Genomic DNA, 56971 nt, shown 5'->3' with positions numbered 1-56971 from the left:
GGTGAGGTGCACCTGACGGACCGGCACTCGCAGATCGGGGCGCGAGCCCGCGACGTACCCCTTGTGCCAGCCGATGGACTTCCCGGCCTCCGTGGGCCGATCGGCCCCCGTCGACTGCTCGGCCCGCGCCGACTCCTCGCCCGGAATGGGCTGTTCGTCCTGGCTGAAGGCAGGCGTGTGTGCGTCCTTGTTGGTCACGAGACCTACTCCCTACGCCGGCATTACCCGGTAACAGGTTCGGCGGTCGACGCAGCGGCTTCCGTCAGCCGATGTTTCATGTGAAACATCACTCGATACAGGTGACGTTTCCCGTGAAACATCGCAGAGACAGAGGTCAGCGCCCTCTCAGCCCGGTGCTCCGAGCTCCCGCGTGTGCAAAGGTGCCTCCACGCTAGCGTCATATGTGGCGCGGTGAACAGTGGGCCTCCGGCGTTCTTGCGATGATCGGGCGGTGACCACGACGCAGCAGCCCCCGTACCCGCCGACCGGGCCGCCGCATGGCCATGACCACGGCCACGGTTCCGATGACGACCATGGTTCCGGGTCCGGGGACGACCACAACTCCGGTGGGGACGGCGGGCACGGTTCCGGCGCGGGTGGTGGGCACGGCCACTCGCACAGTCATGGTCCGGCCGCCCCCGTCTCGCGTCACCTCCGGAAGGTCATCGCGGCGATCCTGATCCCGTTCACAGTGGCGGTCGTGGTCGGCATGGTGGTGCTGTGGCCGGGCGGCGCCCCGTCCCACAAGCGCACCGGCGTCGGCTTCGACCGGCAGACGCAGCAGGCGACCGTCACCAAGGTCGTCAGCGTGAGTTGCGCCTCGGTGAACGCCTCGGGCGGGGGCGCGACCGGGGACACCTCCACGGCCGAGGGCTCCTCGGCGCAGCAGGAGGCGGGCGGCACCTGCAAGAAGGCCACGGTCACGGTCAACACGGGCAAGGACAAGGGCCGCACGTTCACGGAGATCGTGCAGCCCGACCAGTCACGGCAGTTGCATCAGGGCGAGAAGGTCGTCGTCGCCTACGAGCCCTCCGCGCCCAGGGATCTGCAGTACTCGGTCACCGATGTGAACCGAAAGTTCCCGATGGCGCTGCTCGCGGGCATCTTCGCACTGGCCGTCGTGGTGGTGGGCCGGCTGCGCGGCGTCATGGCACTGGTCGCGCTGGCCATCAGCTTCATGATCCTCAACTTCTTCATCCTGCCCGCGATCCTGCACGGCTCGAACCCGCTGATCGTGGCGGTGGTCGGATCGAGCGCCATCATGCTGATCGCCCTCTACATGTGCCACGGGCTGTCGGCCCGCACGTCCGTGGCGGTGCTCGGCACGCTGATGTCGCTGGTGCTGATCGGTGTCCTGGGTTCAGTGTTCATCGGCTGGGCCGCGCTGACCGGCAACACGGACGACAACACGGGCCTGATCCACGGGCTGTACCCGTCGATCGACATGAGCGGTCTGCTGCTCGCCGGCGTCATCATCGGTTCGCTCGGTGTACTCGACGATGTGACGGTCACGCAGACGTCGGCGGTCTGGGAGCTGCACGAGGCCAACCCGTCGATGGGCTGGCGCGGGCTGTACCGCGCCGGTATCCGGATCGGCCGGGACCACATCGCGTCCGTCGTCAACACCCTCGTCCTCGCTTACGCGGGTGCCGCCCTGCCGTTGCTGCTGCTCTTCTCCATCGCGCAGAGCAGCGTGGGGTCGGTCGCCAACAGCGAGTTGGTCGCCGAGGAGATCGTGCGCACGCTGGTGGGCTCGATCGGCCTGGTCGCTTCGGTACCGGTCACCACAGCGCTCGCCGCCCTGGTGGTCTCGGCGGACCGGCCCGGCTCCACCCCGGCTCCGGCGGGGGTTGCGGTGGCGGCCACGGCGGCGCCCGGTGCCACACCCGCTGCGGCGCCGGGTGCCAAGTCCGGGCCGGCGCGGGGCGGGAAGGGCCGACGCCGCAAGCACTGAGGACGGCAGTACCGCTACCTGGGGCCACGCAGAAGCGTTACTGCGGCCCTCCGGGCTCCTCCCGGGCTTCCCAGGCCGCTCCCGGACCTCTCGGCCCCGCAGGCCTTTCAGGGCTCCCCAGATGCCTCCAGGGGCTTCCGGACCCTTGGCGAAGCGTTACGCCAACTCCCCCCGCCGCCATGACAACGCGTCAGCCGGCGCTCTGCTCCTCCGCCAGGATGCGGTCCAGTGCCTCGTCGAGGTGGGCGTCGAAATCCGCGAGCGCACCCTCCTGGCCGAGCGGAACCAGCCGGTCGGTGCGGTCGAGGAACGCCACCAGCGGAGCCGCGCCGGTGCGGAACAGCGCCTGGTCGCCGCCCACCTGAAGCCTGATCAGCACTTCGCCCAGCGTCTCGGGATCAACCGGCTCGATCCGGACATCGCCGTCCCCGGACGCCCGTCCCACCCCGTCGATCAGCAGCTCCCGGCCGAAAGCCCAGGTCACCGGGGCATCTCCCGGCAAATGGAAGGTCAGCCGTACGGCGTACGGATCGGACGTCTCGTAGCCCAGTTCGACCGGGATACGGAAGGAGAGCTCCTCGGAGACGAGGAAGCTCATCATGACCTCTGCCTGTACGGACTCGCGCATCGCCTATCCCGTCAATTGCCGCCGACTGGCCGGGAATGATCCCCGTGACACTGAAGGAATATTGCTGAACGTACACAACAGATCACAAGGAGTAAGTTTTCAGATACTGATAGAGAGCGCGAGCGACCCCAGCAGCCTGCCGACCTCGGTCTGCAACTGCCGAGCAGCGGCCAGCAGACGATCGGCCTGATGCGAGGGGAGAGAAATGGCCATCGTGGCGGCAGTGCTGCCGAGCGTGATCGGAATCGCCGCGCAGACCGTCCCCAGCGCGTACTCCTGACGCTCCACCACCAGCTCCATCCGCCGCATCCGGTCCACGCGCCGCAGCAGGGAGTGACCGTCCCGCACGGTGTACGGCGTGAGGGACCGCGCGGGGTAGCGGTCGAGGTGGTCGCGCCGGGCGTCCTCGTCCAACTGGGCCAGCAGACACTGGCCGATCGCGTGCGCGTGCCCCGTCTCACGGAAGTCGGCCCACTCCTCGACCGCCGGGTTGCCCGGGGTGTCGGCGACGCACATGACCTCGATCTCGCCGTCGCGGTACATCGCGTAGTAGACCGGTACACCGATCGAATCCCGCCAGGCCGCCAGCGCGTCCACGAGCGTGCTGCGACGTTTCTCCTGCGCTCCGCTGCTGCTCAGCCTCTCGGCCGCTTCGCCGAGGAAGAACAGCCCTTTGTCACGCCGGAGATAGCCCTCGTACACGAGGGTGCGCAGCAGGTGGTAGGTCGTGGGCAGCGCCAGGCCGGTCTCGCGGGCCAACTGCTTTGCGGGGGCTCCGTGTTCGTGCGCGGCGACGGACTCCAGCAGCCGCATCGCCCGCTGCACGGAGCCGATGAGGGTGGCTGCCGACTGGGGCTGCGCCTCGGGGGCCGTCGCGGAGCGCTGCCGCGGCGGGGTCGCCACGGGGCGCAGCTGGGCGGGGATCGCCACTGAACTCGGCCATGTCGGCGGGCCGGGCTGGGTGGGAGGTGCGTGCGGTTCTACGGATGCGGTGTCAACCGTGGCCAAGGGTCACTTCCGGAGCGCGAGAGGGCAGCCCGTGCGGGGAACACGGGGAGGGTGTGCGCCGCCCGCGGGGTTCGTCCCCGCGTCGAATTCCGGACTGTAACCGCCCACCACCGCCTGCAGACGGCCTGTCCGGAAAACTTCCCCCGCCCGAGGGAACCGGTGATTCCTGTTACCGATCACCGGTTGCCCAGCAGGGCCTCACCAGTCGCTGCGTGAGGAGGAACCCGCCGTGAACTTCCGCACGACGTAGATCAGTCCGCCGACCAGCGCCACGAAGACCAGCGCCTTGAAGAGCAGTCCGATGACAAAGCCCACGACGGTCGCTATCAGCCCGCCGAACACGACCAGGGCGATGACCGGCACCGCGACCCACTTCACCCACCACGGCAGTCCGCCGAAGATCTCTCGCATCGCCCTCGTCCTTTACCTCTCCGCCCGTCGCTCGCACCGGGTCCTGTCGGTGTCCGGTACTGCTGTACCGGATCTCTGATGTCCTGCACTCGATGCTAGGGCGGCCGAAGGCAGAACGGGGGCCTCGCATCCCTTGTCCTCCCCTGACCGTTCCCCTAGGGAACCCTGAGACGCAGGGTCAGGCTTCAGGGGGAGAGTCAGGCCTCCGGCGGCGAGAACACCACCAGCACCCGCAGGTCCTCGCTGATGTGATGGAACTTGTGGGCCACCCCGGCCGGCACGTAGACCACGCTGCCGCGCGCCACCTGGGTGGTCTCCATGCCGACGGTGATCGCGGCACGGCCGCTCACGACGAAGTACACCTCGTCCTGGTTGTGCGGCTGCTGCCGGTCGTGTTCGCCCGAGTCGAGCGCGTACAGGCCGACCGACATGTTCTTCTCGCGCAGGAACTGCAGGTATGCCCCGTCGTTGGCGGCACGCTCCGCCTCCAGTTCATCCAACCGGAATGCCTTCATCGCCCTCGTCCACGCTCGGATTCGATCTCTTCTGTCACGATCAGACACATGAAGAATTTTCTAGTCAAGACGATCGCCAACGCGGGCGCCCTGGCGGTCGCCGTATGGCTCATCGACAAGATCACCCTGACCGGCGACAGCACCTTCAAGAAGGTCTGGACCCTGCTCCTCGTCGCCGTGGTCTTCGGCCTGGTCAACTTCCTCGTGAAGCCGATCGTCAAGCTGCTGACCTTCCCGCTGTTCATCCTGACGCTCGGTCTGATCACCCTGGTGGTCAACGCGCTGATGCTGATGCTCACCTCGTGGCTGGCCGACAAGCTCGACCTGAGTTTCCACGTCGACGGCTTCTGGACGGCCGTCCTGGGCGGCCTGATCATCTCGGTCGTCTCCTGGGCGCTCAACCTCGCCCTCCCCGACGGGGACTGAGCGCGCGATGACCTACCGCGTCAGCTTCGTCTGCACCGGCAACATCTGCCGCTCCCCGATCGCCGAATCGGTCTTCCGCGCGCGGGTGGTGGAGGCCGGGCTCGACGATCGGGTCGAGGTCGAGAGCGCGGGCACCGGCGGCTGGCACGAGGGCGACGGCGCCGATCCGCGCGCCGTCGCCGTCCTGGAGGAGCACGGCTACGGGACCGACCATGTCGCACGCCAGTTCCAGGCCTCCCGGTTCGCCCGCCTGGACCTCGTCATCGCCCTCGACTCCGGTCACCGCAAGACCCTGCGCCATCTCGCCCCGACCGAGCAGGACGCCCAGAAGGTCCACCTGCTGCGCTCCTACGACCCCGCCGCCGGCGACGACCTCGACGTACCGGACCCGTACTACGGGGGTCTGGACGGCTTCGAGGAGTGTCTTGAGATGGTGGAGGCGGCGAGCGAAGGCCTGCTCGCCGCGGTACGCGAGGAAGTGGAGGGACGAGCGATATGAGTGATTCCGCTACAGACGGAGGTGTCAGAGGCGGTGCCGGGGACGGCACGCTCGCGGTGCGGGCCGGTCTGCCCGAGCCCGTCAGGCACGAACCGACCCTGCCCGGACCGGTGTTCGCCGCACACTTCCATCTCCCGGGCGAGGTGACGGGCCCGTACAGCTACGGCCGCGACGACAACCCGACCTGGACCCACCTGGAGCGCGCCATCGGCGAGCTGGAGGCGCCGGAGCTGAACGGCGTCGAGACCCTCGTGTTCGCCTCCGGCATGGCCGCCATCTCGTCGGTGCTCTTCTCCCAGCTGCGCGCCGGCGACACGGTCGTCATGCCGAACGACGGCTACCAGGTACTGCCCCTGGTGCGCGCCCAGTTGGAGGCGTACGGCATCGAGGTGCGCACCGCGCCGACCGGCGGGGACGCCCAGCTCGACCTTCTCGACGGCGCGAAACTGCTGTGGATCGAGACCCCCTCGAACCCCGGACTCGACGTGTGCGACATCCGTCGGCTCGTCGAGGCGGCACACACGCGTGGCGCCCTCGTGGCCGTCGACAACACCCTCGCCACACCCCTGGGACAGCGCCCGCTGGAACTGGGCGCCGACTTCGCCGTGGCGAGCGGCACCAAGCAACTCACCGGGCACGGGGACCTCCTCCTGGGATACGTCTCCGGAACCGACGCCTCCGCGATGACCGCCGTACGCCGTTGGCGCAAGGTCGTCGGCGCGATTCCCGGGCCCATGGAGGCCTGGCTCGCGCACCGCTCGATCGCCACGCTCCAGCTGCGGGTGGACCGGCAGGACGCCACCGCGCTGATCCTCGCCGAGGCCCTGCGAGGACGGGACGACGTCACGGGGCTGCGCTATCCGGGGCTGCCCGACGATCCCTCGCACAAGGTCGCCGCGCGGCAGATGCGGCGCTACGGATGTGTGGTTTCGTTCACCTTGCCCACGCGCGCGCGTGCCGAGCGTTTTCTCGACGCGCTGCGGCTCGTGGACGACGCGACGAGTTTCGGCGGGGTGCGGTCCACCGCCGAACGCCGGGGACGCTGGGGAGGGGACGCGGTACCGGAGGGCTTCGTTCGCTTCTCGGTGGGCGCCGAGGACCCCGAGGACCTGGTGGCCGATGTGCTGCGTGCGCTGGACGAGTCGGCGCGGTGACCGCTTTACGTACCGCCGGTCGGTGTCCGGCTACGCACAACGGACGGTCCGAGCCTCCCCCCTCGTGGCTCGGACCGTCCTCGGTTCTGCGCGCGAAGAACCGCGCGCACAAGGCTAGTTGACTCTGTGTCAGTGTCCAATCACAGTAGCGACAGAGACCTATCGACTTATTTATAGTTGGGCCCTGCCCGGGGCCGGAAGAAGGGTGGGGAAAGGAGAGTGCGTGCCATGGACCTGGCCTTGCTGCGCACGTTCGTGACCGTGCACCGGGCCGGCTCCTTCACTCGTGCCGCAGCCCTGCTCGGTCTCTCGCAGCCCGCGGTGACGTCCCAGATCCGCACCCTGGAACGGCAGTTGGGCCGCCCCTTGTTCCTGCGCCAGGCCCGTGGAGTCACCCCCACGACCATGGGCGACGAACTCGCGCACAAGGCCGCGCCGCATCTCGACGCCCTCGTGGAGATAGCCGAGACCGGTCCCGACAACGACTCCTCCCTGCGCACCCTGCATCTCGCCGGGCCCCCCGAGTTCACCGCCGAGCGGGCGCTGCCCGCGCTCACGGAGCTGACCGGCGACGACGGCCAGTCCTTCGCACTGCGGGCGTCCTTCGGGAACGCCGAGGAAACCCTGGAGGGACTGGCCGCCGGACATCATGATCTGGCCATCAGCACGGCCCGTCCACGAGGTGCCCTGCTCACGGCGACAACGCTCTGCGACGAGGAGCACGTCCTGGTCGCCGCTCCGCAGCGGGCCGAACAGATCCGTTCCGGCTCCGGCACCGGCTCCGCGAAGCTCGATCGCATGGACGCACCGGCCCTGGACGACCTCCCCGTGGTCGAGGTGCACGAGTCGCTGCCCTTCGTCTCCCGGTACTGGGCGTCCGTCTTCGACTCCCGCCCGGCCGCCTCGGGCAGCGTCATCGTGCCCGACCTGCGCGCGGTGCTCGCCTGCGCGACCGCGGGCGCCGGACTCGCGGTGCTGCCCCGCTATCTGTGCGCCCTCGCACTGGAACGCGGCGAGGTCGTCCCGCTCCACGAACCGGCGGTACCACCCCTGCGGACGTATTTCCTGGTCGTGCGCACCGGAACTCTCGCGATGCCGCACATCGCCCGGGCCCACGAGTGGCTGCACCGCGCGGCCACCGGATGGGGCTGACCAGGCACTTTGTCGTCGCTTCGCCTCGACGGCGCCGAATGTCACGCTCTGAACCGTCAAGGTGACGTTTCGCGATGTTTCACGTGGAACCAGCCGGGCCACATTTCTCCCATGACCGTCCGACCCGTGGTCAAGCGCACCGCACGTGCCGTTCTCCTCGACGGCGACGACCTGATCCTGATCAAGCGCACCAAGCCCGGTGTGGATCCCTACTGGGTCACGCCCGGTGGCGGAGTCGAGCCCGAGGACACAACCGTCGTCGATGCCCTGCACCGTGAGGTGCACGAGGAGCTCGGCGCCAAGATCACTGACGTGGTTCCCTGCTTCGTGGACACCGTCGAACACATCGGCGCGGACGCCACGGCAACCGGCGTGAAGGTCCAGCACTTCTTCGTCTGCCACCTGGAGTCCATGGACCCGGCGCTGCGCCACGGCCCCGAAGTGGACGCTCCCCTCGGCGAGTACGAGATCGTCAGAGTCCCGTTCACCCGGGTAGGCATCGCGTCCGTCCATCTCGTGCCCCTGTCCCTGCGGCACTATCTGGACGGCAACATCGAAGGGGTCCGCGCGATGCACGCCCCCGACCTCGGCTGACCTCTCCGGCGCCGGATCAGTCCCCGGCGGCCACCAGCTCCTCGACCGAGTCGTGCCGTATGCGCTCGGCCGGGATGCCGACGTCCTTCAGAGCATCGACCCCGCTGCGGATCATTCCGGGCGGGCCCGAGACATAGGCGTCGTACCCGCCCCACGGCCCGTACGTCCGTATGGCGTCCGGGAGTTGGAGATGCGCCTGCTGGTCGACGACCGTCCGGACCGTGAGCCACGGATACGCCTGCTGGAGCCGGAGCATCGTGTCGATGTCATAGAGGTCGTGGTCGGTACGGGCCCCGTAGAACACCTCCACCGGTCGCCGCGCGCCGTGCTCGACCACGTCCTCGACCAGTGCCCTGATCGGCGCTATGCCGGTGCCACCGCCCAGGCAGAGCAGCCCGCTGTCGGTGGTGTGGTCCACGGTCATCGAGCCGGCCGGCGGACCGAGCCGGATGACGTCACCGGGCCGGGCGCGGTGCACCAGCGCGTTCGAGACCCAGCCCGCCGGGACGGCCCTCACATGGAAAGTCAGCAGTCCGTCCGAACGGGGCGCCGAGGCGAAGGAGTAGTGCCGCCAGATCCGCGGCCACCAGGGCGTCTCCAGGCTCGTGTACTGCCCGGCAAGGAACGGGTAGGGCTGGTCGGGGCGGACGGTGACGACCGCGATGTCCCGGGTCCTGAGATCGTGGGTGACGACCTCCGCGTGCCACCAGGCCGGGGCGCGCAGTTCGTCCGCGGCAGCCGCGTCGATCATGACCTGCGAGATCGTCGTGTACGCCCGGACCCAGGCTGCCTCCGTCTCGGCGTCCCAGATACCGGAGGCGTACTTGTTCAGCGCACCGATGAGGCACTCGCCCACGGCCGGATAGTGCTCGGGCCGGGTGCCGTACTTACGGTGCCCACGGCCGAGGTTCTGCAGATACGCGACGAGGACCTCGGTGTTGTCGATGTGCTCGGCCGCGGTGAGCAGCGCCTTGAGCAACCGGTCCCGCTGGGTGTCCATCGCCGCAGGGAACAGCGACCGCAGCTCGGGGTGGCGTACGAAGAGCAGCGCGTAGAAGTACGAGGTGACCTTGTCGGCCACCGGGGCGACTTCGGCCATGGTCCGGCGGATGAGCACTGCGTCCGGGGATGCGTTCTCGGTGACGGTGGCGAAAGACCGTTGGGCGGGCACATGCACGACGGCCGCCGAATCCGTCGCGACGACGGGCGGCACGGGTGCGGCCGACCACCGCGCGGGAGGCAGGGCCTGAACGGGCATGGAGGGCAACGGCTGCGCGGGTGACGGGGGTACGGGAGGGGGCGCTTGAGCAGGGGGGAAGGGCGACCGAGGTGCGGGAGACGAGGCTTGAGCGGGAACGAAGGGCTGCGCAGGTACGGCAGACGGAGGCTGAGCCGGGGTGAAGGGATGAGGGGCGGTCACGGTCGGCGGTATTCGCTCCTGGCCGGGCGGACCGCCCGGCTGCGAACCGTGGCCGTGCGGCTCCGGCGCGGCGCCGTCGGCGCTCTGCGCGGACCGATCCGAACTCGCTGCGGGCGGAGGCTCGTTGACACCCGCCGCGGACCTGCGCACCGGTCGCATCACGGCCGGACGCCGTACCCCTGTCGTCTCCCGCTCCTCGCCCGGAGGCACCTCCGGCTGCTTGCGTGGCGTGAACCAGCCGCCTCCGCCGTTGCCGCTTCCGCCGCCGGACGGGCCGTTGTCGGCCGACGTGGTGGTCGGAGCGTCCATGGTGTGCCTCGCCTCGAACATCTTTCGGTCGGTCGGCGTGCTTCCTCATCGGAAGCTGCCTGCTTTCCGCGCGGACTGCTTGCTTTTCCCCGTTCGTTCAAGCGGCCAATACAGCCATATCCAACCCACATTCCCGCCGCGTACGGACAAGTAAGGCGGGAGTGTGACATTGCCCGCAGTACCCTCCTTCGGCACCCTGCTGCGGACCAGAACCGGAGTCGACCATACCGGCACTCGGTGCGCGCACAAGTCCCGCCTTGCTCCCCCGTGAACAGGCGGAGGGGCGAACCATCAATTCCCTCAACTACCGGGCGCCGCGCACCAATTCGTAGGCATCCCACAGATCCCGTCCCGCATAGGAGTGGGTGGCAAGGCCCGCCACATGTCCATCGGCGTTCACCGCGACAGAGACAGGCACAGCGCCGAACAGATCCCTGTCCGACATCGAGTCGCCATAGGCGACACAATCCGCCCTCGTCACCCCGAACTCCTCACACAGCCGATCCGCGATCAACACTTTGGCGGCGCCATTGAGGACTCCGCCCAGGTCCATGGAAGGCTCGGTGAAGGGCACGGCGGGGAAAAGCGATCCGTGTGCCGCATGCGCACCCCAGCCCGTGAGCCGCTCCACAAAGAAGGACGGCGAGAGCGATACGACGGCGCAGTATTCGCCGGCGCTCCTGATCTCGGCCCAGACCTCACGGATCCGCGCCAGCCAAGGGGCCCCTTCAAAGGCAGCCGCCACATGCGCCTCAGTGAGATCCGCCCAGAGCGCGTACACACGGGTCGCATACTCCGGCGGCCCGATCAGCCCGGCCGAAATCTCCTGCTCAAGCGCCACCGTCTCGGCTTCCAGACCGAGTTGACGTGAGATCTCCAGGGGGGCGCTGGTCCCGTGCAGCAAAGTGCCGTCAAGGTCGAAGAGATGAAGTCTCGCCATGGGCCACGAGGTTAGTGGGCGGAACTGTGACGCCTTCCGCGACCCTGCCGGATGCTCGCCGTTTGCCGCTGTTTCACGTGAAACATCCGGCTTCCGCCGAGGTGTTGTGCCGTCGGCCATGACATGGCCAAAAGCAAGTACGTCTCCCCGGAAACGGGTGGACGCCGACAACGCAGTCAGAGAGCCTGACCTGCGTGCCGACTCATTCCCTCGCCGCTCTGCCCATCCGCCGGCTGACGCTCCGCGATCGCATCGCCTGCGCCGACCTGTCCGAGGACCGGGGGTGGCCACGCGAGGAACACAAATGGGGCTTCCTCCTCAGCGCAGGGACGGGGTACGGCATCGACAGCCCGGAGGGCGGCCTCGTCGCGGCGTGTGTCGTCACGGAGTACGGCCCGCAGGACTGCCCGGATCTGGGCGCCATCGGCATGGTCCTGGTCGCCGAACGCCATGCGCGCCAGGGCGTGGGACGCCGACTGATGCGCCACGTGCTGTCCGTGTTGAGCCCCACGCCACTGACCCTCCACGCGACCCCGAACGGTCGCCCGCTCTACGAAGAACTCGGCTTCAAAGTGACCGGCCGAGCCGAGATGCTCCGGGGTCTTTTCACGCCTGCTCGATCCGACGGACCTGAGTCCCGGATCGCCACCCGTGCGGCCACGGCCGAGGACCTCACCGGCATCCTCCGGCTCGACGAGGAGGTGTTCGGCACCGATCGCACACCCCTCATCACACGGCTGCCCGCCTTCGCCGACCAATTGCGGGTGGCACAGGACAACGGCCGGATCATCGGGTACGCGGCGGCCTGGCCCAACATGGACACACAGGTCGTGGGCCCGCTGATCGCACAGGACTCGGAGACGGCGAAGGCTCTCCTCGCCTCACTCGCCGCCCGCGCCGACCGCCCCCTGCGCACCGACATCGACGTACGCCACGAAGACCTGCTGTCCTGGGCGAAGGCACGTGGCCTGGAGTACTGCGCGTCCAACTCCGTGATGACGTACGGGATCGCGGAGCTGCCCGGCGACTGGACACGGCGGTTCGCGCCCCTCACGGTCGCGGCCGGCTGACACCTCCGGGCACGGCGAACGCCGGCTCCCGACCTGGTCGAGAACCGGCGTTCAGCCGTCTTCAGACGTCAGACGAGTGCCTCCACGGCGGACTGGGCGAACCCGTGGTCCTGCGACGGCGCGCCGCCACCGACCCCGATCGCTCCGATCAGTCGGCCGTCGCGGTGCACCGGGAGACCGCCCGCGATGAACAGCAGCGGTCGGTCGAGCGCGGTCGGCAGGGTGTGGAAGAGACCTCCGGGCTGAACGGCGTCGACCAGGTCGGCGGTGGCCGCGTTCAGCTGAAGCGCGGTGTACGCCTTGCGGGTGCTGGTCTCCCCGGAGATCAGCACGGCCCGGTCGTCACGCCGGAAAGCGAGCAGATGACCGCCCGCGTCCAGCACGGTGACGCTGACCGTGACCCCGGCGGTCTCCGCGGCGCGGCGAGCGTGGTCGACGAGCGCTTCGGCGTCCTGGATGGTCAGCGGGGCTACGGCGGTGGTGGTGCTCATCAGGGTTTCTCCTTGCGGGTGTTGCTGTTGGTGGCGTCGGAAGGTGGGTCGGACGGCCAGGTGCGGTCGAGGGTCACAGGGACGGCCCTGGCCCCGCGTCTCCCCGTTCCGGCCCGGCGGGGTCAGTGGTGGGCGACGGTCCGCTGCTCGCTCGGCAGGCCGCCCGCCACGACCGTGCCGTGGGCGCCGGTGCGGCGCTCCAGGGCGGCCGAGAGGATCGCGAGGACCAGAGCTGCCGCGGCGAGGGCGGCGCCGACCCAGTTGGGGGCGGTGTAGCCGAGGCCGGCCGCGATGACGATGCCGCCGAGCCAGGCGGACAGCGCGTTGCCGAGGTTGAAGGCGCCGATGTTCACCGCGGAGGCCAGCGTCGGGGCGCCGTGTGCCTGGTCGAGGACCCGCTTCTGCAGCGGCGGCACGGTGGCAAAGCCCAGGGCGCCGATGAGCGCGATGGTGACGGCTGCCGCGATCTTGTTGTGCGCGGTGACCGTGAAGAGCGCGAGCACCACCGCCAGGGCGCCGAGCGAGACGTACAGCATGGGCATCAGGGCGCGGTCGGCGAACTTGCCACCAATGAGGTTGCCACCGACCATGCCGAGGCCGAAGAGGACGAGTAGCCAGGTGACGGAGCCGTCGGCGAAGCCCGCGACATGGGTCATCATCGGCGCGATGTAGGTGATGGCCGCGAAGACACCGCCGAAACCGAGGACGGTCATCGCCATGGCGAGCAGCACCTGGGTGTTCTTGAAGGCGGCCAGCTCGTGCCGTAGTTGCACGCCCTCGGGCTTGGGCAGGTCGGGCACGAGCTTGGCGATGCCGACCAGGCCGATCACGCCGAGGCCCGCGACGATGGCGAAGGTGACGCGCCAACCGACGGACTGCCCGACGAGGGTGCCCAGCGGGACGCCGACCACATTGGCGACGGTCAACCCGGTGAACATCATCGCGATGGCTCCGGCCTTCTTGTCCGGGGCGACGAGCTCGGCCGCAACGACCGAGCCGATGCCGAAGAAGGCGCCATGTGCGAGCGAGGCGACCACACGGCCGATCAGCATCACGGAGAAGCTGGGGGCCACGGCGGAGAGCAGATTGCCGACGATGAACAGGCCCATCAGCAGCATCAGCATCCGCTTGCGGGGGATCTTGGTGCCGAGCACGGTCATCAGCGGGGCGCCGATCACCACACCCAGCGCGTAGCCGGTGACCAGCAGGCCGGCGGTGGGGATGGAGACCCCGAAGTCACCCGCGACCTGGGGCAGCAAGCCCATGATCACGAACTCGGTCGTTCCGATTCCGAAGGCCCCGATCGCGAGGGCCAGAAGCGCGAGAGGCATGGGGATGTACCCTTCCCAGAAGATTGCAGGAGCGCTTTACGTGCGTTCACAATAGTTGCATACGCGGGCTATATGCAAGCGCGGACTATTTCATCCTTGCCCTATCCTGGGTTCAGCCGCTCCGGGACGGAGGAAACGCCAATGACAGCGACAGACCCCGCACTCACCGCCCTTGCCCAGGGCTGGTGCGCCCTCTCCCTGCTGCACGGGAGGATCGAGGCGCACATCGAGCGCGCCCTACAGGCCAAGCACGACCTGAGCATGCGGGAGTACTCCCTGCTCGACGTGCTCAGCCGGCAGCACGACGGGGAGGGGGGCCATCTGCAGATGCGGCAGGTCGCCGACGCGGTCGTCCTCAGCCAGAGCGCCACCACCCGGCTGGTCACCCGACTTGAGGACCGCGGTCTGCTCGCCCGGTATTTGTGCCCGACCGACCGACGGGGCATCTACACGAACGTCTCCGAGGCCGGCCTCGGCCTGCTCGAAGAGGCCCGGCCCACGAATGACACCGCCCTGCGGGAGGCGCTCGACACAGCGGCCGGGAACCCGGAGCTGGCACCCCTGGTCCGCGTCGTGGAGTCGATGCACGCGCCCGCGTAGCCCGTTCCCGCCGCACACCGCTGCCTAAGGTGTGTCCATGGGAGATCTTGAGATACGAGCCGCGGTCACCGAAGACGTACCCGCCATCGTCGGCATGCTGGTCGACGACCCCCTGGGCTCCCAGCGCGAGTCACCCGACGACCTGACGCCCTACCTGGCCGCGCTGGAACGCCTCACAGCCGACCCCAACCAGCACCTGGTCGTCGCCGTGCGCGAGGGCCGCGTCGTCGGCACCCTCCAGCTCACGGTCATCCCTGGGCTCTCCCGCAAGGGCGCCACACGCTCGATCATCGAGGCCGTACGCATCCACGCGGACGAGCGGGGCAGCGGCCTGGGGACACAGCTCATCGAGTGGGCGATCGCCGAATCGCGCCGCCAAGGCTGCCAGTTGGTCCAGCTGACCTCCGATGCGACTCGCACCGACGCCCACCGGTTCTATGAGCGCCTCGGCTTCACCGCCTCACACGTGGGCTTCAAGCTCCCGCTCTGAAGAAGAGAGGCGCCATGTTTCACGTGAAACACGACGCCTCCCCCGACTGTGACGGCTAGCGGATCCCCCGCCACCCCTCCGGGTCCACCCCACCCGGCACAGAAGCGCTCTCGTCGTACGGCTGACGCGTGAAGACGAACGATCCGAGGTCCAGTTGGCTCACGGACCCGTCCGGGCGCCGTACGGGCCGTAGAAGCTCTCCGGCGTAGTACCCCTCCAGGCCGGTCCAGGTGCCGTCACCGTTGGCCCGGAAACGTGAGCGGCGACCCCTGCCCGCCAATGGCTCCAGCGAGGCCCTTCCGTCCGCCGTCAGCCGCAGGGCGAAACCATGCGTACCCCAGTACCACTGCCCGGCCAACTCCAGTACGGAGGCGTTGACTTCGGGCATCGGGCGCCACGGCTCGGGAATCCTCGGTTCGGCCTCGGCGACGATACGGACGAGGTCGGCACCCACCAACGACAGCAGCGGTCCGGAGGTGCAGTTGGCCAGCACCACCGCCGAAACGTCGTCCTCCAGGCTGATGGTGAGGTTCGCCAGGAAGCCGGGCAGCGACCCGGAGTGGCCGATGAGCAGTCGGCCGTCGTGGTTCTGGAGCTGCAGGCCGAGACCGTAGGCGACGCCGTCCACGACATCGGCCGCCTCGGCCGGTGCCGCGGGAGTCCTCATCTCCCGCACGGACTCCGCACTCAGGACCCGGTCGTCCCCGCTGGCCAGGAAGACGGCGAACTGCGCCAAGTCGCCCGTGGTGGACCAGAGTTGACCGGCCGGCGCCATGAGACCGAGGTCCACGGCGGGTTCCGGAAGCAGTGCGTCGGCCCATGGATGCACCGCCCAGGCGCCCGCGTGGGGTGCCTGAGGCTGAGCACTCGTGCGATGGAGGCCCAGGGGTTCGAGCACTTCCCGCCGGAGTACGTCCTCCCAGGGCGCACCGCGCAGCTCCTCGACGAGCGCGCCCAACACCGTGTATCCGGGGTTCGAATAGTGGAACCGGCGGCCGACCGGATGCAGCAGGGGCTGCTCGCCCAGCACATCGCGGAGTTCGGGGCGCAGGGAACCAGGCGTCCGTTCCCACCAGGGCGCGGGTGATTCGGCCGCCAACCCGCTTGTGTGCGCGAGCAGTTGGGCGATGGTGGCCTCCCCCGCGCCGGTGCCCGGCAGATGCTTCTCCAAGGGGTCACCGAGATCGAGGACGCCTTCGTCCCGCAGCCGCAGCACCAGGACGGCGGTGAACATCTTGGTGATGGAACCGATCCGGTACTGCACGTTCTCGTCCGGCCCGTGCCCGTCCACCGAGGTCCGCGCACCGTGCCACACCGCCCGCCCGTCCCGCACCACCGCCGCGACCAACGACGGTGCCCGCCCCTCGGCCTGAGCGACGGCGATCCGATGCAGCAACGCCCGGCGGGTAGCGGGAAGCAAGTCGTCCAGAGATGTCGTCATGCCCCCAGTCCATCCGGCGGGATGGGCGTACGTCGAGCACATTTCTCGGGACACGGCGCCGGGTCGGCCGCCTACGGTCGCCCGGTCACGTCTGCGCCATGTCCACGAAGCGTGAGTAGTGGCCCTGGAAGGCGACAGTGATCGTCGCCGTCGGACCGTTACGGTGCTTGCCCACGATGATGTCCGCCTCGCCCGCGCGCGGTGACTCCTTCTCGTAGGCGTCCTCGCGGTGGAGCAGGATCACCATGTCGGCGTCCTGCTCGATGGAGCCGGACTCACGCAGGTCGGACACCATCGGCTTCTTGTCGGTGCGCTGCTCGGGACCACGGTTGAGCTGTGAGAGCGCGATCACCGGCACCTCAAGCTCCTTCGCCAGGAGCTTGAGGTTTCGGGACATGTCCGAGACTTCTTGCTGACGGCTCTCCTGACGCTTGGAGCCACCAGCCTGCATCAGCTGCAGATAGTCGATGATCACGAGCTTGATGTCGCTGCGCTGCTTGAGCCGACGGCACTTCGCGCGGATCTCCATCATCGACAGGTTCGGTGAGTCGTCGATGTAGAGCGGAGCGGACGACACCTCGGGCATCCGACGCGCCAGCCGGGTCCAGTCCTCGTCGGTCATGGTGCCGGAACGCATGTGGTGCAGGGCGACGCGGGCCTCGGCGGACAGCAGACGCATCGCGATCTCGTTGCGCCCCATTTCGAGGGAGAAGATGACGCTCGGCAGGTTGTGCTTGATCGATGCCGCACGCGCGAAGTCCAGCGCGAGCGTGGACTTGCCCATGGCGGGCCGGGCGGCGATGACGATCATCTGGCCCGGGTGCAGACCGTTGGTGAGCGAGTCGAGGTCCGTGAACCCGGTGGGCACACCCGTCATCTCGCCGCTGCGCGAGCCGATCGCCTCGATCTCGTCGAGCGCACCCTCCATGATGTCGCCGAGCGGAAGGTAGTCCTCGCTGGTCCGCTGCTCGGTGACCGCGTAGATCTCGGCCTGGGCCCGGTTGACGATCTCGTCGACGTCGTCGTCGGCCGCGTATCCCATCTGCGTGATGCGCGTACCGGCCTCGACCAGGCGGCGCAGGACGGCGCGCTCGTGGACGATCTCCGCGTAGTACTCCGCGTTCGCCGCCGTCGGCACGGTCTGGACGAGCGTGTGCAGATACGATGCGCCGCCGACCTTGTTGATCTCGCCGCGCTTGGTGAGTTCGGCGGCGATGGTGATCGGGTCGGCCGGCTCGCCCTTGGCGTAGACGTCGAGGATCGCCTGGTAGATCGTCTCGTGCGCGGGCTTGTAGAAGTCGTGGCCTTTGAGGACCTCAACGACGTCGGCGATGGCGTCCTTCGACAGGAGCATGCCGCCCAGTACGGACTGCTCGGCATCGAGGTCCTGCGGCGGCACGCGTTCGAAGGCCGAGCCTGCGCCCTCCCACTCGCCGCCTTCCCGGCCGCGGTCGTGCTGTTCGTCGCGACCCCGGCCTCCGTCACCGCGCCGTCGGGAAGCAGGCAGACGATCACTTGGACCGCTCTCGGCCCACGGGTCGTCCAAGGGCTCGGAAATACTCAACCGAGCCACCTCCTCCCGTCCGCCGAGCGGACCTCGCCGTGCCCCTCATTTCTACGGCACGGCACTGACAAATGAGACGCCCAACTCCGGTACGGGCGCGTCGGTTTTGTGATGTTTCTCAGTCCGACTGACGGGGCGGGTGCCGGTCCACCGTAGGCCCGCGGGCACCGTCAGCCAATCTGGTTATCCACAGGCCATGTGGACGACGGCCCGGATGCTGTGGAGAACCCGCCAAAACCTGTGCACGACCCGGTGGACAGCCCTGTGAACAAGACCGCTCCGCTCCGAGCACAACCCATCTGACCTGCCCTTTCCCCATCCACCGGCTGTGCAGAAGAAAAACTTCTCCAGTCGGACCAAGATCGCTTCGAACAGTGCGCGAGAGGACACGAGGCGAGATCAGAGGTAAGGGTCACACAGTAATTGCATCTCTTACCTGTGGACGATTAGATTAGTGCTCATGACACAGGCTCCCGCGACCACCAGGGCCACCCGACGCCGGCACGACCGCGAGATCGTCATGCTGGCTGTCCCGGCCTTCGGTGCACTCGTGGCCGAGCCGCTCTTCGTCATGGCCGACAGTGCGATCGTGGGTCATCTCGGCACGCCACAACTCGCCGGACTCGGCGTGGCCTCGGCCCTCCTGACGACAGCTGTGAGCGTCTTCGTCTTCCTCGCCTACGCCACCACGGCGGCCGTCGCCCGACGTGTCGGCGCGGGCGATCTTCAAGCGGCCATCCGCCAGGGCATGGACGGCATCTGGCTCGCCCTACTAATAGGTGCCACCGTCATCGCCGTCGTGCTCCCCTCGGCGCCCGCCCTCGTCGACGTCTTCGGCGCCTCGGACACGGCAGCCCCCTACGCGACGACCTATCTGCGGATCTCCTCGCTCGGCATCCCGGCCATGCTGGTCGTACTCGCCGCCACCGGGGTCCTCCGTGGACTGCAGAACACAAAAACACCGCTGTACGTCGCCATCACAGGCTTCGTCGCCAACGGCGCCCTCAACCTAGGGCTCGTCTACGGCGCCGACCTCGGCATCGCCGGCTCCGCCTGGGGCACCGTCATCGCCCAATGGGGGATGGCCGCCGTGTATCTCGTCGTGGTCGTCCAAGGGGCTCGCCGACATGGAGCCTCGCTCCGCCCCGACACGGCTGGAATCCGAGCTTCGGCGCAGGCGGGCGCGCCTCTCCTGGTACGCACGCTCTCCCTGCGAGCGATCCTCCTGACCGCGACAGCGGTTGCCGCCCGTCTCGGCGATGCCGACATCGCCGCCCACCAGATCATCCTGTCCCTGTGGTCTCTGGTGGCCTTCGCACTCGACGCGATTGCCATCGCAGGCCAGGCCATCATCGGCCGCTACCTCGGTGCGGACGATCCACAAGGCGCCCGGGCCGCCTGCCGCCGCATGGTGCAGTGGGGCGTCGCCGTCGGAGTGGTGCTCGGTCTCCTGGTGATCGTGTCCCGGCCGCTGTTCCTCCCCTTGTTCACCAGCGACTCCACCGTCAAGGACACCGCCCTGCCCGCCCTGATCATGGTGGCGCTCTCGCAGCCCATCTGCGGTGTCGTCTTCGTCCTGGACGGGGTGCTGATGGGCGCGGGAGACGGGCCGTATCTCGCAGGAGCGATGTTGGTGACCCTGGTGGTGTTCGTCCCGGTGGCTCTGCTCGTACCGGTCTTCGGCGCCGGACTGACCGCTCTCTGGGGAGCGATGACCCTGATGATGACAGTGCGCATGCTGACGCTCCTGCTGCGCGCCCGCTCGGGCCGCTGGGTCGTCACGGGCGCGACCCGCTGACCGTTTCACGTGAAACACCGCTCGCTGCCACGTTTCACGTGAAACATGCACGCCGTTGCGCCGCCCTCACCAACACACACTCTGCCCTGCACATCCCGGACCCAATACGCGGGCCATGGCCTGCCCGTCCCGAGGACGGGGACGGCAGAGGGGCCGCACCCCAACGGGTGCGGCCCCTCTCTCCGCTATGCCGAGCGCAGCGGTCAGGCCGCGATGACCTCGATGTTGACCTTGGCGGCAACCTCGGGGTGCAGACGCACGGACGTCTCGTGGGCGCCCAGCGTCTTGATCGGGGCAGACAGCTCGATACGACGCTTGTCGACCTCGGGGCCACCGGAAGCCTTGATCGCCGAAGCGATGTCGGCCGGGGTGACGGAACCGAAGAGGCGACCGGCGTCGCCGGAGCGGACGGCCAGACGAACCTTGACGCCTTCGAGCTGGGCCTTCACGGAGTTGGCCTGCTCGATGGTCTGGATCTCGTGGATCTTGCGAGCACGACGGATCTGCTCGACGTCCTTCTCGCCACCCTTGGTCCAGCGGATAGCGAACTTCCGCGGGATCAGGTAGTTGCGAGCGTAACCGTCCTTGACGTCGACGACGTCGCCCGCGGCACCGAGGCCGGAGACCTCGTGGGTGAGGATGATCTTCATTGGTCGGTCACCCTTCCCTTATCGCGCGGTGGAGGTGTAGGGCAGCAGCGCCATCTCACGGCTGTTCTTCACGGCCGTGGCGACGTCACGCTGGTGCTGCGTGCAGTTGCCGGTCACCCGGCGGGCACGGATCTTGCCACGGTCGGAAATGAACTTCCGCAGCATGTTCGTGTCCTTGTAGTCCACGTACTGGACCTTGTCCTTGCAGAATGCGCAGACCTTCTTCTTCGGCTTGCGCACAGGCGGCTTCGCCATGGTGTATCTCCTGTGTGATCAAGAAGTGTGGGTACGACCCACCCTCGGCCCGAAGGCCTAGAAGGGGGGTTCGTCCGAGTAGCCGCCGCCACCGCCACCGCTGGCGCCGCCGGAGTTTCCACCCCAGCCGCCGCCACCGCCGCCCTGGCTGCCACCGGCGGGAGTGCCGGTCGCCCACGGGTCGTCGGCGGGAGCGCCGCCGGCCGGCTGACCGCCGCCGGAGTTTCCACCCCAGCCGCCGCCACCCTGGCCGCCACCACCACCGCCGCCGAAGCCGCCGCCCTGGCCACCGCGAGCGCCACCGGCGGTCTTGGTGACCTTGGCCGTGGCACTGCGCAGGCTGGCGCCGACTTCTTCGACGTCCAGTTCGTAGACCGTGCGCTTGACGCCCTCACGGTCCTCGTAGGACCGCTGCTTCAACCGGCCCTGCACGATGACGCGCATGCCTCGCTGGAGCGATTCGGCGACGTTCTCCGCCGCCTGCCGCCAGACCGAGCAGGTGAGGAAGAGGCTTTCGCCGTCCTTCCACTCGTTCGTCTGGCGGTCGAAGGTGCGGGGAGTGGACGCGACACGGAACTTCGCGACCGCCGCACCGGAAGGGGTGAAGCGCAGCTCGGGGTCGTCGACAAGATTGCCGACGACCGTGATGACGGTCTCGCCTGCCATGGGGGAACCTCTCGGCGGGTTTGCTGCTGGCTGCTTGGTGCTGCTACTCGAATCCCGAGATCAGCTGAGCAGGATGCTCAGTGGGTCTCGGGGCGGAGGACCTTGGTCCGGAGGACCGACTCGTTCAGGTTCATCTGGCGGTCGAGCTCCTTGACGACCGCAGGCTCGGCCTGCAGGTCGATGACCGAGTAGATGCCCTCGGGCTTCTTCTTGATCTCGTACGAGAGACGACGACGGCCCCAGGTGTCGACCTTCTCGACCTTTCCGTTGCCCTCACGGACGACGGAGAGGAAGTTCTCGATCAGGGGGGAGACAGCGCGCTCCTCCAGATCGGGGTCGAGGATGACCATCACCTCGTAGTGACGCATGTGGAACCCACCTCCTTTGGACTCAGCGGCCACGGTCGATCCGTGGCAGGAGGGTTGTGATGCGTAAGCAACAGTGTGTGCCAGTAAAACAGCCGCCACTGACATCGGGGCCCCTTGCGGGGATTCCGATCCGTGACGACGTGGGCAGACACCAGTGCAGAGGGTACAGAGTACCCGCACACCGGCTTCCGGTTGAAATCCGGTGGCGGAGAGCGTCAATCTGTACACATCGGGTGTGTCCGGCGCGACGACGCGCCGCCTTCCGCAGGAGGTGCCACATGGCACAGGCATTGCGACCCAACACCGCCGGTTCCCTTTTCGCGACGGACGGCAAGCCCCATCCGCTCCAGGACACGCTGCTCGCGGTGACCCTGGTGCTCGGAGTGACGGCGTTCACCACGTCGTTCTTCCACAGCCTGCATCTGCTCAGCTCATGGACCGGCCTGGTGGGGATCCTCACCGGCGCGTACGGACAGTGGATCTCGGAGACGACGAGGGAACGCTTCGGCCTGATCCTGGGTCTCGGTGCCGCGGGTGTCGGATTCTTCCTCGGCATGGCGCACGGCGGACTGTTCGGTGGCGTCATCAACTGACACTCCGGCATCGCGGTCCGAACACCGCGTAAAACACCACGGAACGCCTCGGCGACCCACAGGCCGAGGCGAAGGTTGCATACGCCCAGTCGGGGCGCTCGCACGGCGCAGTAGGCTTCGGCGCGAGAGCCGGAGCCCCTGTACCCATGGGGACACACCAGCCCGAGGAGCGCCCCGAATGAGCCTGACCCTGAGGACCATCAGCCGAGAGCAGCATCTGGCATTCATCCAGAGCCTGCCGTCGGCTAGCCACATGCAGGTCCCGGCATGGGCTGATGTGAAGGCGGAGTGGCGCTCCGAGAACCTCGGCTGGTTCGACGAGAAGACCGGCGAGCTGGTCGGCGTGGGCCTGGTCCTCTACCGCCAACTCCCCAAGATCAAGCGCTACTTGGCCTATCTGCCCGAGGGCCCGGTCATCAACTGGTTCGCGCCGAATCTGGACGACTGGATCCAGCCGATGCTGGCCCACCTCAAGCAGCAGGGCGCCTTCTCGGTGAAGATGGGCCCGCCGGTCATCATCCGGCGCTGGGAGGCCACTTCCATCAAGGCGGGCATCCAGAACCCGGACGTGAAGCGGCTGCGTGACATCGAGGCCGACTACATCGAACCGCGCGCCTTCGAGGTGGCCGACAAGCTGCGCCGTATGGGCTGGCAGCAGGGCGAGGACGGCGGCGCCGGCTTCGGCGATGTCCAGCCGCGCTACGTCTACCAGGTGCCGTTGGCGAACCGCTCGCTCGAAGAGGTCCACAAGAACTTCAACCAGCTGTGGCGCCGCAACATCAAGAAGGCCGAGAAGGCCGGTGTCGAGGTCGTCCAGGGCGGCTACCACGACCTTGAGGAATGGCAGCGGCTGTACGAGATCACGGCCGTGCGCGACCACTTCCGGCCCCGCCCGCTGTCGTACTTCCAGCGCATGTGGACGGCCCTCAACACCGAGGACCCCAACCGCATGCGGCTGTACTTCGCCCGCCACAACGGGGTGAACCTGTCGGCGGCGACGATGCTCGTGGTCGGCGGACACGTCTGGTACTCCTACGGCGCCTCCGACAACATCGGGCGTGAGGTCCGGCCCTCGAACGCGATGCAGTGGCGGATGCTGCGTGACTCCTATGCACTCGGCGCCACCGTGTACGACCTGCGCGGCATCTCCGACTCGCTGGACGAGACCGACCACCTCTTCGGTCTGATCCAGTTCAAGGTGGGCACCGGCGGGCAGGCCGCCGAATACCTCGGCGAGTGGGACTTCCCGCTGAACAAGCTGCTCCACAAGGCGCTCGACATCTACATGTCGCGCCGCTGACCCGACGGTCCTCGCTTCGATAGCGTCGACAGCTCTCATACTCCTGATACACCGCAGCCACCCGAAAGGTTCCAGGTCCGGCCATGGCGCTCACGCTCTACGTCGACACTGCGCGCTGGCGGGCGCACCACAAGCACGTGGCCGAGCAGTTCCCGGGGCTCGTCCCGGTCTGCAAGGGCAACGGCTACGGCTTCGGGCACGAGCGGCTCGCGGAGGAGGCGACGCGTCTGGGCGCGGACGTCCTCGCCGTCGGCACGACGTACGAGGCCGCCCGGATCAAGGACTGGTTCGGGGGCGACCTGCTGGTGCTGACGCCATACCGCCGCGGTGAGGAGCCCGTTCCGCTGCCGGACCGGGTGATCCGTTCGGTGTCGTCCATCGACGGTGTGTACGGCCTCGTGGGCGCCCGTGTGGTCATCGAGGTGATGTCCTCGATGAAGAGACACGGCGTCAGCGAGCAGGAACTGCCCCAGCTGCACTCGGCCATAGAGAACGTCCGCTTGGAGGGCTTCGCCATCCACCTCCCGCTGGACCGCACCGACGGCTCGGACGCCGTCGAGGAGGTCATCGGCTGGATGGACCGGCTGCGTGCCGCGCGGCTGCCGTTGCACACGATGTTCGTGAGCCACCTGAAGGCCGAGGAACTCGCCCGGCTGCAGCAGCAGTTCCCGCAGACCCGTTTCCGGGCCCGCATCGGCACCCGGCTGTGGCTGGGGGACCACGAGGCCACCGAGTACCGCGGGGCGGTCCTGGACGTCACGCGGGTCTCCAAGGGCGACCGCTTCGGCTACCGGCAGCAGAAGGCGGCCTCGGACGGCTATCTGGTGGTCGTGGCGGGCGGTACGTCGCACGGGGTGGGCCTGGAGGCACCCAAGGCACTGCACGGCGTGATGCCACGCGCCAAGGGCGTCGCCCGCGCCGGCCTGGCCACGGTGAACCGGAACCTTTCTCCGTTCGTCTGGGACGGCAAGCAGCGCTGGTTCGCCGAGCCTCCGCACATGCAGGTCTCGATCCTGTTCGTGCCCTCGGAAGCGGCCGAGCCGAAGGTCGGCGAGGAGCTGGTGGCCCATCTGCGGCACACCACAACCCAGTTCGACCGCATCGTGGATCGCTGAGCCTCCCCGGAACAGCAGAAAGGCCGTACACGGAAGGTTCCGTGTACGGCCTTTCGCGTGTCCTGGCCAGGCTCTGTTCGCTCAGAGCGAACGGTCGGCCGACCCCTCGCCGCCCCATTCCACCTGCGGTCCGTCGAAGGGGGCCGCATGCCGTCCGGGACGGGCCGCGGCCCCGAACACGAACACGTCCTCCGCCCGGTCGAGCACCCCTCCCGAGGGGTCGTCGTCGCCCGCCAGGCGCACCACGTCCCGCTCCGGCATGAGGATGTCGCGCACGATCACGGCGCACAGGTAGAGCGTGCCCAGGAGGTGCAAGCCGATGGCCCAGTGATAGCCGTCGGTCGGCAGGCCCTTGTGGGCGTCTCCGCTGGTCGTGTACGCGAGGTACATCCAGATCCCCAGGAAGTACGCCACCTCGCACGCCTGCCAGATCAGGAAGTCCCGCCACTTCGGCCGGGCCAGCACGGCCAGGGGGACCAGCCACAGCACGTACTGCGGCGAGTAGACCTTGTTGGTCAGGATGAACGCCGCGACGATCAGGAAGGCCAGCTGAGCGAACCGCGGCCGGCGTGGAGCGGTCAGCGTGAGCGCCGCGATGGCTCCGCAGCACAGGAGCATCAGCAGGGTGGCGAACGTGTTGACGGTGTCGGTGCTGAGCGGGTCGGTGGAGTTCTGGGCCAGGATCAGCCAGAACGACCCGAAGTCGACGCCCCGTTCCTGGCTGAACGTATAGAACTTCGACCAGCCGTCGAAGGCGAAGAGCATCACCGGCAGGTTCACCGCCAGCCAGGCGACGGCGGTTCCGCCGAACGCCTTCCCGAAGTCCCGCCACTTGCCCGCACGCCAGCACAGCAGGAACAACGGGCCGAGGAGAAAGACGGGATACAGCTTGGCGGCCGTGGCAAGGCCCAACAGGACGCCGAAAGCGAGGGAACGGCCCCGGGACCACATCAGCATCGCCGAGGCCGTCAGAGCGACGGCCAGCAGGTCCCAGTTGATGGTGGCGGTGAGCGCGAAGGCGGGAGCCAGGGCGACCAGCAGTCCGTCCCAGGGCCGGCGAGCGTGCGTGCGGCTGACGCATACGACGATGACGGCGGCGCACACCATCAGCATCCCGGCGTTGACCATCCAGTACCACTGTTCCTGGTGCTGGATGCTGCCGCTGCCCGGTGTGAGCCAGGCGGCCACCTCCATGAACACACCCGTCAGCACCGGGTATTCGAGGTACTGCATGTCGCCGGGGAGCTTGTCGAAGTACGGGACGAGCCCGTCGGCGAAGCCGCGCCCCTGGTACAGGTGCGGGATGTCCGAGTAGCACGCGTGCGTGTACTGCGAACTCGCGCCGAAGAACCAACCGCTGTTGTAGCAGGGCGCCTTCTGGACCAGGCCGAGGGCGAACATACCGATCGCCACCAGCGCGACGACCCGTACGGGAGTCCACCAGGACGTCCCGAGGAGGGCGCGCCGGCCGATAGGGCCACCGATCAGTTCGCTGCCGGCGGCGGCGACCTGGTCAACCTTGGTCGGCCTTACCGGATCCGGCTCGTGCACGCTCGTGGGCGTCAGTTCTGCACTGGGCATGGGGCACATCCTGCCGTACACACCTAGGAGTACGCCGAGGGCCGCCGCAACCTGGTGGATGCGACGGCCCCTGTTTCACGTGAAACCGTCCACGATGGGTGTTTCACGTGAAACACCCATCGTGGACGGTATGGCGGCTAACCGGTTGAGCCTCCGAAGAAGCCCCCATTGCCGTTGCCGTTATTGGTGCCGCTGGACTCCGTCGCAGTAGCCGTGTCCGTCGGTGTGGACGTCGTGCCTCCGTCGGTGCCGCCATTGTCACTGCACTGCCAACTGAACCGGCAGGACTCGGATGCCGATGGCGTCGAACTCGGTGTTTCACTGGGCGTCTCGCTCGGTGTTTCACTGGGCGTCTCGCTCGGCGTCACCACGGGCGTCGGAGAGGGAGACGGTGCGCCGTCCTCGTTCTGAACCTTGTCGATCTTGGTGGCGTCCGGGAAGCCCAGGTCGGACTTCCCCTTGAGTGCGGCCTCCATGTACTCGGTCCAGATCGATGTCGGGATGTCACCACCATGGATGGAGGCGACCCCCGCCGTACCGTTCATGGAGAGCAGTTCGGCGTCCTTGGGGTTCTCCCTGAACATCGCGATCGAGGTCGAGAGCTGCTGGGTGTAGCCGACGAACCAGGCCGACTTGTTGCTGTCGGTGGTACCGGTCTTGCCGGCCGCCGTGCGGCCCAGAGCCTTGGCGTTCTTGGCCGTACCGTTCTGGATGACGTTCTCCAGGGTGTCCGTGACGTTGTTCGCCACGTTCTCCGGCATCGCCTGCTTCACAACGGGCTTGCTGAAGCCGGACACCGGCTGCCCGCCATGCTTGACGGCCGTCACCGAGTACGGGTCCGCCTGCTTGCCCGAGGCGGCGAACGTCGCGTAGGCGTCGGCCATCCGGATCGCGCTGGGGGTCGATGTACCGATGGCGAACGACGCGTTGAGGTCCTTCGCCATGCTGCCGTCCAGGATGCCCGCCGACTTGGCGACGGCCTTCACCTTCGTCATCCCGACGTCCATACCGAGCTGCACGTACGGCGTGTTGATGGACTGCTCCATCGCCTTGCGGAGCGTGATGTAGCCCCAGGGATAGTTGCTCTCGTTGTTCTGGTAGAAGATCGAGTTGTCCTTGTTCAGGACGTACGAGCCGTCCTGGTTTCTGACCTTGAGATGGTCGTCGCCGTTGTACTTGCTGAGCGGCGAGATACCGACACCGTCGGTCTTGTACGTGCCGTACTCCATGGCCGCGGCGAGCACGAACGGCTTCCAGGTCGAGCCCACTGGGACACCCGAGGTGTCGGCGTTGTTGGTGAAGTGGCCGTTCTCGTAACCGTCACCTCCATAGAGGGCGACGATCGCTCCGTCCTTCGGCGTCACCGACGCCGCGCCGAACTGGACGTACTTGTCCAGACTGCGCTTCTTCGGGTCGATGCGCTCATTCTGGATCTTCTTCACGGCCGCGCTCAGCTCGTTGACCTTGTCCTTCTGGAAGGTCGTGTAGATCTGGAAGCCGCCCTGGTCGAACTCGGTCTGCGAGATGTTCGAGTGGCTCAGGACGTACTTCTTGGCCGTGTCGACCAGGTAGCTGATCTGGCCGGTCATGCCCTTGGTCGCCTTCAGGCCCTGGGGCGTGGGGTACTTCTTGATGGCCGTCTGGTACTCGGCGTCCGTGATGCGCTTGTCGTCGTGCATCTGCTCGAGGATCCAGCTCCAGCGGGCCTCGGAGCGCTTGCGGTTGGCGGCGGGAGTGGCCGCGGAGTCGATGTTCGTGGCGCCGATCGGGTCGTAGTACGTCGGCCCCTTCAACAGGGCGGCCAGGAAGGCACACTGACTGGGCGTCAGCTTGACCGCGTCCACGCCGTAATAGGTCTGCGCGGCGGCCTGTATGCCGTAGGCGCCGCGGCCGTAGTACGAGGTGTTCAGGTAGCCCTGGAGGACCTGCTCCTTGCTGAGCGACGTCCCGACCTTGATGGAGATGAACATCTCCTTGAACTTACGGCTGACCGTCTGTTCCTGGCTCAGGTAGGTGTTCTTGACGAACTGCTGGGTGATCGTCGAACCACCCTGCGTCTCACCGCCCCGGGCCATGTTGACCAGGGCCCGGGCGATACCCATGGGGTCGACGCCCGAGTCCGTGTAGAAGCTCTTGTTCTCGGCCGAGATCACCGACCACTGCATGGCCTTGGGGATCTGATCGATGGTGATGTTCTGACGGTTCGCCCCGGTGCCCGTGGCGACCATCTGGTCGCCGTTGGCCCAGTAGTAGACGTTGTTCTGCGACTTGGCGGCGGTGTTCTCGCTGGGGATGCTGACCATCGCGTAGCCGACACCGACCGCGGCCACGAGGCTGCCGAAGAACAACAGGGACAGGCCGGAGACAAGCCGCCAGGAGGGCATCCAGCGGCGCCATCCGTACTTGTCGAAGCGCGGATAGTCGATGAACCTCTTCTTGCCGGGCGCGGGACCGCGTCCTCTGCCCCGGCCGGGCCCGTTCGGGCCACCGGGACCGCGGCCTGCCGGCTCGGCCCCTCTACGACGGCCGCCGCCTCTCTGCGTGGCCCGACGGGCTTCGGCACGGCTGCCGTACTGGCGGTCGTCACCCCCCGCATCGGCGGGGTTGGACCCATAGGAATCGGATGGAGACCCGGTGGTGGCGCCTCGCGGTGCCGCGCGGCGGCCGGAGGTCGGTCCGGACTGGCCGCGTCGGTCCGCGGCACGTCCGCCTCCCTGCGGCTGCGGCGGTTTGCGACGGTGCTCGCTCATCGAACGATTACTCCTCGGGCAGGCGCACCCGTGCGCGCCTGGAAACGGCGGCTGGTTTCCGGTCCCCCCGAAGTACGGATGTGGTCGGTTCTGCATTCATCCGTACCGCACCGGGGACGTTGACGCCCCCACGCGTCACTTGGTTCCCGGTGGTGTGCATGCCGCACAGACTACGCACCGTCAAAACCTGCTTAGCCCCGAAGTTCACCCCAAATCAGGCAACTTGCTTCCAACGAATCAGTGATGTGACGCCGCTCACCATCTCCCCACTTGTCGCATCCGGAAGGCCGTTCTATCGTCTGGATGTATCGAGTCGATACATCAGCTCGGCATAAAGACCGTCATGGTCGGACCGCGGACAGGGAGGAGGCGACGATGAGCCGGCGCTCCGGCATCCTTGAGTTCGCCATCCTCGGCCTTCTCCGCGAATCCTCGATGCACGGCTATGAGCTGCGGAAACGACTCAACACATCACTGGGTGTGTTCCGTGCGTTCAGCTACGGGACGCTCTATCCCTGCCTCAAGACGCTGGTCGCCAACGGCTGGTTGATCGAGGAGTCGGGGAACACTCCTGAGGACGCCCTCACGGCCACACTCGCCGGGCGTCGCGCCAAGATCGTCTACCGGTTGACGGCGGAAGGTAAGGAGCACTTCGAGGAGCTGCTCTCGCAGACGGGGCCCGACGCGTACGAGGACGAACATTTCGCCGCTCGTTTCGCCTTCTTCGGGCAGACGTCACGCGACGTACGCATGCGCGTACTGGAGGGCCGCCGCAGCCGGCTGGAGGAGCGTCTGGAGAAGATGCGTGCCTCCCTGGCGCGGACCCGGGAGCGCCTCGACGACTACACCCTTGAGCTCCAGCGCCACGGAATGGAGTCCGTGGAGCGCGAAGTGCGCTGGCTGAACGAGCTCATCGAGAGTGAGCGGGCCGGACGTGACCTGAAGGGTCCCGTTCCGGACGGCACCGCTCAGCAGGACAGCACATCTGGGGAGTCGGGCGGCCTGCCCCGGCTCGGGGGTGCCACCCCCGGGCCGGATCCGTCCGATGACACCACCACATGAGGTCCAGTCAGGGCCTCACCTCGCACACACAGGGAGCAACCGGAATGGGTTCGGTTCGCGTAGCCATTGTCGGCGTGGGCAACTGCGCCGCCTCACTGGTACAGGGCGTCGAGTACTACAAGGACGCCGATCCGGCGGCCAAGGTCCCGGGTCTGATGCACGTCCAGTTCGGCGAGTACCACGTCGGTGACGTCGAGTTCGTCGCCGCGTTCGACGTCGACGCGAAGAAGGTCGGACTCGACCTCTCCGACGCCATCGGTGCCAGCGAGAACAACACCATCAAGATCTGCGACGTCCCGAACAAGGGCGTCACGGTCCAGCGCGGCCACACCCTCGACGGCCTGGGCAAGTACTACCGCATGACGATCGAGGAGTCCGCCGAGACCCCGGTCGACGTGGTCCAGATCCTCAAGGACAAGCAGGTCGACGTCCTCATCTGCTACCTGCCCGTCGGCTCCGAGGACGCGGCGAAGTTCTACGCCCAGTGCGCCATCGACGCCAAGGTCGCCTTCGTCAACGCCCTCCCGGTCTTCATCGCCGGCACCAAGGAGTGGGCGGACAAGTTCACCGAGGCGGGCGTCCCGATCGTCGGCGACGACATCAAGTCGCAGGTCGGCGCCACCATCACGCACCGCGTGATGGCGAAGCTGTTCGAGGACCGCGGTGTCCGCCTTGAGCGCACGATGCAGCTCAACGTCGGCGGCAACATGGACTTCAAGAACATGCTGGAGCGCGACCGCCTGGAGTCCAAGAAGATCTCGAAGACGCAGGCCGTCACCTCACAGATCCCGGACCGCGACCTGGGCGAGAAGAACGTCCACATCGGCCCGTCGGACTACGTCCAGTGGCTCGACGACCGCAAGTGGGCCTACGTCCGCCTCGAAGGCCGTGCCTTCGGCGATGTCCCGCTGAACCTGGAGTACAAGCTGGAGGTCTGGGACTCCCCGAACTCCGCGGGTGTCATCATCGACGCCCTGCGCGCCGCGAAGATCGCCAAGGACCGCGGCATCGGCGGCCCGATCCTCTCCGCGTCGAGCTACTTCATGAAGTCCCCGCCGGTCCAGTACTTCGACGACGAGGCCTACGCCAACGTCGAGAAGTTCATCAAGGGCGAGGTCGAGCGCTAGGACCCGCCGGGTTGGTCGTCGAGGGTCCCCGGGGCATTCCGCCCGGGGACCCTCCTCGTATGTGAGGCTGTGCCCATGGCCGTCGTCCATGACCTGCGCGTCCTTCTGCGCTTCCAGGGCTTCCGGCACCTGCTCGCCGTGCGGCTGCTCTCCCAGGGCGCGGACGGCGTCTATCAGGTCGCACTCGCCACCTACGTCGTCTTCTCCCCGGAGAAACAGACCTCGGCCACCGCGATCGCCTCCGCGATGGCGGTCCTGCTCCTCCCGTACTCCCTCATCGGCCCCTTCGCCGGCGTCCTCCTGGACCGCTGGCGCCGCCGCCAGGTCTTCCTCTACGGCAACCTGCTGCGCGCCCTGCTGGCCGCGCTGACGGCCGTTCTGATGGTGAGCCACGTCCCGGACTGGCTCTTCTACGTCTCCGCGCTGTGCGTCACCGCCGTCAACCGCTTCGTCCTCGCCGGTCTGTCCGCCGCACTCCCTCGCGTGGTCGACGACGAACGGCTCGTCCTCGCCAACTCCCTTTCCCCCACGGCCGGAACGCTGGCGGCGACCGCGGGCGGCGGCCTCGCCTTCGTCGTCCGGCTGCTGGTCGCGGACACCGACGCCACGGTGGTCCTGCTGGGCGCGGCCCTGTATCTGTGCGCGGCCCTCACCTCCTTGCGCATGGCCCCCGAACTCCTCGGCCCCGACCTCGCGTTGACCCGCCCCCGACTGACATCAGCCCTCGCAGGCACCGCCCGGGACCTCAAAGCGGCGCTACGGCATCTCGCCGCACCGCAGCGCCGGGAAGCGGTCCGGGCTCTCCTTGCGATGACACTGATGCGCTTCTGTTACGGCGCCCTGACGGTCCTGCTGCTGATGCTCTGCCGGTACGCCCTGTCGTCGACCCCGGACGGCGGACTGCGCCTGCTGGGGCTGGCGTTGGGGGTTTCCGGCGCCGGCTTCTTCGTGGCGGCCGTGGTGACACCCTGGGCCGCCGGACGACTCGGCCCCGGCCGCTGGATCGCCGTGTGCGCCGCGGGCGCCGCGGTCCTGGAACCGGCCCTCGGCCTCCCGTTCACCACCGCCCCGATGCTGGCGGCGGCCTTCGTCCTGGGCCTGACCACACAGGGCGCGAAGATCGCCACGGACACGATCGTGCAGTTCTTGGTGGACGACGGCTTCCGCGGCCGGATCTTCTCCGTCTACGACGTGCTGTTCAACGTCGCTTTCGTCGGCGCGGCGGCGATGGCCGCCCTGGTACTGCCGCCGGACGGCCGCTCGGTGACGCTGGTGGTCACGGTCGCCGTTATCTACTCGACGGTTGCTGCGGCTATGGCCCACTTTGAGCGCCGAAAAGTGTCACATCACTGATACGGAGTCGATCCGGGTCACGGCGGTGTCAGTGGGTGCCGGTAACTTACGTGCGTCTTACTTCGCACCATGCCGCGTGCCATACCGCGTCATGCGCCCACGTTCCAGGGGGGACCCCAAATGACAACTCCGCCGCCTCAGGGCCCGAACCCATACGCCCAGGGCCAGCAGCCCTACGGCCAGCCTCAGCAGCAGGCTCCGTACCCGCCGCAGGGCCAGGCCCCGTATCCGCCCCAGGGCGGCTACCCGCAGCAGCCCGGCCAGCCCGGATTCCCGCCCCAGGGCGCAGCCCCGTACGCTCCGGTCCCGCCGCAGCCGAGGCGCCGGTTCAGCCCCAAGCTGATCCGGCTCGCCATCATCATCGTGATAGGTATCGGCGCCGCCATCTACGGCGTCATATCGAGTCAGAACGACCCCGACACGGCAAAGGTCGGCGACTGCATGCACCGGGGCAGCACCAGCGACACCAACCCGGACCTCAAGGTCGTGAAGTGCAGCGACGCGAAGGCCCAGTACACGGTACTGGCCAAGATCAGCGGCAATTACTCCGCGAGCGAGGCTGACGCCAAGTGCTCGGCAGCCGCGAAGGACTTCCAGTACTCGTACACCGAGAGCGGTGACGGCAGTGACTTCCTGCTCTGCCTGAAGGACTACAAGAAGTAAGGCAGTTGCAGCGCGGGGCGGTGTCTCATGTTTCACGTGAAACATGAGACACCGCCCCCGATGCTGTCCGGGGTCATGTTTCACGTGAAACATGACCCCGCTCGATGGCCTCAGCTCTCCGAGGCCCACCAATCCTTGAGTGCGGCCACCGCCGCCTCATGCTCCATCGGCCCGTTCTCCAGCCGCAGTTCCAGCAGGAACTTGTAGGCGCGGCCGATGACCGGCCCCGGTGTAACGCCCAGGATCTCCATGATCTGGTTGCCATCGAGGTCAGGACGGATCGAGTCCAGCTCCTCCTGCTCCTGAAGCTGCGCGATGCGTTCTTCCAGCCCGTCATACGCACGGGACAGTGCGGCAGCCCTGCGCTTGTTCCGTGTGGTGCAGTCCGACCGGGTCAGCTTGTGGAGTCGGCCGAGAAGCGGGCCGGCGTCACGGACATAGCGCCGGACAGCCGAGTCGGTCCACTCGCCTGTGCCGTAGCCGTGGAAACGCAGGTGGAGTTCGACAAGATGCGAGACGTCCTTCACCAGCTCGTTGGAGTACTTGAGCGCCAGCATGCGTTTCTTGGTCATCTTCGCGCCGACCACCTCATGGTGGTGAAACGAGACCCGGCCGTCGTTCTCGAAGCGGCGGGGGCGCGGCTTGCCGATGTCGTGCAGCAGCGCAGCCAGCCGGAGGGTCAGGTCGGGACCGTTCTCCTCCAGTTCGATCGCCTGCTCCAGCACGATCAGCGTGTGTTCGTAGACGTCCTTGTGCCGGTGGTGCTCGTCGCTCTCCAGGCGCAGGGCAGGCAGCTCGGGCAGGACATGGTCGGCGAGACCGGTGTCGACGAGCAGCGTCAGGCCCTTGCGGGGGTGGGCGGAGAGGATCAGCTTGTTCAGTTCGTCCCGCACCCGCTCGGCCGAGACGATCTCGATCCGCCCGGACATCTCCTTCATCGCCGTGACGACCTCGGGGGCGACCTCGAAGTCGAGTTGCGCGGCGAAGCGGGCCGCCCGCATCATCCGCAGGGGGTCGTCCGAGAAGGACGCCTCGGGAGTACCCGGGGTACGCAGCACCTGGGCCGCGAGGTCGCCGAGACCGCCGTGCGGGTCGATGAACTCCTTCTCCGGGAGCGCGACAGCCATCGCGTTCACCGTGAAGTCGCGCCGGACGAGGTCCTCCTCGATGGAGTCGCCGTACGACACCTCGGGTTTGCGCGAGGTCCGGTCGTACGCCTCCGACCGATAGGTGGTCACCTCGATCTGGAACCGCCGGTCGATGTCTCCGACGCGGGCGTCCTTCTGCACCCCCACCGTGCCGAAGGCGATCCCGACCTCCCAGACGGCGTCCGCCCACGGACGGACAATCTTCAGTACATCCTCGGGCCGCGCGTCCGTCGTGAAGTCCAGGTCATTGCCGAGCCGGCCTAGCAGCGCGTCACGAACCGAGCCACCGACCAGGGCAAGAGAGAACCCGGCCTCCTGGAAACGGCGGGCGAGGTCGTCGGCGACGGGAGCCACCCGCAGCAGTTCGCGCACCGCGCGCTGCTGCACCTGGCTCAGGGCACTGGGGTTGTCTTCGTTGGCGTTCGGCACAACAGAAAAGGGTACGTGGCCCGGGCGACCGTGAGCGCCTCCATTAAACGTCCACGGACATGTCCACTGATAACCATTCAAGAACAGCCCTTACGACGTTCCTTATCGCTTCCCTTTATACGTACACATACAGGACGCACCGATATCGATCTGCGATCTTGTGGAGCAGTCCGCGGCACTTCCCCTCAGCGCGCATCGTTACCATGCGTGGACGCACATTGCGACGACCACTGACGATGACGAGGGACGGGCGAGCGCGTGGCCGAGGCGGCAGACTTCCAGGGGACGTGTCCCTCACCTGCCCGCCGGTGGCTGCGGCGCACCGGCGCACTGCTCGCCGGGGCGCCTCTGCTGGCCGGCCTCCTCCAGATGTCCGTCGCCGCGCCCGCCGGTGCGACCGAGCAGACCTCCGCGCGAGCCGCCTCCGGTTCGCAGACGGTGTCCGTCTCCGTGGACACACTCACCCCCGGCATCCCCACGGACGGGGACACGCTGACCGTCTCCGGGACGGTGACGAACAACGGCAAGCAGGCGGTCACCGACGCCCACGTAGGCCTGCGCCTGGGACAGGCGCTGAGCACCCGCTCGGCGATCGACAGCGTCGCCCAGCGCACCGACTTCGTCCAGGGTGTCGACGGCTCGGAGATCGACGACAAGTACACACAGAAGTTCTCCAAGCTCACTCCGGGCGTCGCCGAACCCTTCACCCTCTCCGTCCCGGTCGACAAGCTGGACCTCGGCGACGACGGCGTCTACCCGCTCGGTGTCTCGCTCTCCGGTCAGACCTCCGCCCAGCCGTGGGACCAGGTCCTGGGCATCCAGCGGACATTCCTGCCGTGGCAGCCCGACGACGCGGACACGAAGACGAAGACGACGTATCTGTGGCCGCTCGTCTCCACCGTCCATATGACGGCACAGACAGGTTCCAATGAACAGCAGACGCCGGTCTTCCTCAACGACGACCTCGCCAAGGAGATCGCCCCGGGCGGCCGGCTCGACCAGATGCTCTCGCTCGGCAAGGACCTCGACGTCACCTGGGTGATCGACCCGGACCTGCTGGCCTCCGTCGACGCAATGACCCGCAGCTACAAGATCCAGGGCGACGGCGACACCACCACGACCGGCACCCACCAGGCGGTCGCCAAGGCGTGGCTGGCCGCACTGCAGTCGGCGGTGGCGGGCAAGGAGGTCGTGGCCCTCCCCTTCGCCGATCCGGACCTGGCGTCCCTCGCCCACAACGGCACCAGCGTCACCGGCTCGCTGAGCCACCTCAAGGACGCCACGGACGTCGCCGCGACCACCGTGGAAACGGTGCTCCACGTGACACCGACCACCGACTTCGCGTGGCCGGTGAGCGGCGCCGTGGACCCGTCGATCATCAAGGTCGCCACCTCGGCCGGAGCCGACAAGGTGATCGCCCGCAGCGACAGCCTCCAGGAGACCGGCGGCCTGCCGTACACGCCCTCCGCGGCCCGACCCATCGGTGGCGGAACGACGGCGGTGGTCGCCGACGCGCGCCTGTCGACGGCGTTCGAGGGCGATCTGACGAAGGCTGGGGCGGCCACGCTCGCCGAGCAGCAGTTCCTGGCCCAGAGCCTGGCGCTCGACCTGCAGACGGACAAGCAGCGCAGCGTCGTCGTCGCCCCGCAGCGCATGCCGACCGCGAGCCAGGCCCAGGCGATGGCCGAGGCACTGACCACCCTTCAGGGCAGCACCTGGACCGAGTCGCAGGATCTCGCCGCGGCGGCCAAGGCCAAGCCGGACCCGGGTGCCACCACGAAGATCCCGTCGTCCTCCAGGTACCCCTCCTCACTGCGCAAGCAGGAGCTGCCGAGGTCGGCCTTCGAGGAGATCGCGACCACTCAGGACAAGCTGGACAACTTCCAGGTGATCCTCAGTAACGAGTCCCGCGTGGTGACCCCCTTCGGGCGGGCCATGAACCGCGAGATGTCCACGTCGTGGCGCGGAATGGCCGGCGAGGCGGAGAACTTCCGCCAGAGCGTGCTGGGCTATCTCGACGACCTCACCGATCAGGTCAAACTGATCGACAAGTCCGAGACCAAGCTCTCGGGCCGCAGCGCCACAATCCCTGTGACCGTGCAGAACAACCTGGTGCAGGGCGTCGGCCATCTGATCCTGCGCCTCACCTCGACGAACCCCACGCGCCTCAAGATCGGCGGCGAGGCCTACGCGGAGCAGCGGGTCACGGTCAACGGCGGGCACAGCCAGTCGATCAAGTTCACCACGACGGCCAACGCCAACGGCAAGGTGGGCGTGGTCGCCCAGCTGTACACGGAGGACGGCCAGCAGTACGGGCAGGCCGTCCGGTTCGACGTGAAGGTCACCGAGGTCACGGCCACCGTCATGCTGGTCATCGGCGGCGGTGTCCTGCTGCTCGTCCTGGCCGGCTTCCGGATGTACACCCACCGCAAGCGCGCCGTCGCCCGCCAGGCCAAGGAGGAGGGCCCCGAGGGGCCCGATGACGGGGCGGCCGAGGATCGCGACGGGCCGGGGAGCCCCGAGGACCCCCAGGACCGTCTCAAGGAGGAGTCCGGCACTCCGTCCCGGGCAGACGACCCGGAGCAGCCGAGTGACCCGACACCGGACACCGCACCGGAAAGCGCCGACCCGTCCGGCACGGGTGAGAGAGTGGACCGTTGAGCGATGTCGTGGCCGGTGGGCCCGGGGACGATGAGGTGGGGTAACCATGAACGCGCCGTACGACGGTGACCGCGGTCAGGGCGCGGGCGGCTCGGGCTACCCCGAGGGTCCGCCGCCCGAACACGGCCAGGTGCCGCCGCAGCCCCCCGCGGACATGTACCTCCAGGACGCCTACGACCAGGATCCCTACCGGGCGCAGGACCTCTCCGCCCAGGACCCGGTCGCCGAGGCGCTCTACGACCGCGCCGCCCACCCCCCGCCGCCTCCGGGCACCTACCAGCCGCAGCCCCCGCTCTATGCCCAGCCGCCCCAGTCCCCGTACGCCCCCGACCCCCGTGTGTGGGCGCAGACCCCGGCGCCCGAGCCCGAGGGTCCGACCCAGTACCTGCCCTACGGCGACGATGCGCGCACGACCCAGTTCGTGGGCGTCGACGACCTGGTGACAGGGGCCGGCGAGGACTATCAGGAGCCGGACGCCTTCGCCCATCTCTTCCGGGACCAGGGCCAGGGCGGCGGACGCCCGTCGATGGATCCCCCGGCGGTCCCCGGCCCGTCCCCGGCACCGCCCTCGGGCCGGGCACCCGTCGCGCCGTCCCCGGCGCCGATGTCCGACGCCACGATGCAGCTCACCCCGACGGCACCCGCGCCGTCGGCCGCTCCCAAGAAGGGCGGGAAGGCCGGCGGGCTCCTGAAGTCGAGTGCCGTGATGGCGGCGGGCACGATGGTCTCCCGCCTGACCGGCTTCGTACGCTCCGCACTGATCGTCTCGGCCCTCGGCGTCGGCCTGCTCGGTGACACCTTCCAGGTCGCCTACCAGCTGCCGACGATGATCTACATCCTGACCGTCGGCGGCGGACTCAACTCCGTCTTCGTGCCGCAGCTCGTGCGCGCCATGAAGGAGGACGAGGACGGCGGCGAGGCGTTCGCCAACCGGCTGCTGACCCTGGTCATGGTGGCGCTGGGCGCGCTGACCGCGCTCGCGGTCTTCGCGGCCCCCCTCCTGGTCCGCCTGCTGTCGGTGAAGGTCGCCAACGACCCGGCCGCCAACGAGGTCGCCGTCACCTTCACCCGCTACTTCCTGCCCTCGATCTTCTTCATGGGCATCCATGTGGTGATGGGCCAGATCCTCAACGCACGCGGCAAGTTCGGCGCGATGATGTGGACCCCGGTCCTGAACAACGTCGTCATCATCGTGACGCTCGGCATGTTCATCTGGGTCTACGGCACCGCGGCGAACTCCGGCATGCAGGTCACGACGATCCCACCGGAGGGGCAACGACTCCTCGGTATCGGGGTTCTCCTCGGCCTCGTCGTCCAGGCCCTCGCGATGATCCCGTATCTCCGGGAGACCGGCTTCCGGCTGCGGCTGCGCTTCGACTGGAAGGGCCACGGCCTGGGCAAGGCCGCGATGCTCGCCAAGTGGACGGTCCTGTTCGTCCTGGCCAACCAGGCGGGCGCGCTGGTCGTCACCCAGCTCTCCACGGCCGCGGGCAACGACACGAAGGTCGACGGCACCGGATTCGCCGCCTACGCCAACGCCCAGCTGATCTGGGGTCTGCCGCAGGCGATCATCACCGTGTCCCTGATGGCCGCCCTGCTGCCGCGCATCTCGCGCTCGGCCGCCGAGGGCGACGGAGGCGCCGTCCGCGACGACATCTCCCAGGGCCTGCGGACCACGGCCGTCGCGATCGTGCCCGTCGCCTTCGGCTTCCTGGCACTCGGCATCCCGATCTGCACCCTCATCTTCGGCTCCTCGGGCACCAGTTCAGCCACGAACATGGGCTTCATGCTGATGGCCTTCGCCCTCGGCCTGATCCCGTATTCGGTGCAGTACGTCGTCCTGCGTGCCTTCTACGCCTACGAGGACACCCGGACGCCCTTCTACAACACCGTCATCGTCGCCGCGGTCAACGCGGGCGCCTCGGCGGTCTGTTACTTCGTGCTCCCGGCCCGCTGGGCCGTGGTGGGCATGTCGGCCTCGTACGGCCTCGCGTACGCGACCGGTGTCGGTGTCGCCTGGAACCGGCTGCGCAAGCGGCTCAACGGCGACCTGGACGGCGCTCGGGTGCTGCGGACGTACGCTCGGCTCTGTATCGCCTCGGTGCCGGCCGCACTGCTCAGTGGTGCGGCCTGCTACGGGATCGGACATACGCTCGGCCAGGGTGTCGTCGGCTCGTTCGCCGCGCTTCTGGTGGGCGGTGCCGTACTGCTCGGAGTCTTCTACGTCGCCGCACGTCGCATGCGTATCGAGGAGCTCAACTCCCTCGTCGGCATGGTGCGCGGGCGCTTGGGGCGCTGAGGCGGGGCACATGCACAACCATCGTCCGCCCCTGTGTGTCGTGCATAGCGGCAGACTGTGGGCACAATTGGTTTCGGCGTCGGACAGCGTGCAACGGATGGGGAGGCAGGAGCGGCGGTGGCGGAACGGAGCACGGCTGCCGTCGACGTGGCAGACAACAGCGGCGACGAGCCGCTGACCGCCAAGGCGGACCAGTCCACGGCCGACGGGGTGGCCCAGAACCCGGAGCGGGACACGGACAGCGACGAGGCACAGGGGAGTGGCGGGATCGAGGAAACCGAGAAGGCCTCACCTCCCGAACTGCACAGCGGGCACAAGCTCGCCAGACGCTATCGCCTCGAAGAGTGCGTCACCCGTCTGGACGGCTTCAGCAGTTGGCGCGCGGTGGACGAGAAACTCCGCCGTGCCGTCGGCGTGCACATCCTGCCCGCGGACCATGCGCGGGCCCGCTCGGTGCTGGCCGCGGCCCGTTCCTCGGCGTTGCTGGGTGATCCCCGTTTCGTCCAGGTCCTGGACGCCGTGGAGGAGAACGACCTCGTCTACGTCGTGCACGAATGGCTGCCCGACGCCACGGAACTGACGGCGCTTCTGGCGCCCGCCCCACTGGAGGCGCACGACGCCTACCAGATGGTCAGCCAGATCGCCTCGGCCATGGCCGCCGCCCACCGCGAAGGCCTCGCCCATCTGCGCCTGAACCCGAACGCGGTGCTGCGCACCTCGTCCGGCCAGTGGCGCATCCGGGGCCTGGCCGTCAACGCCGCACTGCGCGGCATCAGTTCGGACACCCCGCAGCGCACGGACACGGAAGCGATCGGCGCCCTGCTGTACGCGGCGCTCACCCAGCGCTGGCCGTACGAGAGCGACGCCTACGGCCTGTCCGGACTGCCCAAGGGCGTCGGTCTCATCGCCCCCGACCAGGTGCGCGCGGGTGTCCACCGAGGTCTCTCGGAGCTCGCCATGCGCGCGCTCGCCAACGACGGTGCCACGGCCTCCCGGCACGAATCGGCGTGCACCACTCCGGAGGAGCTGGTGAAGGCGATCGGTGAGATGCCCCGCATCCGCCCGCCGGAGCCCGCGTTCACCGCGCCTCCCGAATACCAGCGCACGACCTACCAGCAGGGCACGTACGGCCGCCCCGCGCCGCGTCCCGGTGCCACCCAGGCGGTGCCGACCCCGCCGCCCCCGCTGCAGAGCCGCACCGGCAAGGCCCTCAAGTGGGCCGTGTCCGCGCTGCTGATCGCCGCGCTGGGCCTGGGCAGTTGGCAGCTCGCGGACGCTCTGATGGATCAGGGCAACAAGTCCGAGGACACGAAGCAGACGCAGACGTCGGACGGGAACGACAAGAGCGGCGGCAAGACCAAGCCGGCCGCCGCCATAACGATCGAGGGCGCGAAGGAGTACGTCGCGAGCGGGGACGCCCAGGCACCGGACGACGTCGCCAAGACCTACGACGGTGACAGCACCACCTACTGGCGGACCAAGCGCTACAACTCCGGCCCGAAACTGGCGCCGTACAAACCCGGCGTGGGTATTGTCTACGACCTCGGTTCGGCCAAGAAGATCTCGGCCGCTTCGATAGGGCTCCGGTACACCGGCAACCACACGACGATCCATCTCTACGCCACCGACTCGCTGACCCCCTCAACGGGAGTCGACAGCATGACCGAGATCGGAACCGCCACCACCAGCGGAACCTCTCTCACGGTGAAAGCGACGAAATCGTTGAAGACGCAGTACGTACTGTTGTGGATCACCGATGTGCCGATGGCGCCCAGCGACGGGTACAGCGGTGCCGGCTACAAGCAGGCCATCACCGACGTGAAGTTCACGGGCTGACGTCTCACCGGAGGGGGAGGGGGTCTGATGGCGGAAGGCGCCGGATACGACGGCACGAGCGATCAGGATCTGCTCGCCCGTCATGTCGAAGGCGACCCGGACGCCTTCGGTGAGCTCGTACGGCGTCACCGGGACCGTCTCTGGGCCGTGGCCCTCCGCACGCTGGGCGACCGCGAGGAGGCCGCTGACGCGGTCCAGGACGCCCTGGTCTCCGCCTACCGGGCCGCCCACACCTTCCGCGGCCAGTCGGCCGTCACGACGTGGCTGCACCGGATCACCGTGAACGCCTGCCTGGACCGCGCCCGCAAGGCCGCCTCCAGGAAGACGTCCCCGGTCGACGACACCGAACGACTCGAACAGCTCCTGGAGCCGCACGAGTCGGCCGCCGCCCCGGCAGAACGCAACGACCTGCACCGCCAACTGCTGGAAGCCCTGGGCACCCTCCCGCCCGACCAGCGCGCCGCGCTCGTCCTTGTGGACATGCAGGGCTACCCCGTCGCGGAGGCCGCTCGCATCCTCGATGTGCCGACGGGCACGGTGAAGAGCCGCTGCGCCCGCGGTAGAGCCAGACTGCTTCCGCTCCTCACCCATCTGCGGCCGGAAAGAGCCGCTGACGACGAGGAACCGGGCGCACGACGGAACCGGGCGCAGGGGACATCCGTCCCACCGGCAGCGGGACCACGCGAATCGGGTCCCAGGGATGCAGGGCCGAGCGATTCAGCTGTTGTGAAGGGCGGAGGTGGGCGAGCGTGACATCCACGACGGACACGGCCGGGCACCCGGACGTCGCGGAGATCTCCGACCTCACCGAGGGCCTCCTCCCGCCGTCCCGGACGACCGAGGTACGACACCATCTGGACGAGTGCGAGCTCTGTGCCGATGTCCATGACTCGTTGGAGGAGATCCGGGGACTGCTGGGCACACTGCCCGGCCCGCCGAGGATGCCCGCAGAGATCGCGACCCGTATCGACGCGGCGCTCGCCGCGGAGGCTCTGCTTGGCGCCACCGCCCCGGAGACCCTGAGCGCACCGACATTGGTGAGCGCGTCCCGATCGGTGTCCGGCGAGGACACCGGGACGCATGTTTCACGTGAAACATCGCCTCCGGCAGACCGGCCGTCAGGGCGTGCGCATGCGGCGACCGGTCCTGGACGCAAGGACCGGAGTCGCAGCGGTCGCCGCGGGAGGATTGTCCTGGGAGCCGTGTTCACCGCGGCCGTTCTCGGAGCGGGTTCCCTGTTCCTCCAGTCGCTGGGCGACCACAAGACGTCCGACGCGGCTCATGGGAATCCGACCAGCACCGCAGACACGTTCTCGAAGGGGAAGTTGGAGAGCGAGGTCGCGGATCTTCTCTCCAAGAAGACCGCCACGAGTCGGGGCCCCGGCACCGGGGAGCCCTGGAACGCCGCAACTGTGCCGGACGGTCCGAAGTCCTCTGTCAAGACCCCCCAAACCCTGATCCAGCCCTCCAGCACTATCCCGAACTGCATCAGGCAGGGCATCAACCGCGGCAACGAAGATGTACTCGGTGCCAAGAAGGGCACCTACAACGGGAACGCCGCGTATCTCGTGGTGCTGCCCGATGCCTCCGACAGCACCCGGGTCATGGCCTATGTCGTCGACGCGGCCTGTGTCAGTGGGCAGACATCCACCCCTGGCAAGCTTCTTCTGAAGCGGTCGTACCCGCGTTCCTGACTTCGGACGTCTCATCGCCGACCGGCGCGGTACTTCCCTCCGGTGTGCCGTCTCCGTGTGCCCGGACACACCGGGAATGCGGGCCCCGTAGGATCCGTTGGGTGGGGTGGAGGCTCTGACAGGGGCTCCCACCGGTCGTACTGACGCAGTCCAGAGACGAGGAACCAAGCCGTGAGCGACGTCCGAAACGTGATCATCATCGGCTCCGGGCCCGCCGGCTACACGGCGGCGCTCTACACCGCGCGCGCGTCGCTGAAGCCGCTGGTGTTCGAGGGCGCCGTCACCGCCGGTGGCGCGCTGATGAACACCACCGAGGTCGAGAACTTTCCGGGCTTCCAGGACGGCATCATGGGCCCCGAGCTCATGGACAACATGCGCGCCCAGGCCGAGCGCTTCGGCGCCGAGCTGATCCCGGACGACGTGGTCTCCGTCGACCTGACCGGTGAGATCAAGACCGTCACGGACACCTCGGGCACCGTACACAAGGCGAAGGCCGTCATCGTCACCACTGGCTCGCAGCACCGCAAGCTGGGCCTGCCGAACGAGGACGCCCTCTCCGGCCGGGGTGTCTCCTGGTGTGCCACCTGTGACGGCTTCTTCTTCAAGGACCAGGACATCGCCGTCATCGGCGGCGGTGACACAGCGATGGAGGAAGCGACCTTCCTCTCCCGCTTCGCCAAGTCCGTGACGATCGTCCACCGCCGGGACAGCCTGCGTGCCTCCAAGGCGATGCAGGAGCGTGCCTTCGCCGACCCGAAGATCAAGTTCGTCTGGGACAGCGAGGTCGCCGAGATCGAGGGCGACCCGAAGCTGGCCGGCCTCAAGTTGCGCAACCTGAAGAGCGGGGAACTCTCCGACCTCGCGGTGACGGGACTGTTCATCGCGATCGGCCACGACCCCCGCACGGAGCTCTTCAAGGGCCAGCTGGACCTGGACGGGGAGGGCTACCTGAAGGTCGAGGCACCCTCGACCCGGACCAACCTGACCGGTGTCTTCGGCGCCGGTGACGTCGTCGACCACACCTACCGCCAGGCGATCACCGCCGCCGGCACCGGCTGCTCCGCGGCTCTCGACGCCGAGCGTTTCCTCTCCGCCCTCGCGGATGAGGAGAAGGCAGAGCCCGCGAAGACCACCGTCTGACCCCCATCCGCCCCACCGCACGATCAAGTTAAGGAGCCCGCCGTGGCCGGCACTCTGAAGAATGTGACCGACGATTCCTTCGAGCAGGACGTCCTCAAGAGCGACAAGCCCGTCCTCGTGGACTTCTGGGCCGCCTGGTGCGGTCCGTGCCGTCAGATCGCTCCGTCCCTCGAAGCCATCGCCGCCGAGTACGGCGACAAGATCGAGATCGTCAAGCTCAACATTGACGAGAACCCGGGTACGGCCGCCAAGTACGGCGTGATGTCCATCCCGACCCTGAACGTCTACCAGGGTGGCGAGGTCGCCAAGACCATCGTCGGTGCGAAGCCGAAGGCCGCGATCGTCCGCGACCTTGAGGACTTCATCGCCGAGTGATGTTTCACGTGAAACATGAATGGGCCGACTCCCCGGAGTCGGCCCATTTGCTTTCGAGCTGTCGCTGACTGCTCCCTAGAGCGGCCGCAGCGCTGGTTCCTTCTGTACGGCCCCCAAGAGCCGGTCGAGCGCCAGCTCCACGTCTTCCTTCCAGGAGAGCGTTGTACGCAGCTCCAGCCGCATTCGCGGATGGGCGGGATGCGGGCGAACCGTCTTGAAGCCCACGGCGAGCAGATGGTCGGCAGGCAGTATGCAGGCAGGCTCTTTCCAGCGGGTGTCACCGAAGGCCTCGATCGCCTTGAAGCCCCGGCGCAGCAGATCTTTGGCAACCGTCTGCACCATGACTCGGCCCAGCCCCTGTCCCTGATAGTCGGGCATGATGAACGCCGTCATCAGCTGTACAGCGTCCGGTGAGACAGGGCTCGTGGGAAACGCCGTGGAGCGAGGAACGTAGGCGGGGGGCGCGTAGAGGACGAAGCCCACCGGCACGTCATCGACGTAGACGACCCGCCCGCAGGAGCCCCAGTCCAGTAGGACGGCGGAGATCCAGGCTTCCTTCTCCAGGGCTGTCGTGCCCGCTCTTACCGCGGCCTGGCCGCTGACGGGGTCCAGCTCCCAGAAGACGCACGACCGGCAACGCTGGGGAATGTCCGGGAGGTTGTCCAACGTGAGCGGTACGAGCCGACGCCCCATGAAGGCTGATCCTCGCTTCCTTCGCCCGCAGCGTCGCGGGCGGCTGTCAGAGCGCTGCGTTCCCTGAGCAGACTGCCGACGAACCCGCCGACCGCCCCCAGGCCCAGACCCGCGCTCACCAGTCCGGTGCGGCTCACCGTTCGCATGGCCCCCGCCTCCCCTAAGAGGTGCTGCCAGGTAGATGCGCCATACCCGATCGCATCGTATCCATGATGCGATTCCATCGATACCGACAGAAAGCAAAGAGCGAGCCGTGTTCCGGTACACACCGGACACGGCCCGCTCCGCAGGTGGGACGAACAAAACCCATGCCGTGGACGCACGGCTCAGGCTTCGTCCTCCGATTCGTCGTCCAGCAGGCTCCTCTGCAGGACCGGCCCCTCACCCGGAGCCAGCGAGCCGAGGATCCGCTCAAGGTCCTCCATCGAGGCGAACTCGACAGTGATCTTGCCCTTCTTCTGCCCCAGGTCGACCTTCACCCGGGTCTCGAAGCGATCCGAGAGACGCGTGGCGAGGTCGGACAGCGCCGGGGAGACCAGGGCGCCGGCTCGCGGTCCCTTGGAGCGCTGAGCGGTCTGGGGCCGTGAACCCATCAGGGTCACGATCTCCTCGACGGCCCGCACGGAGAGCCCCTCCGCCACGATCCGGTGAGCCAGCCGGTCCTGCTCCTCAGAGTCGTCGACGGAGAGCAGTGCCCGGGCATGGCCGGCGGAAAGCACTCCGGCCGCGACACGGCGCTGAACCGACGGCGAGAGCTTCAGCAGACGCAGGGTGTTGGAGACCTGCGGGCGGGAACGCCCGATACGGTCCGCCAGCTGGTCGTGGGTGCAGTTGAAGTCCTTGAGCAACTGATCGTAGGCAGCTGCCTCTTCGAGCGGGTTCAGCTGGGCGCGGTGCAGGTTCTCCAGGAGGGCGTCCAGGAGAAGCTTGTCGTCGTCCGTTGCCCGCACGATCGCCGGGATCGCTTCAAGCCCTGCCTCACGGCAGGCACGCCAGCGCCGCTCGCCCATGATGAGCTCATAGCGCGTCGGAGCGATCTGACGTACGACGACTGGCTGGAGGAGACCGACCTCCTTGATGGAGGTGACGAGCTCCTGCAGCGCGTCCTCGTCGAAGACCTCACGCGGCTGGCGCGAGTTCGGCGTGATGGAGTCGAGAGGCAGCTCGGCGAAGTGGGCACCGATGGGAGGCGCGAACGTCTCCACGGCGCCGTACGACGGCTCCTCCGTGTCGTAGGAAACCGGCGGCAAGGTGGTGACCTTCGCCGCGGCCACTCCTCGGTCGCCGGTGATGACCGGAACGGCCGTGGGGGACACGGATGCAGAGCCGCCTCCCATGGCGGCCGGAGCCACCGTCTTCTCCCCGGTCGGGGCTGCGGGGATCAGTGCGCCGAGCCCACGGCCCAAACCCCTCCGTCGCTCGCTCACTGGATGCCCTCCACCATGCTCTGGTCGCTCTGCGCGCCGATGTGCGCATGTGGTGCGTCGTAGCTGACGCCCACACCCTTCAGTGCGATTTCCCTTGCTGCTTCAAAGTAGGAGAGGGCACCGCTCGATCCGGGATCGTAGGTCAGTACCGTCTGCCCATAACTCGGTGCCTCGGAGATACGGACCGAGCGGGGAATGCTCGTCCGTAGTACTTCGTCGCCGAAGTGGCTGCGCACCTCGTCCGCGACCTGGGACGCGAGACGCGTCCGGCCGTCATACATGGTGAGCAGGATGGTCGACACATGCAGGTTGGGGTTGAGGTGGCCCCGGACCAGGTCGACATTGCGGAGCAGCTGTCCGAGGCCCTCCAGCGCGTAGTACTCGCACTGGATCGGGATGAGAACCTCCGCACCGGCGACCAGCGCATTGACCGTCAGCAGGCCGAGCGAGGGCGGACAGTCGATGAGGATGTAGTCCAACGGCTGCTCGTAGGCCTGAATCGCCCGCTGCAGTCTGCTCTCTCTCGCCACCAGGGACACCAGCTCGATCTCCGCACCGGCGAGATCGATCGTGGCAGGGGCACAGAAGAGACCCTCGACATCGGGAACCGGCTGAACGACCTCGGAGAGAGGCCTGCTGTCGACCAACACGTCATAGATGGAAGGAACTTCCGCGTGATGGTCGATCCCCAGCGCCGTGGAGGCATTGCCCTGTGGGTCGAGGTCGACCACCAGAACACGGGCCCCGTGCAGTGCCAGCGAAGCGGCAAGATTGACGGTCGTCGTCGTCTTGCCCACCCCGCCCTTCTGATTGGCGACAACCATGATTCGGGTCTGCTCGGGTCGCGGCAGGCCCTCGCCCGCACGACCTAGGGCTTCCACAGCCAGTTGGGCAGCACGACCGATGGGAGTGTCGTCCATAGGGGGCGGTGTTTCACGTGAAACATCCTCCCCCATCGACTCGGTACGGGGACCGGGGACCGGATCGGTCATCGGTCCCGCGATGTTGGCGTCGGACCGCAAGGATTCACTCTCCTCGACTTCAGGCTCGCAATGAACAGAGCCTCCCATGTCTTCAGGGTCGTGAACCAGTGAGGCCTGTTGTTCTGTGGAGAATTCCACCTCTGTGGACAACTCCGTGCCCTCTCCGAGTGATCCGAGAGGCTTCCGATCGCGGGGTTCGGCCGCGCGGCTGCGGCTGATGATGCCGTGGAGCAGTGAGCGACGTTTCACGTGAAACACGATGCACAGCAGCCGAGGCCGAACTGTCCGCGACACTCCGGCATGCGTAGGTTTGGCAGCTTGTGTGGAGTAAGTCTCGTCGTCAGGACGGATCAGCGACGACGGCGGGTCCGTCCGGTGCGCGCTGCCTTCGCGCGTTTGGCGGCGAAGCGGACGCCACCGGGACTCTCCCCCACCTCGACACGCACGACGGTGGACAGCGGATCCACGATGCCCTCGCCCACATGGAGGATGGACGTCTCCACGGCACCGAGCTTGCTCAGGGCCGTTGCCGCCGCCTTGAGCTCTTCCTCGGCGGTGTCGCCTTTGAGGGCGAGCATCTCTCCATAGGGGCGCAACAACGGGATGCCCCAGGTGGCCAGCCGGTCCAGCGGTGCCACGGCCCGTGCCGTCACGACATGGACAGGCTGCAACTTGCCCATGACCTCCTCGGCCCGACCGCGCACAACGGTCACATGGTCCAGGCCCAACAGTTCGACGACCTCGGCGAGGAAGTTGGTCCGCCGGAGCAAGGGCTCCAACAGCGTGATCTTGAGGTCCTCCCGGACCAGCGCCAGGGGAATGCCTGGCAGGCCGGCGCCCGAACCGACGTCGCAGACGGTCACGCTCTCCGGCACGACCTCCGAGAGCACCGCACAGTTCAGGATGTGCCGTTCCCACAGGCGGGGCACCTCGCGTGGGCCGATGAGACCACGCTGCACGCCCGCGTCGGCGAGCAGCTCGGCGTATCGGACCGCATCCTCGAAGCGATCGCCGAACACCTCGCGCGCCTCCTCGGGCGCAGGGGGAAGCTCCGCTGCCTCCGTCACGGGGGACCGTCCTTCCGTACCGCAAAAGCGCATGGGGCGCTGACCATCAGGACCACCAGAACTACAGGACTATCAGGCTGACAAAATTCGGCCCCGTCTGCTCAACAGACGGGGCCGGTGGAACTTGGGGACCGATCAGGCGGGAAGCACGACGACGAAGCGCTGCGGCTCCTCGCCCTCGGACTCGCTGCGCAGTCCCGCGGCCTTGACGGCGTCGTGCACGACCTTGCGCTCGAACGGGGTCATCGGGTTCAGCTTCACCGGCTCGCCGGTGTTCTTCACGTCGGCCGCGGTCTTGGCGCCCAGCTCGGAGAGCTCGGTGCGCTTCTTGGCGCGGTAGCCGGCGATGTCCAGCATCAGCCGGCTACGGTCCCCGGTCTCCCGGTGCACGGCCAGGCGGGTGAGCTCCTGGAGTGCTTCCAGCACCTCACCGTCACGGCCGACGAGCTTCTGGAGATCGCGGCCGCTGCTGTCGCTGATGATCGAGACAGCGGCGCGGTCGGCCTCGACATCCATGTCGATGTCGCCGTCGAGATCGGCGATGTCCAGCAGACCCTCAAGATAGTCCGCCGCGATCTCGCCCTCCTGCTCCAGGCGGGACAGGGTGTCTGCACCCTCAGCGGCGGCGGAGGTGGTGGTGCCTTCCGTCACGGGATGGACTCCTTCTTACTTCTTGGACGGGGACTTGGGCCGCTGCGGACCCTTGCGCTGTCCGGACTGGGCCTTGCTGCGGGTGCCGCCTGCGGGCTTCGGGGCAGCCTTCTTGGCAGCGGTGGCGGGCTTGGCGTCCTCGGGTTCGTCCGACTTGCTCAGCGAGGTCTTCGGCTCGGCGTCGTCGGCCGTGTTGTCGGCACTGTCGTCGGCCGACTTCGCGGCGGTGGACTGGCGCTGGGACTTGGTCTGCCGCTTGGGCTGCTGGCGCCGGGGAGCGGCCGTGGTGGGCGTACCGTCCTCGGACTCCACCGGGCTCTCGCCCTTCACCACAGTCCCGTCCGGCTGGGCCACGAGGCCCACCTTGGTGAGGCTGTTGACGAACTTGCGCTCGAACTCGTTGCGGTCGCGGCCCTTGGAGACGATCGCCTTGACGATGGCCCTCTCACCCCGGCTGCGGGTCTTCTCGTGGTGCGTGACGTGCTTGGTCAGGCGCTCCAGGTAGGCGGCCTGGGCCTTGGAACCCGGGGTCGGGTTGTTGCGGATGACGTACATCTGCTGGCCCATGGTCCACACGTTGGTGGTCAGCCAGTAGACGAGGACACCGACGGGGAAGTTGATGCCGAAGATGGCGAACATGACCGGGAAGACGTACATCAGCATCTTCTGCTGCTGCATGAACGGGGTCTTCACCGTGGTGTCGACGTTCTTCGTCATCAGCTGGCGCTGCGTGTAGAACTGCGACGCCGACATCATCACGATCATGATCGCGGTGACGACCCGGACGTCGGTCAGCGTGGCACCGAGGGCCGCGACCTTGCTGCTGCCGTCCGTGAACTTCGCGGCCAGCGGGGCACCGAAGATGTGCGCCTTCTGGGCACTGCCCAGCAAGGACTCGTTGATCACGCCGATGGTCTTGTTCGACGCGATGCCGTTGAGCACGTGGTACAGGGCGAAGAAGAACGGGGACTGCGCCAGGATGGGAAGGCACGAGGAGAGGGGGTTGGTACCCGACTCCTTGTACAGCTTCATCATCTCTTCGGACTGACGCTGCTTGTCGTTCTTGTAGCGTTCCTGGATCTTCTTCATCTCGGGCTGCAGGGTCTGCATGGCCCGGGTCGCCTTGATCTGCTTCACGAAGAGCGGGATCAGACAGATGCGGATCAGGATCACCAGGGACACGATGGACAGGCCCCAGGCCCAGCCCGTGTCGGGACCGAAGACCTTCCCGTACACCGAGTGGAACTGGACGATGACCCAGGAAACGGGTGTCGTGATGAAGCTGAAAAGACTGGCAATCGTGTCCACTAATCATGCTCCTTGGGCATGGGACGGTGTCTCTGCGGCCGGGCTCGAAGGACTCAGCCCTTCAGTGGCCGTTTCGGCGGCGGAGGTCCCGCCCTTGTCTGCGCGCCGTACGCCCCGCAGCATCTCGTGCCACCGCGGACGCTTGCGCGGCGGGACATGGTCCACACCGCCGAGCGACCACGGATTGCACCGCAGGATGCGCCAGGCCGTGAGCGCGGTGCCCTTGATCGCGCCGTGCCGGTCGATGGCCGTATAGCCGTAGTGGGAGCACGACGGGTAGTACTTGCACACCGGCCCGAGCAAAGGACTGATCGTCCACTGGTACAGCTTGATCAGTGCCAGTAGTGGGTACTTCATCGCGCGCCCCCTCCCAGCAGCCGCTGAACGGCGGCATCCAGGTCTTGGGCCAGCTGTGCATGGTCGGCGTCGCCCGCTCCGGGCAGCGCTCGTACGACTACCAGGCTACCGGGGGGAAACAGAGCGACTCGCTCACGCATCAGATGGCGAAGTCTGCGCTTCACTTTGTTGCGCACCACGGCGCCGCCCACTGCCTTGCTGACGACGAAACCCGCACGCGTCGGGGGAGCGCTCTCCCCTGGCGCGTGCGGGTCCGTGGCACCGCTACGAAAGTGGACGACGAGAAGCGGGCGGCCGGCCCGGCGACCCCGTCGTACCGCGGTCGCGAAGTCTTCGCGCCGCCTCAGCCGATGCTCGGTAGGCAGCACGACGTCATGACCTGATCGGGATCAGGCGGACAGGCTGGCGCGACCCTTGCCACGACGGTTCGCGAGAATCGCGCGACCGGCACGGGTACGCATCCGCAGGCGGAAGCCGTGGGTCTTGGCCCGGCGACGGTTGTTCGGCTGGAAGGTGCGCTTGCTCACGAGGGGGCTCCAGAAATAAATCGGTGGTTGCGGGTGCCGTCCTGGCTGTCACCGTGCGCCCACGAGTAGCTCGCAGTAACGCCCGAGTGCACCGCTGACCGATCACCCACATGCGATCTGTGCCCATCGGAGGCAGGCGGCAGCAGCCATCGACAACTCGACCTGGTCACGGTACGCGGGGCTACGCCATCCGGTCAAACCAGCAGTCACAGCGAGACACTATCCACAGGCTGGGGACAACAACTTGAACCGCACCCGTCGCCCTGACTACCGTGGCTGGACTCTGATTCGTTCCTTTGTCCCCTGCCCCGACACCTTTTTCCCCTGCGTCCCACCCGATTCACATCCCGTCCCGTCCGCGAACCACACGTTCGTGGGACCCGTTAGAGAGCGTGCCCTGTGGCTGACGTACCTGCCGATCTTGCCGCAGTGTGGCCACGAGTGCTGGAGCAACTTCTCGGTGAGGGGCGTGGGCAGGGTGTCGAGACCAAGGACGAGCACTGGATCCGGCGCTGCCAGCCCCTGGCACTCGTCGCAGACACCGCCTTGCTCGCCGTACCGAACGAATTTGCGAAGGGCGTGCTCGAAGGCCGCCTCGCGCCGATCGTCAGCGAGACCCTGAGCCGCGAATGCGGTCGGCCGATCCGTATCGCGATCACCGTCGACGACTCCGCGGGCGAGCCCCCGGGCCCGCCCGCGCCCCCCGCCCCGCCCCAGCGCCGCTACGAGGAACCCGAGCAGAACCGGGACCCGTACGAGGGCGGCTACGGCCGTCATCGCGCCGAACCGCTCCCGGGCGGCCCCGGCGACCAACTGCCCACCGCCCGCCCCGCCTACCCGTCGGAGTACCAGCGGCCCGAGCCCGGCGCCTGGCCGCGGCCGTCGCAGGACGACTACGGCTGGCAGCAGCAGCGGCTCGGCTTCCCCGAGCGGGATCCGTACGCGTCACCGTCGCCGGACCAGTACGCACCGCCGCCACAGGACCAGTACGGCTCGCCGGCACAGGACCAGTACGGGGCTCCGTCGAAGGACCAGTACGGCGCACCGCCCCAGGACTCCTACAAGCCGCAGCAGGACCAGTACGGTCCGCCGGGGGCGGAGTACCGCCCGCAGTCGATGGACCGTCCGTCGTACGAGCAGCAGCGCGCGGAGTACGAGCAGTCGCGGGCGGAGTACAACCAGCGCGACGCGCGCCGCGATCTGTCCGACTCGCGCTCGTCGTCGAACTCCGGTCATGTGCACCGCGGCGGTCCGGGGTCGACAGGACCGCTGGGCTCGAAGCCCGCGCCGGCGGCCGGCCCGGGTGAACCGACCGCGCGACTGAACCCGAAGTACCTCTTCGACACGTTCGTGATCGGCGCCTCGAACCGCTTCGCGCACGCCGCCGCGGTCGCCGTCGCCGAGGCGCCCGCGAAGGCGTACAACCCCCTTTTCATCTATGGGGAGTCGGGGCTCGGCAAGACGCACCTGCTGCACGCGATCGGGCACTACGCGCGGAGCCTCTACCCGGGCACGCGCGTGCGGTACGTGAGCTCGGAGGAGTTCACCAACGAGTTCATCAACTCGATCCGCGACGGCAAGGGCGACAGCTTCCGCAAGCGGTACCGCGAGATGGACATCCTTCTTGTCGACGACATCCAGTTCCTCGCGGACAAGGAGTCGACGCAGGAGGAGTTCTTCCACACCTTCAACACGCTCCACAACGCCAACAAGCAGATCGTGCTGTCCTCCGACCGGCCGCCCAGGCAGCTGGTGACGCTGGAGGACCGGCTGCGGAACCGTTTCGAGTGGGGCCTGACGACCGACGTCCAGCCGCCCGAGCTGGAGACCCGTATCGCCATCCTTCGTAAGAAGGCGGTGCAGGAGCAGCTCAATGCCCCACCGGAGGTGCTGGAGTTCATCGCCTCCCGCATCTCGCGCAACATCCGCGAGCTGGAGGGGGCGCTGATCCGGGTGACGGCGTTCGCGTCTCTCAACCGGCAGCCGGTGGACCTCGGTCTCACCGAGATCGTCCTCAAGGACCTCATCCCGGGCGGTGAGGACTCGACCCCTGAGATCACCGCGTCGGCGATCATGGGAGCGACCGCCGACTACTTCGGCATCACGGTCGAGGACCTGTGCGGCAGTTCGCGCGGGCGCCAGCTGGTCACGGCCCGGCAGATCGCCATGTACGTGTGCCGCGAACTGACCGACCTCTCCCTGCCGAAGATCGGCGCGCAGTTCGGCGGTCGCGACCACACCACCGTCATGCACGCCGACCGCAAGATCCGCGCCCTGATGGCCGAGCGCCGTTCCATCTACAACCAGGTCACCGAACTGACCAACCGCATCAAGAACGGCTGACAGCCGCGGAGTTACAACGCCGACGGCAGCAGGTCTACGACACCGAAGGGCGCCCAGGGATCTCTCCCGGGGCGCCCTTCGGCTTGCCGGAAGGCGCCCCGGGGAGTCCTCCAAGACGATCCGCAGCCGTTCTGGAGGCACTCCGAAGGCGGTCCGGAGCTGGTTTGGAGCTGGTTTGGAGGTGGTCCGGAGGTGGTTTGGAGCAAGCCGGGAGCCGCTTTGAAGCGGTCCAACGCCCTTCCGGGGCCGATCCCGCAGCCGCTCGGGACGCGTTCGCCGTCCATCCACAGCTGTGCGTAGACCGCCCGCTGTTCGAATACCCGCCGGGTTACGGCCACCCTCCACAGATTTGGTGACTTTCTTCCGTCCACATCCTGGGGACTGCGAAGTTGTCCAGAACGTGTCCACAGGCCTCGCGGGTGAGAGACCATCAGTCCAGGTCAGGTGCTTGTGGATTCGTGGACAAAAGATCTCCACAGGCTGTGGACAAATCCGTGATCCACAGGCTGGGGACGGAGTTGTCCACCGACAACCCACAGGCTGGGGTCAGTTGTCCCCAGCGATCCCCAGCTTCTCCACACCGCCGTCCACTGTTCGGCAACGCGACGCGCCATCTCACCGTGTCGAGTGAAAGGCGTCACACGAAGGTGCCGGGTTGGGCTGTGGGAAAGGTGGGTAAAGCTGGGGACGGCGCTGGGGAGAAGTGGCCCTCGGCTGTGCATGGGGTGTGCAGAACTTTCCGTTCTCCACAGAAACCCGAGGTTGTCCACCGCCGTCACCCACAGGACCGGTGGACAAAATTCCTGCTCTGAGCTGGGAAAACGGGGTTATCCACGGTATCCACAGCCCCTACTACTACTAGCAACTAGAGAGAGCTGGGAAACCGTTTCGAAGCGGGGCCTGTGCACAACTCGCGCTTCGTCGCCCGACCGCCCCTCGTCACGACTTGACCCCGAGGGGCACCTACTGTCAGTGCTGTGCGTCAGACTGTTCCCCGGTTGTCCTTCCCCTCACAGGGACCGACGACACCGAGACAGACGACAAAGCCAGGCAGGCCGAGAAGCGCCGGCAACAGCAGGAGGCGGCAACAGTGAAGATCCGGGTGGAACGCGACGTACTCGCGGAGGCAGTTGCCTGGGCGGCACGCAGCCTCCCGGCCCGTCCGCCGGCGCCGGTCCTCGCCGGCCTCCTGCTGAAGTCCGAGGAGGGACAGCTGAGCCTGTCCAGCTTCGACTACGAGGTCTCCGCACGCGTGTCGGTCGACGCGGAGGTCGAGGAGGAGGGCACCGTCCTCGTCTCCGGCCGGCTGCTCGCCGACATCTGCCGCGCCCTTCCCAACCGGCCGGTGGAGATTTCCACAGACGGTGTACGGGCGACGGTGGTCTGCGGCTCCTCACGCTTCACGCTGCACACACTCCCTGTGGAGGAGTACCCGGCGCTGCCGCAGATGCCGGGTGCGACCGGCACCGTCCCCGGTGAGGTGTTCGCCTCGGCCGCTGCCCAGGTGGCCATCGCCGCCGGGCGCGACGACACGCTGCCCGTCCTCACCGGTGTGCGCATCGAGATCGAGGGCGACACCGTGACGCTGGCGTCCACCGACCGCTACCGCTTCGCGGTCCGCGAGTTCCTGTGGAAGCCGGAGGACCCGGAGGCGTCCGCGGTCGCCCTGGTGCCCGCCAAGACGCTCCTGGACACCGCCAAGGCCCTCACGAGCGGCGACAGCGTGATCCTGGCGCTGTCGGGCTCGGGCGCGGGAGAAGGCCTCATCGGCTTCGAGGGCGCCGGACGTCGTACGACGACCCGTCTCCTGGAGGGCGACCTCCCGAAGTACCGCTCGCTGTTCCCGACGGAGTTCAACTCCATCGCCGTGATCGAGACCGCCCCCTTCGTGGAGGCCGTCAAGCGCGTGGCCCTGGTCGCCGAGCGCAACACTCCGGTGCGGCTGAGCTTCGAGCAGGGTGTGCTGATCCTGGAGGCCGGTTCCAGCGACGACGCACAGGCTGTGGAGCGGGTCGACGCGCAGCTGGAGGGCGACGACGTGTCGATCGCCTTCAACCCGACGTTCCTGCTGGACGGCCTGAGCGCCATCGACTCCCCGGTGGCCCAGCTGTCCTTCACGACCTCCACCAAGCCCGCGCTGCTCAGCGGCAGGCCGGCCCTGGACGCCGAGGCGGACGAGGCCTACAAGTACCTGATCATGCCGGTCCGCCTGAGCGGCTGAGCCGTACCGACGAGAACACCGCAGGTCGGGGCATACCGCCCAGTACTTTTGAGCGCGTATGCCCACAGGTGTGCATGACCGTCCGGGTTTAGGCTCGGACACAGGTACGCAAGTGCCTTCATGCCACGTCGCACCCTAAGGAACAACTGATGGAGCTCGGTCTCGTCGGCCTCGGCAAGATGGGCGGCAACATGCGCGAGCGCATCCGCCGCGCAGGCCACACCGTCATCGGATACGACCGCAACCCGGACCTCGCCGATGTCCACAGCCTGGGAGAGCTTGTGGACAGGCTCAAGGCCCCCCGCGTCGTGTGGGTGATGGTCCCGGCCGGTGCCGCCACCCAGTCGACCGTCGACGAGCTGGGCGAGCTCCTGGAGCCCGGTGACGTCGTCGTGGACGGCGGCAACTCGCGCTGGACGGACGACGAGAAGCACGCCGAGGAGCTGGGTGCCAAGGGCATCGGTTTCGTCGACGCGGGTGTCTCCGGCGGTGTGTGGGGCCTGAAGAACGGCTACGCGCTGATGGTCGGCGGCG

Annotated in this window: 54 protein-coding genes and 1 riboswitch (1 of these 55 cut by a window edge); of the genes, 27 read left to right on the top strand and 27 right to left on the bottom strand. The window is 67.8% G+C overall.

Translation table 11 applies throughout. The features are described 5' to 3' along the window. Positions 1 to 198: the 5' portion of a phosphomethylpyrimidine synthase ThiC gene (gene thiC / locus OC490_RS28200; protein ID WP_315986712.1), read on the bottom strand. The gene continues 1641 nt to the left of window position 1, outside the view; 198 of the gene's 1839 nt are visible here — the first part of the coding sequence; it begins with the start codon at positions 196 to 198; its stop codon lies beyond the left edge, outside the window. Continuing rightward, positions 191 to 380, bottom strand: a riboswitch (TPP riboswitch). Its footprint overlaps the gene before it by 8 nt. A 71-nt stretch (positions 381 to 451) precedes the next feature. Here thiC and OC490_RS28195 point away from each other — a divergent pair. Next, positions 452 to 1954: a YibE/F family protein gene (locus OC490_RS28195; RefSeq protein ID WP_262060824.1), complete on the top strand. Its 1503-nt coding sequence runs from the start codon at positions 452 to 454 to the stop codon at positions 1952 to 1954. Positions 1955 to 2144: 190 nt separating this feature from the next. Here the strand turns inward: OC490_RS28195 and OC490_RS28190 are convergent, their stop codons facing one another. The 4 genes from OC490_RS28190 to OC490_RS28175 form a co-directional block, all read right to left on the bottom strand. Continuing rightward, positions 2145 to 2582 carry an SsgA family sporulation/cell division regulator gene (locus tag OC490_RS28190; protein WP_262060823.1) on the bottom strand — a complete coding sequence of 146 codons (438 nt, stop codon included), beginning with the start codon at positions 2580 to 2582 and terminating at the stop codon, positions 2145 to 2147. 99 nt (positions 2583 to 2681) lie between these two features. Next, on the bottom strand, positions 2682 to 3590 hold the full coding sequence (locus OC490_RS28185) for an IclR family transcriptional regulator (protein ID WP_410099063.1): 909 nt from the start codon (positions 3588 to 3590) through the stop codon (positions 2682 to 2684). 198 nt (positions 3591 to 3788) lie between these two features. After that, positions 3789 to 4001: a DUF5326 family protein gene (locus OC490_RS28180; protein ID WP_093627959.1), complete on the bottom strand. Its 213-nt coding sequence runs from the start codon at positions 3999 to 4001 to the stop codon at positions 3789 to 3791. Between the two features lie 197 nt (positions 4002 to 4198). Further along, positions 4199 to 4516, bottom strand: a complete 318-nt coding sequence (locus tag OC490_RS28175; RefSeq protein WP_262060822.1) for a cupin domain-containing protein — start codon at positions 4514 to 4516, stop codon at positions 4199 to 4201. Positions 4517 to 4564: 48 nt separating this feature from the next. Between OC490_RS28175 and OC490_RS28170 the strand changes: the two genes are divergently transcribed. The 5 genes from OC490_RS28170 (at position 4565) to OC490_RS28150 (ending at position 8341) form a co-directional block, all read left to right on the top strand. Next, entirely contained in the window at positions 4565 to 4942 is a 378-nt protein-coding gene (locus OC490_RS28170; RefSeq protein WP_262060821.1) for a phage holin family protein, read from the top strand. Between the two features lie 7 nt (positions 4943 to 4949). Continuing rightward, positions 4950 to 5441, top strand: a complete 492-nt coding sequence (locus OC490_RS28165; RefSeq protein WP_262060820.1) for a low molecular weight protein-tyrosine-phosphatase — start codon at positions 4950 to 4952, stop codon at positions 5439 to 5441. Then, on the top strand, positions 5438 to 6595 hold the full coding sequence (locus OC490_RS28160) for a cystathionine gamma-lyase (protein WP_262060819.1): 1158 nt from the start codon (positions 5438 to 5440) through the stop codon (positions 6593 to 6595). Before OC490_RS28165 ends, OC490_RS28160 begins: the two co-directional genes overlap by 4 nt. A 228-nt stretch (positions 6596 to 6823) precedes the next feature. Next, a complete protein-coding gene (locus OC490_RS28155) occupies positions 6824 to 7747 on the top strand; it encodes a LysR family transcriptional regulator (RefSeq protein ID WP_262060818.1) in 924 nt (307 codons plus the stop codon). A gap of 111 nt (positions 7748 to 7858) precedes the next feature. Beyond that, the gene (locus OC490_RS28150) at positions 7859 to 8341 is read left to right on the top strand and encodes an NUDIX domain-containing protein (RefSeq protein WP_019073392.1); all 483 of its coding nucleotides are present in this window, start codon (positions 7859 to 7861) and stop codon (positions 8339 to 8341) included. A gap of 16 nt (positions 8342 to 8357) precedes the next feature. Here OC490_RS28150 and OC490_RS28145 read toward each other — a convergent pair whose 3' ends face one another. Then, positions 8358 to 10091, bottom strand: a complete 1734-nt coding sequence (locus tag OC490_RS28145) for a globin domain-containing protein (protein ID WP_262060817.1) — start codon at positions 10089 to 10091, stop codon at positions 8358 to 8360. Positions 10092 to 10374: 283 nt separating this feature from the next. Continuing rightward, on the bottom strand, positions 10375 to 11010 hold the full coding sequence (locus OC490_RS28140; RefSeq protein ID WP_262060816.1) for an HAD family hydrolase: 636 nt from the start codon (positions 11008 to 11010) through the stop codon (positions 10375 to 10377). 194 nt (positions 11011 to 11204) lie between these two features. Here OC490_RS28140 and OC490_RS28135 point away from each other — a divergent pair, with 194 nt between their 5' ends. Beyond that, on the top strand, positions 11205 to 12080 hold the full coding sequence (locus OC490_RS28135) for a GNAT family N-acetyltransferase (RefSeq protein ID WP_262060815.1): 876 nt from the start codon (positions 11205 to 11207) through the stop codon (positions 12078 to 12080). A 68-nt stretch (positions 12081 to 12148) separates the two neighbouring features. Here the strand turns inward: OC490_RS28135 and OC490_RS28130 are convergent, their stop codons facing one another. Beyond that, on the bottom strand, positions 12149 to 12571 hold the full coding sequence (locus OC490_RS28130; RefSeq protein ID WP_262060814.1) for a GlcG/HbpS family heme-binding protein: 423 nt from the start codon (positions 12569 to 12571) through the stop codon (positions 12149 to 12151). Between the two features lie 122 nt (positions 12572 to 12693). Then, complete coding sequence (locus OC490_RS28125; protein ID WP_262060813.1) at positions 12694 to 13902, bottom strand: MFS transporter; 1209 nt, start codon at positions 13900 to 13902, stop codon at positions 12694 to 12696. 141 nt (positions 13903 to 14043) lie between these two features. On the opposite strand from OC490_RS28125, the gene OC490_RS28120 reads away from it, so the two are divergent. Then, complete coding sequence (locus OC490_RS28120) at positions 14044 to 14502, top strand: MarR family winged helix-turn-helix transcriptional regulator (protein ID WP_262060812.1); 459 nt, start codon at positions 14044 to 14046, stop codon at positions 14500 to 14502. A 37-nt stretch (positions 14503 to 14539) separates the two neighbouring features. After that, positions 14540 to 14992: a GNAT family N-acetyltransferase gene (locus tag OC490_RS28115; RefSeq protein ID WP_262060811.1), complete on the top strand. Its 453-nt coding sequence runs from the start codon at positions 14540 to 14542 to the stop codon at positions 14990 to 14992. Between the two features lie 55 nt (positions 14993 to 15047). Here the strand turns inward: OC490_RS28115 and OC490_RS28110 are convergent, their stop codons facing one another. After that, positions 15048 to 16433, bottom strand: coding sequence for a serine hydrolase domain-containing protein (locus OC490_RS28110; protein WP_262060810.1), 1386 nt, complete (start codon positions 16431 to 16433; stop codon positions 15048 to 15050). Positions 16434 to 16518: 85 nt separating this feature from the next. After that, the gene (gene dnaB / locus OC490_RS28105) at positions 16519 to 17997 is read right to left on the bottom strand and encodes a replicative DNA helicase (protein WP_200713270.1); all 1479 of its coding nucleotides are present in this window, start codon (positions 17995 to 17997) and stop codon (positions 16519 to 16521) included. A gap of 460 nt (positions 17998 to 18457) precedes the next feature. On the opposite strand from dnaB, the gene OC490_RS28100 reads away from it, so the two are divergent. Then, positions 18458 to 19795 carry an MATE family efflux transporter gene (locus tag OC490_RS28100; RefSeq protein WP_262060809.1) on the top strand — a complete coding sequence of 446 codons (1338 nt, stop codon included), beginning with the start codon at positions 18458 to 18460 and terminating at the stop codon, positions 19793 to 19795. A 203-nt stretch (positions 19796 to 19998) separates the two neighbouring features. Here the strand turns inward: OC490_RS28100 and rplI are convergent, their stop codons facing one another. The 4 genes from rplI to rpsF all read right to left on the bottom strand — a co-directional run bounded on the left by rplI (position 19999) and on the right by rpsF (position 21734). Beyond that, positions 19999 to 20445 carry a 50S ribosomal protein L9 gene (rplI, locus tag OC490_RS28095; protein ID WP_019073380.1) on the bottom strand — a complete coding sequence of 149 codons (447 nt, stop codon included), beginning with the start codon at positions 20443 to 20445 and terminating at the stop codon, positions 19999 to 20001. Between the two features lie 18 nt (positions 20446 to 20463). Beyond that, positions 20464 to 20700, bottom strand: coding sequence for a 30S ribosomal protein S18 (gene rpsR, locus OC490_RS28090; RefSeq protein WP_006381652.1), 237 nt, complete (start codon positions 20698 to 20700; stop codon positions 20464 to 20466). A 57-nt stretch (positions 20701 to 20757) separates the two neighbouring features. After that, entirely contained in the window at positions 20758 to 21366 is a 609-nt protein-coding gene (locus OC490_RS28085) for a single-stranded DNA-binding protein (protein ID WP_262060808.1), read from the bottom strand. A 77-nt stretch (positions 21367 to 21443) separates the two neighbouring features. Further along, positions 21444 to 21734, bottom strand: a complete 291-nt coding sequence (gene rpsF / locus OC490_RS28080; protein WP_006604399.1) for a 30S ribosomal protein S6 — start codon at positions 21732 to 21734, stop codon at positions 21444 to 21446. A 278-nt stretch (positions 21735 to 22012) separates the two neighbouring features. Here rpsF and OC490_RS28075 point away from each other — a divergent pair, with 278 nt between their 5' ends. The 3 genes from OC490_RS28075 to OC490_RS28065 all read left to right on the top strand — a co-directional run bounded on the left by OC490_RS28075 (position 22013) and on the right by OC490_RS28065 (position 24742). Next, entirely contained in the window at positions 22013 to 22327 is a 315-nt protein-coding gene (locus OC490_RS28075; RefSeq protein ID WP_262060807.1) for a hypothetical protein, read from the top strand. Between the two features lie 178 nt (positions 22328 to 22505). Further along, entirely contained in the window at positions 22506 to 23627 is a 1122-nt protein-coding gene (gene femX, locus OC490_RS28070; protein ID WP_262060806.1) for a peptidoglycan bridge formation glycyltransferase FemX, read from the top strand. 83 nt (positions 23628 to 23710) lie between these two features. Further along, positions 23711 to 24742 carry an alanine racemase gene (locus tag OC490_RS28065; protein ID WP_019073376.1) on the top strand — a complete coding sequence of 344 codons (1032 nt, stop codon included), beginning with the start codon at positions 23711 to 23713 and terminating at the stop codon, positions 24740 to 24742. Positions 24743 to 24823: 81 nt separating this feature from the next. Here the strand turns inward: OC490_RS28065 and OC490_RS28060 are convergent, their stop codons facing one another. After that, positions 24824 to 26332, bottom strand: coding sequence for a glycosyltransferase family 87 protein (locus OC490_RS28060; RefSeq protein WP_262060805.1), 1509 nt, complete (start codon positions 26330 to 26332; stop codon positions 24824 to 24826). Positions 26333 to 26460: 128 nt separating this feature from the next. Then, on the bottom strand, positions 26461 to 28707 hold the full coding sequence (locus OC490_RS28055) for a transglycosylase domain-containing protein (protein ID WP_262060804.1): 2247 nt from the start codon (positions 28705 to 28707) through the stop codon (positions 26461 to 26463). 741 nt (positions 28708 to 29448) lie between these two features. Here OC490_RS28055 and OC490_RS28050 point away from each other — a divergent pair. The 4 genes from OC490_RS28050 to OC490_RS28035 all read left to right on the top strand — a co-directional run bounded on the left by OC490_RS28050 (position 29449) and on the right by OC490_RS28035 (position 33278). Continuing rightward, positions 29449 to 30135 (top strand): PadR family transcriptional regulator, encoded by a 687-nt coding sequence (locus tag OC490_RS28050; RefSeq protein ID WP_262060803.1) that lies wholly within the window; start codon positions 29449 to 29451, stop codon positions 30133 to 30135. Positions 30136 to 30179: 44 nt separating this feature from the next. Then, a complete protein-coding gene (locus OC490_RS28045) occupies positions 30180 to 31262 on the top strand; it encodes an inositol-3-phosphate synthase (RefSeq protein WP_262060802.1) in 1083 nt (360 codons plus the stop codon). Between the two features lie 75 nt (positions 31263 to 31337). Then, positions 31338 to 32615, top strand: coding sequence for an MFS transporter (locus OC490_RS28040; protein ID WP_262060801.1), 1278 nt, complete (start codon positions 31338 to 31340; stop codon positions 32613 to 32615). Between the two features lie 120 nt (positions 32616 to 32735). After that, positions 32736 to 33278 (top strand): hypothetical protein, encoded by a 543-nt coding sequence (locus tag OC490_RS28035; RefSeq protein WP_262060800.1) that lies wholly within the window; start codon positions 32736 to 32738, stop codon positions 33276 to 33278. Positions 33279 to 33388: 110 nt separating this feature from the next. On the opposite strand, the gene OC490_RS28030 is transcribed toward OC490_RS28035, so the two are convergent. After that, a complete protein-coding gene (locus OC490_RS28030) occupies positions 33389 to 34855 on the bottom strand; it encodes a CCA tRNA nucleotidyltransferase (RefSeq protein WP_262060799.1) in 1467 nt (488 codons plus the stop codon). A gap of 258 nt (positions 34856 to 35113) precedes the next feature. Here OC490_RS28030 and OC490_RS28025 point away from each other — a divergent pair, with 258 nt between their 5' ends. From OC490_RS28025 to trxA, 7 genes are all read left to right on the top strand, one after another. Continuing rightward, on the top strand, positions 35114 to 37516 hold the full coding sequence (locus tag OC490_RS28025; RefSeq protein WP_262060798.1) for a DUF6049 family protein: 2403 nt from the start codon (positions 35114 to 35116) through the stop codon (positions 37514 to 37516). 46 nt (positions 37517 to 37562) lie between these two features. Further along, positions 37563 to 39815 carry a murein biosynthesis integral membrane protein MurJ gene (gene murJ / locus OC490_RS28020; RefSeq protein WP_262060797.1) on the top strand — a complete coding sequence of 751 codons (2253 nt, stop codon included), beginning with the start codon at positions 37563 to 37565 and terminating at the stop codon, positions 39813 to 39815. A 117-nt stretch (positions 39816 to 39932) separates the two neighbouring features. Further along, the gene (locus OC490_RS28015) at positions 39933 to 41651 is read left to right on the top strand and encodes a protein kinase family protein (RefSeq protein ID WP_262060796.1); all 1719 of its coding nucleotides are present in this window, start codon (positions 39933 to 39935) and stop codon (positions 41649 to 41651) included. Between the two features lie 27 nt (positions 41652 to 41678). Continuing rightward, positions 41679 to 42404 (top strand): RNA polymerase sigma factor SigM, encoded by a 726-nt coding sequence (sigM, locus tag OC490_RS28010; protein WP_262060795.1) that lies wholly within the window; start codon positions 41679 to 41681, stop codon positions 42402 to 42404. Then, entirely contained in the window at positions 42401 to 43345 is a 945-nt protein-coding gene (locus OC490_RS28005) for a hypothetical protein (RefSeq protein ID WP_262060794.1), read from the top strand. Before sigM ends, OC490_RS28005 begins: the two co-directional genes overlap by 4 nt. Before the next feature lie 171 nt (positions 43346 to 43516). Next, positions 43517 to 44485, top strand: coding sequence for a thioredoxin-disulfide reductase (trxB, locus tag OC490_RS28000; RefSeq protein ID WP_262060793.1), 969 nt, complete (start codon positions 43517 to 43519; stop codon positions 44483 to 44485). A gap of 42 nt (positions 44486 to 44527) precedes the next feature. Then, positions 44528 to 44860 (top strand): thioredoxin, encoded by a 333-nt coding sequence (gene trxA / locus OC490_RS27995; RefSeq protein WP_007383275.1) that lies wholly within the window; start codon positions 44528 to 44530, stop codon positions 44858 to 44860. A 75-nt stretch (positions 44861 to 44935) separates the two neighbouring features. Here trxA and OC490_RS27990 read toward each other — a convergent pair whose 3' ends face one another. The 9 genes from OC490_RS27990 to rpmH all read right to left on the bottom strand — a co-directional run bounded on the left by OC490_RS27990 (position 44936) and on the right by rpmH (position 51873). Then, on the bottom strand, positions 44936 to 45553 hold the full coding sequence (locus tag OC490_RS27990) for a GNAT family N-acetyltransferase (RefSeq protein WP_262060792.1): 618 nt from the start codon (positions 45551 to 45553) through the stop codon (positions 44936 to 44938). Positions 45554 to 45879: 326 nt separating this feature from the next. Continuing rightward, on the bottom strand, positions 45880 to 46980 hold the full coding sequence (locus OC490_RS27985; protein ID WP_262060791.1) for a ParB/RepB/Spo0J family partition protein: 1101 nt from the start codon (positions 46978 to 46980) through the stop codon (positions 45880 to 45882). Next, positions 46977 to 48050: a ParA family protein gene (locus OC490_RS27980; protein WP_078532690.1), complete on the bottom strand. Its 1074-nt coding sequence runs from the start codon at positions 48048 to 48050 to the stop codon at positions 46977 to 46979. Before OC490_RS27980 ends, OC490_RS27985 begins: the two co-directional genes overlap by 4 nt. 263 nt (positions 48051 to 48313) lie before the next feature. After that, complete coding sequence (gene rsmG, locus OC490_RS27975; protein WP_200716170.1) at positions 48314 to 49030, bottom strand: 16S rRNA (guanine(527)-N(7))-methyltransferase RsmG; 717 nt, start codon at positions 49028 to 49030, stop codon at positions 48314 to 48316. Positions 49031 to 49165: 135 nt separating this feature from the next. Then, complete coding sequence (locus tag OC490_RS27970; protein ID WP_200716169.1) at positions 49166 to 49681, bottom strand: protein jag; 516 nt, start codon at positions 49679 to 49681, stop codon at positions 49166 to 49168. A 15-nt stretch (positions 49682 to 49696) separates the two neighbouring features. Then, positions 49697 to 50989 carry a membrane protein insertase YidC gene (yidC, locus tag OC490_RS27965; protein ID WP_262060790.1) on the bottom strand — a complete coding sequence of 431 codons (1293 nt, stop codon included), beginning with the start codon at positions 50987 to 50989 and terminating at the stop codon, positions 49697 to 49699. 3 nt (positions 50990 to 50992) lie between these two features. Then, positions 50993 to 51346 carry a membrane protein insertion efficiency factor YidD gene (gene yidD / locus OC490_RS27960; protein WP_262060789.1) on the bottom strand — a complete coding sequence of 118 codons (354 nt, stop codon included), beginning with the start codon at positions 51344 to 51346 and terminating at the stop codon, positions 50993 to 50995. Beyond that, on the bottom strand, positions 51343 to 51714 hold the full coding sequence (gene rnpA, locus OC490_RS27955; protein ID WP_078532680.1) for a ribonuclease P protein component: 372 nt from the start codon (positions 51712 to 51714) through the stop codon (positions 51343 to 51345). Before rnpA ends, yidD begins: the two co-directional genes overlap by 4 nt. Positions 51715 to 51735: 21 nt before the next feature. Then, positions 51736 to 51873 (bottom strand): 50S ribosomal protein L34, encoded by a 138-nt coding sequence (gene rpmH / locus OC490_RS27950; protein ID WP_006381191.1) that lies wholly within the window; start codon positions 51871 to 51873, stop codon positions 51736 to 51738. Positions 51874 to 52272: 399 nt separating this feature from the next. On the opposite strand from rpmH, the gene dnaA reads away from it, so the two are divergent. The 3 genes from dnaA to OC490_RS27935 all read left to right on the top strand — a co-directional run. Beyond that, positions 52273 to 54216 carry a chromosomal replication initiator protein DnaA gene (dnaA, locus tag OC490_RS27945; protein WP_262060788.1) on the top strand — a complete coding sequence of 648 codons (1944 nt, stop codon included), beginning with the start codon at positions 52273 to 52275 and terminating at the stop codon, positions 54214 to 54216. 1090 nt (positions 54217 to 55306) lie between these two features. Then, on the top strand, positions 55307 to 56437 hold the full coding sequence (gene dnaN, locus OC490_RS27940) for a DNA polymerase III subunit beta (RefSeq protein ID WP_262060787.1): 1131 nt from the start codon (positions 55307 to 55309) through the stop codon (positions 56435 to 56437). Between the two features lie 149 nt (positions 56438 to 56586). After that, positions 56587 to 56971 (top strand): NAD(P)-binding domain-containing protein (locus OC490_RS27935; RefSeq protein WP_262060786.1); only part of this gene is annotated, 385 nt, incomplete at its 3' end.

This window comes from Streptomyces sp. STR69, from assembly GCF_024519455.1.
GTDB lineage: Bacteria > Actinomycetota > Actinomycetes > Streptomycetales > Streptomycetaceae > Streptomyces.
The sequence above is the reverse complement of the archived record's forward strand: the minus strand, read 5'-3'. Positions and strand labels throughout refer to the sequence as shown.

What these genes read in the sequence shown, in the direction of transcription:
- OC490_RS28190 (WP_262060823.1), bottom strand. Translation starts at nt 2,582, where the DNA reads ATGCGCGAGTCCGTACAGGCAGAGGTCATGATGAGCTTCCTCGTCTCC.
- OC490_RS28180 (WP_093627959.1), bottom strand. Translation starts at nt 4,001, where the DNA reads ATGCGAGAGATCTTCGGCGGACTGCCGTGGTGGGTGAAGTGGGTCGCG.
- OC490_RS28175 (WP_262060822.1), bottom strand. Translation starts at nt 4,516, where the DNA reads ATGAAGGCATTCCGGTTGGATGAACTGGAGGCGGAGCGTGCCGCCAAC.
- OC490_RS28170 (WP_262060821.1), top strand. Translation starts at nt 4,565, where the DNA reads ATGAAGAATTTTCTAGTCAAGACGATCGCCAACGCGGGCGCCCTGGCG.
- OC490_RS28165 (WP_262060820.1), top strand. Translation starts at nt 4,950, where the DNA reads ATGACCTACCGCGTCAGCTTCGTCTGCACCGGCAACATCTGCCGCTCC.
- OC490_RS28160 (WP_262060819.1), top strand. Translation starts at nt 5,438, where the DNA reads ATGAGTGATTCCGCTACAGACGGAGGTGTCAGAGGCGGTGCCGGGGAC.
- OC490_RS28155 (WP_262060818.1), top strand. Translation starts at nt 6,824, where the DNA reads ATGGACCTGGCCTTGCTGCGCACGTTCGTGACCGTGCACCGGGCCGGC.
- OC490_RS28150 (WP_019073392.1), top strand. Translation starts at nt 7,859, where the DNA reads ATGACCGTCCGACCCGTGGTCAAGCGCACCGCACGTGCCGTTCTCCTC.
- OC490_RS28145 (WP_262060817.1), bottom strand. Translation starts at nt 10,091, where the DNA reads ATGTTCGAGGCGAGGCACACCATGGACGCTCCGACCACCACGTCGGCC.
- OC490_RS28140 (WP_262060816.1), bottom strand. Translation starts at nt 11,010, where the DNA reads ATGGCGAGACTTCATCTCTTCGACCTTGACGGCACTTTGCTGCACGGG.
- OC490_RS28130 (WP_262060814.1), bottom strand. Translation starts at nt 12,571, where the DNA reads ATGAGCACCACCACCGCCGTAGCCCCGCTGACCATCCAGGACGCCGAA.
- OC490_RS28125 (WP_262060813.1), bottom strand. Translation starts at nt 13,902, where the DNA reads ATGCCTCTCGCGCTTCTGGCCCTCGCGATCGGGGCCTTCGGAATCGGA.
- OC490_RS28120 (WP_262060812.1), top strand. Translation starts at nt 14,044, where the DNA reads ATGACAGCGACAGACCCCGCACTCACCGCCCTTGCCCAGGGCTGGTGC.
- OC490_RS28115 (WP_262060811.1), top strand. Translation starts at nt 14,540, where the DNA reads ATGGGAGATCTTGAGATACGAGCCGCGGTCACCGAAGACGTACCCGCC.
- OC490_RS28110 (WP_262060810.1), bottom strand. Translation starts at nt 16,433, where the DNA reads ATGACGACATCTCTGGACGACTTGCTTCCCGCTACCCGCCGGGCGTTG.
- OC490_RS28100 (WP_262060809.1), top strand. Translation starts at nt 18,458, where the DNA reads ATGACACAGGCTCCCGCGACCACCAGGGCCACCCGACGCCGGCACGAC.
- rplI (WP_019073380.1), bottom strand. Translation starts at nt 20,445, where the DNA reads ATGAAGATCATCCTCACCCACGAGGTCTCCGGCCTCGGTGCCGCGGGC.
- rpsR (WP_006381652.1), bottom strand. Translation starts at nt 20,700, where the DNA reads ATGGCGAAGCCGCCTGTGCGCAAGCCGAAGAAGAAGGTCTGCGCATTC.
- OC490_RS28085 (WP_262060808.1), bottom strand. Translation starts at nt 21,366, where the DNA reads ATGGCAGGCGAGACCGTCATCACGGTCGTCGGCAATCTTGTCGACGAC.
- rpsF (WP_006604399.1), bottom strand. Translation starts at nt 21,734, where the DNA reads ATGCGTCACTACGAGGTGATGGTCATCCTCGACCCCGATCTGGAGGAG.
- OC490_RS28075 (WP_262060807.1), top strand. Translation starts at nt 22,013, where the DNA reads ATGGCACAGGCATTGCGACCCAACACCGCCGGTTCCCTTTTCGCGACG.
- femX (WP_262060806.1), top strand. Translation starts at nt 22,506, where the DNA reads ATGAGCCTGACCCTGAGGACCATCAGCCGAGAGCAGCATCTGGCATTC.
- OC490_RS28065 (WP_019073376.1), top strand. Translation starts at nt 23,711, where the DNA reads ATGGCGCTCACGCTCTACGTCGACACTGCGCGCTGGCGGGCGCACCAC.
- OC490_RS28060 (WP_262060805.1), bottom strand. Translation starts at nt 26,332, where the DNA reads ATGTGCCCCATGCCCAGTGCAGAACTGACGCCCACGAGCGTGCACGAG.
- OC490_RS28055 (WP_262060804.1), bottom strand. Translation starts at nt 28,707, where the DNA reads ATGCCCTCCTGGCGGCTTGTCTCCGGCCTGTCCCTGTTGTTCTTCGGC.
- OC490_RS28050 (WP_262060803.1), top strand. Translation starts at nt 29,449, where the DNA reads ATGAGCCGGCGCTCCGGCATCCTTGAGTTCGCCATCCTCGGCCTTCTC.
- OC490_RS28045 (WP_262060802.1), top strand. Translation starts at nt 30,180, where the DNA reads ATGGGTTCGGTTCGCGTAGCCATTGTCGGCGTGGGCAACTGCGCCGCC.
- OC490_RS28040 (WP_262060801.1), top strand. Translation starts at nt 31,338, where the DNA reads ATGGCCGTCGTCCATGACCTGCGCGTCCTTCTGCGCTTCCAGGGCTTC.
- OC490_RS28035 (WP_262060800.1), top strand. Translation starts at nt 32,736, where the DNA reads ATGACAACTCCGCCGCCTCAGGGCCCGAACCCATACGCCCAGGGCCAG.
- murJ (WP_262060797.1), top strand. Translation starts at nt 37,563, where the DNA reads ATGAACGCGCCGTACGACGGTGACCGCGGTCAGGGCGCGGGCGGCTCG.
- sigM (WP_262060795.1), top strand. Translation starts at nt 41,679, where the DNA reads ATGGCGGAAGGCGCCGGATACGACGGCACGAGCGATCAGGATCTGCTC.
- OC490_RS27990 (WP_262060792.1), bottom strand. Translation starts at nt 45,553, where the DNA reads ATGGGGCGTCGGCTCGTACCGCTCACGTTGGACAACCTCCCGGACATT.
- OC490_RS27980 (WP_078532690.1), bottom strand. Translation starts at nt 48,050, where the DNA reads ATGGGAGGCTCTGTTCATTGCGAGCCTGAAGTCGAGGAGAGTGAATCC.
- yidD (WP_262060789.1), bottom strand. Translation starts at nt 51,346, where the DNA reads ATGAAGTACCCACTACTGGCACTGATCAAGCTGTACCAGTGGACGATC.